This is a genomic window from Marinilabilia rubra (assembly GCF_003121985.1).
GTDB classification, from domain to species: domain Bacteria; phylum Bacteroidota; class Bacteroidia; order Bacteroidales; family Marinilabiliaceae; genus Marinilabilia; species Marinilabilia rubra.
On the sequence record NZ_QEWP01000002.1, the window covers coordinates 403,700 to 461,370 of the forward strand.

The following is a 57,671-nucleotide window of genomic DNA, read 5'->3' on the forward strand; positions in this document are numbered from 1 at the left end:
CTCATCGGAAAAAGTACAGTCTACAAAAGTCAATTCCACATCGACAGTACTAAAATAGGAATCTTTGTTGCCTCTTTCCCTCTGGCGGTTTTTCAGGTCAGTGAGATCTAAAATCCCTTCAATTTTCATTCCTTCAAGATTAACCGCCTGCCCCCGGTCGATCATGTTAATAATTTCTTCAGCATCTATGTTTTTCTCTGCCGAAAGATTCAACGAAAAAACAATTCCCAGAATAATTAAAAGTGTTTTCATGTCTACAATATTGAATTAAGTTTTAGTCTTATAAGTCGAGCATGCTGCCTGATGTATTCATATCTGCCACTGAAATGCATACACAAAAACATCACAAAGTCAGCATCTTAACAAACGCTTTATCATTTTCACATAAAAGTTTATTACTATTCTAATGACATGACGTCTACCCTCTGCCATTTGTTACATCCATCTGCCTGTTCTGTTTATTTTCCTGTTGCTTTTTGGGAATCATCAGCCTCTCCCATTACAGGTTAATATTGCCAAATATATGTTAAAACAGTCCGAATGATAGCGGATTATTAAGAAACAATTAGTTAATTCGCAATTAATAAATGAACATTCATTCATTTTAAAGACATGGCAAGAATTACAGACAAAAACAAAATTGAACGACTGAAACAATCAACCATGAAACTGGTTGTTGAAAATGGCTTCGGAGGAGCATCTGCAGCTCTGATATCAAAGGATGCAGGCGTGGCCGCAGGATATTTCTACATGCATTACAAAGGTAAATATGAAATGGTTAATGCCATCTTTCAGGAAGTGTATCAGGAATTCATCATCCTTTTTGAAGAACTGGAGCCGGACAATGCTCCGTTTATTGAAAGCATCGAGACCATCATTCACCGATTTGTAAAGCTGGCTAACACAGAACCCATCAAGGTTAAATTCCTGTATGTTCTTTCGAATGATTACAGCTTTGCCATCGACCCCATTATCAGGGAGAACAACTTTCAGGTTATAAAAAAGCTAAAAGAACGGGGGCAAAAATCCAACTGTCTCGATCCGCGAATCACCGAAGACGATCTTTACCTTATACTTTTCATCAACAGCCTTCAGTACATCAATCAGCGATTTAAAAAGAGTCATAATAAAGAAGTAATCATCTCAGAATTGGAAGAGAAGCATCTCTTTTACCTCATAACTAAGTTTTTAAAATAAAGTCTAATGAATTTAAAAAGTGTATTTCCCGGACTTTTTTTCTTGCTCCTTCTATTCCCATTGGAAGGGCACGCCCAGACACCTCATCTGCTGACATTTGAGGATGCTGTGCTAATGATGTCGGAATACAATCCAGCTTTGCAACGGCAACGGGAAGAAATAAAGCAAAGGGAATTTGAAATAAAATCACGTCGTGGTTTAAGGTATCCCAGAGTGGCATTAAATGCGCAGGCAGTATCCATGTCCGATCCGTTGCATCTTGATCTCACTCCCGTCAGAGATGCCATCACTCCACTATACAATACCCTTGGGAATTTTGGTGTTTTCAGCGGAGTGCCCAATCCTGACCCGGCAACGAACCAGCAGGTTCCTACTCTTCCTGATGCACAAAGTACGGCAGCGGTACGCCAACAACTTCTGGCAGCAGAGGAAGAGATAAAATCAGGCGAATGGGACAAAATGATACAGGAAAAGAATTTCGCCGTGGTGTCGGCCGGATTTGTGTGGCCAATTTATGCAGGTGGAAAAATAAATGGTGCCAACCATGCGGCCAATGTCAAACATGACATCAGCAAGGAAGAGTTAAGACACACCGAAGGAAAACTTCTGACGGAGCTGGTTTCAAGGTATTACGGACTGGTACTCGGTATGGAAGTAGTAAAACTTAAGAAACAAATGCTGGAGAGCCTTAATAATCATTACCACGATGCCGACCAACTTTTCCAAAACGGAATGATTGCCAAAGTGGAGCTTTTACATTCGAAAGTCGCGAAAAACGAAGCAGAACGGGAACTTAAGCAGGCAAAGCGGAACGTTGAAATTATCCGATCGGGGTTGGCTGCAACGCTGGCCTATGATTCACTTCAACAAGTTATGCCTATTAGCCAACTGTTCATCAACAAAAACATTGAAAATTTAGCCCACTGGATTGAGACTGCTAAAAGTTTTAATCCGCAATTAAAACAAATCGAAGACAAAAAAGAACTTGTTGAGATAAAGCACCGCATCGAGAAAAATGCATATCTGCCTTCTGTGGCAGCTATGGGAAATTACAACATTGTAGACAAAGATCTTTCGCCCTACACTCCTGATTGGCTGGTGGGTGTAGGACTGAAATGGACCCTTTTTGAAGGCATGACACGCAAAAACGACATACGCTCCAGTTCGGCCCTTCAACACCAGGTGAAATATGCCAAACAAAAAGCAGACGATGATCTTACAGCATATCTCACAAAACTTTTTCATGAACTCCGCATGCAGATGGAGCAGAAAACAGAATTGGAAACGACTTTGCAGCTGGCCCGGGAATACTGCTCAAGTACTGAAAAAGCTTTCAGCGAAGGGCTCGCTACGTCTTCATCGGTAGTTGAAGCACATACCAAAATACTACAGGTAAAAGCCAAACGGCTGAAAGTGTTGTACGACTATGATGTGGCCCTGTCTTTATTTTTCCAAACGACAGGTACTCCTGAGCAATTCCTTAATTACAGCAAGGGAGAAAACACGATTCTTGAGTCGCTGTAAAGCAAAAAAGAATACAAAGTCACAATGAATAACCAATTACAAAAAATAATAAAACTCAAAACGAATGAATAAAAAGACATTAAGCACCGCCATTGTTCTGGCAGCCATTGTTGCTTTTATCGTTTATACTTTCATTACCATACTGAAACCAGAACAAAAAATCCTTCAGGGTGAAATTGAAGCAAGGCAATTCAATATTGCTTCGAAGGTTCCCGGAAGAGTGAGCAACGTCGCCGTAAAAAGAGGCGAAAAAGTAAAAAAGGGTGATCTTATTTTTTCCATCAGCAGCCCCGAAATTGATGCAAAACTAGCAGAGGCTAATGCTGCAAGGCTGGCTGCCGGTGCTCAAAGCCGAAAAGCAAACAACGGAGCCCGACAGGAAGACATCGCTGCCGCTTACAGCGTTTATGTTAAAGCAGAAGCAGCGGCCAGGTTTGCTGAAAAAACCTTCGCACGGATCAGTAATTTATACGATGAAGGCGTTGTACCTGAACAACAACGCGATGAGGCAGAAACTAAAATGAAAGCAGCACGCGAAACATCCAAAGCGGCCAGGCTGGTATGGCAAAAAGCAGAAAAAGGGGCCAGAATAGAAGACAAAGAGGCGGCACGGGCACTGGTGAAGCGCGCCGACGCAGCCATAGATCAGGTACAGGCATATCTTGACGAGACTACTATTCACGCCATCTCGGATGGAGAAGTTTCCGGTGTGAATGTTGAAAAAGGCGAATTGGTTTCCACCGGATTTCCGGTTGTTACCCTGCTTAATCTAAATGACATTTGGGTAACCTTTTATATCAGAGAAGATTACCTAAATCATTTCAGCATGGGCACCACTTTTAATGCCACACTTCCGGCACTGGAAGGCACATTCAAATTCAAAGTCTCCTACATCAGTCCATCCGGCAGTTTTGCCCGCTGGGATGCAACAAAAACATCCGGAGATTTCGACTTAAAATCATTTGAAGTAGAAGCGCGACCTGTTTCAAAAATAGAAGGTTTAAGACCTGGCATGACTGCTGTTGTTAACCTTTCTGAAATGGAATAGAATGGAAGAACTGAAGAAACATGCGGTATTTAATGTCATCCGAAGAGAGACAGAACGGATAAAACAGAATCATGCATACCGGTTTCTGCTGTTTAGCGGACCTCTGATCGGAATTCTTTTACTCTACCTGATATTCAGGCAGGGAACAACACGGGATTTCCCCATAGCAGTGGTTGACGAAGATAATTCTGTGCTGTCGGTAAAAATAAGTAATGCGTTGGATGCTGCGTCAGACGTGGCTGTTTCATACAAGCCGGTGGATATTTTTCAGGCCCGTGAACTTCTTCAACAGGCAAAAGTTGATGCCATAATACTGCTTCCTGATGATCTGGAAAAATCGGTCTTTCAGGGCACAAAGGCTTCAGTTCCCGTTTACATCAACGGAACCAATGTGCTAAAAGCTGGTATTATCCAGCGCTCGGTTCTTACCACGTTGAAAACCATCTCAGGTGGCATTCAAATGAAGAAACTGATACTCTCGGGAAAAAATCAGCAGCAGGCCATGGCAAGAGTCATGCCTGTCAGACTTGACAAGCATGTGCTATTTAATCCATACTCCAATTACAATTATTTCCTTAATTCGGCCCTGCTGTATGTCATGCTGTATTTGTTTACATTTCTTGCGTCGATTTATACATTCGGGAATGAGCTAAAACGTGGTACCGGCCCCGGATTACTTGCAGCAGGAGACAACAGCGTACGACTTTCTGTTTTAGGGAAAATGCTTCCATACACGATTATATTCTGGGGATTTGCCATGTTCATCAATTTCCTGCTTTACGAGGTGGAAGGAATGCCTCTCAACGGCAGTTACACATTCATCTTTATTGGTCAATTTATAACGATACTAACCTACCAGCTGATGGGTATTATGCTGGTCGCTGCCACCAGTAATCTAAGACTATCACTTTCTCTGGGCGGGGCATATGTAATGATGGGTATCACCTTTTCCGGATTAACCTTTCCAACAGAAGGCATGCCTCTTTTGGCCCGCTATTTCACTGTATTGTTTCCATTTACATGGTGGGAGAAAATTATGATTTCACAATCGATGCGTGGAGCCCCTATCAGTGAGGCACTCCCTTATTTGTGCTATATCCTTCTTTTCATGGTGGTCTCTATAGCGTTTTTACCTCTGTATAAACGTTGTTTAAAAGAGGAAAAGTACTGGGGAAAAAAGTAAAAAATTAAACAATGCAAACGACAAAAGATAATATCAACAGTTTAGAATTAACAGCCCGCCATCTGCTACAAGAGCTAAAGTCTATTTTCTCGGACAGTGGGGCTTTGCTGATTCTCATCGGGGCCATGATCATCTATCCTGTCATCTATTCCATTGGTTATTCCAATGAAGTACTCACCGATTTGCCTGTGGGGGTGGTGGATCTTGACCAGAGCTCTCTGAGTCGAAAATACATATCGATGCTTGATGGAACAAGTGAGGTGGCTGTAACCATAGAACCTGCAAGTCTCAGTGAAGCAGAGCAACTTTTCATGGACAACAAAATTACCGGAGTAATTCTTATCCCCCAAAACTTTGAAAAGGATATACTAAAAGAACAACCAACGCATGTAGCGGTCTATGCGGATGGCAGTTATTTTCTGAAGTACAAAACACAATATACAGCTGCTTCCTATGTCAATGCTTATTTTTCAGGAGGCATTTCCATTAAACGGTATATGGCAGAAGGACAGTCATTCAGGCAGGCAGAAATCTCCAACAGCCCCATTGATGCACAAACACATATCCTTTATAATCCTTCCTCTTCCTATGGCAGTTTCATAATGCCGGGACTAATCATTCTTATCCTTCAGCAAACCTTGCTGATTGGAATTGGCATCATGGGCGGATCATTCTCCGAATCGAAAAATACCCCCTTTGTATTAACCCCGGACAAACAAAAAAGAGAGGTTTTGCCACTTATTTTTGGTAAAGCCGGAGCTTATCTTCTAATTTCTATGATGAATATTGGACTGGCAATCGTGCTGGTCCACCACTGGTTCAGCTTCCCTGACAAGGCTGAAATGACCGACGTACTATTATTACTTTTCCCTTTTCTGATCGCAGTGATATTCCTCGGGATCGGATTGTCAACCCTTTTCAAACACCGCGAGTCCTCCATCGTTTTCATGATGTTTCTGTCGCCCATCGCTTTGTTCGTTAGCGGAGTCTCCTGGCCGGTATCTGCCATGCCCCAATGGCTGGTGGAACTGTCAAAAATTTTTCCAGCCACCACAGCGATACCAGCCTACTTAAGATTAAGAATAATGGGAACAGGTTTATCAGGTATAAAAAGCGAAATATTGTTCCTTTATGCACAGGCGGCTCTGTATGGCGCACTTACCATTGTATATTTTTTCTTCAGAATCAGGAAAAGTGCTGCGGCACAATAATGAGCCAGGGAAGGAATGGGAGAATGAAAAAATGAGGGAATGAGGGAATGAGGGAGTGAGAGAATGAAGGAATGAGGGAATGAAGGAATTTAGGGAATGAGGGAATGAGAGAATGAGTGAATACCATCCATCCTTCCTGCCTTTCCATCCTTTCACCATCATACCTTTTTCTCCTTGCCCTCTGCTCTATGCTCCTTGCCGCATCATTCATCCCTGAGAGCCTCCACAGGGTTCCGGGTGGCTGCCCGCCAACTCTGCCAACTCACTGTAAGCAAGGCAATACCCAAAGACAAAAGGCCCGACAAAGCAAAGAGCCACCAACTAATTTCAACCTTGTAAGCAAAATTTTGAAGCCACCGGTCCATGGTATACCAGGCCACAGGCGTAGCTATTGTAAAAGCCAGAGCCACCCATTTCAGAAAATCTTTATTAAGCAAAGTCAGAATCTCCATTTCACTAGCTCCATTAACTTTGCGCACACCAATTTCTTTGGTTCGACGTTCCATTACAAAATAGGTCAATCCCAAAAGACCAAAGCAGGAAAGGAGAATAGAAATAAGCGTGGCATAAAGAAGTATTTTCTGAAACTGACGATCCTTTGCATACAATGCTTCCCACGACTGGTCCAGAAAATGATGTTCCATCGGAAAGTTTGGAGAAAGCTCCCGCCAGGTTGCTCCAACCTTATTGATGGTTTTTTGGAAATTGGCAAAATTACCGGCATTTATTTTAAGGTAAAGCACCTCATCACAATCTCCGGAACACATATAAATGGCCGACCGCACAGGAACATGCAAAGACTCAAAGTGGATATCCTCAGCCACTCCAATGATCCTTCCTTCACCAGGATCAGAAGTGATCATACGGGCATCCCCGATATTTTGAAGGTTATACTGTTGTTTAACCGTCTCATTCAAAACAAGGTCCCACTTCTCTTTGGAGTGTTCATTAAATCCTTTCCCTTCCGTGAGCTCTATTCCAAAGAAATCGAAAAAATTGGGCGTCACAGCTAATTTTGAAAATGAGATATCGTATTTCTCCCCTTTATTTATGAACTCCCGTCCCCAGTTTTGATCATTGTGGACAAGTACATTTTCCGAGAAGGTAAAATCAATAATTTCAGGAATATTGTTGAGCTCATTTTTCAGGGCCTCAATATTCTCACGGACATCATCATTAATATTGAAATAGACTATATTGTCTTTTGCAAATCCTGCATCTTGCTCCTGCATATAACTGTTTTGCCGGTTAATCAACAAAATGGCTGCTATCAAGGCTATAGATACCGAGAATTGGAATACCAATAATCCATTTCTAAAAAGATTGCTCTTCTTGCCGGAGACCTGTTTTTTCAACAATAAAGTGGGCGACTTCTTACTAAAAATATATCCGGGAATAACACCTGTTAATATCAACATAACGACCAGCATTCCCAAGGGTAAAACTACATATTCAGGCTCGAGCATATTCCTCACGGTAAAACCTGAGTTGGTAAGATGATTAATCCAATCGAGAGATGCGATTACCAAAACAACAGATACTGCTATGGAAATGACTAAAAGCAGTCCCGATTCAATGGTCACCTGCTGAATTATCCGTCTTCGACTGCTCCCCATTGTCTTAAAAATACCGACATTCTTATACCTCTTCTCTCTCTGGGCTGTCACCATATTTATGTAATTGATGCAAGCCAGTAACAGAATCAGGACTCCTGTTATCCCGATTATTGAAAGGGTTAGTGGATCCCCATGCTTCAACATAGTCAATTCAGGCAAATGAAAATAAACCCGATTAAAAGGAAACAAACTAAAACTGATCTCCTTTTTAAAGTCATCAGGTACTTTATCTAAAGAAATATTTTCAAGTTTATTACTCACATACCTGACAGAGGCATTGTTGTTAATACGGACAAACCCTTTGTAATTCTGAGTTCCCCAATGTTGCATATTGTCGACATACCAATCAATTTTATAGTTTGTCTGGAATGATAAAACTACATCAAAGTCCCAGGAAGAATTCTGAGGAAAATCCTCAATTACGGCACCCACTTCAACCTCTTCATTTTGCAGATAAGTAGCATTATAGGTTACAGTTTTCCCTACCGGATTTTCATCGCCAAATATCCTTTGCGATAACGAACGGGTGAGAACCACTTTATTGGTGGAGTTTATCGCCTTCCCGGGATCGCCCCATACGGGCTCAAACTGAAAGACCCTGAAGAAACAGGAATCGGCTGTGAGCATTTTATTCACCTTAAAACTTTGATTGTCTCTTTCCAAAAAGATCTGAGGGGACCAATCCACCGTGCAATAAGTTACCTTATCCACTTCAGGAATCTCATCCTTAACAAGATTCACCATATTCTGGGACAGATAGGTGCTGTTATTATTGGTTAGGCAATAAACATCCTCCACTTGAGGGATAAACTGGTCGGTGCTCTGCTCTTTCATGACAAATATAAAAATGAGCAAACTTACCGTCACCCCTACAGTGAGACCGGTTAGATTAAGGATACTGACTGTCTTGTTTTTCAGCAAACTCCTGAATGCCAGCTTTGCATTTTTGATAATCATCTTTTCGGTTTATTGTAGAAATAATTTGTATTTACCTGGTGAAAGCGAGGAACTAATGAGGGATTGAGAGAATGGATGAATGAATGAGGAATACCTTTCTACCCTTCTATCATTCACCCTCCCCTCTGCTCACTCATCCCGCAATACCTCTGCCGGGTTTCTGGTAGCCGCCTTCCAGCTTTGCCAACTCACGGCCAAAAGAGCCATAACCAGAGCCAAAATCCCGGACAAGGCAAAAATCCACCAATTCAAGGTTGTGCGATAAGCAAAATTTTCAAGCCACCTGTTTACAGCCAGCCATCCCAGAGGAGCAGCAATCACAAAAGCTATTAATACCCACTTCAAAAAATCCCTGTTCAACATGGTCATTACTTCAGTGATTGTAGCCCCGTTTACTTTTCGAACACCTATCTCTTTGGTTTTGTAAAGACTGATAAATATTGAAAGCCCCACAATCCCCAAAATGGAGACAATAATGGACAAAAAGCTAAAGGCAATGATGAATCCGGCCTGACGGCTTTCGTTGCGATATAATGCTTCCATGTGTTCATCCAGAAAGAAATATCTGAAGGGTAGTTCGGGGCTCAACTCCCGGTAAACCGTTCTTACATCTGAAAGAGCCTCTTTAACATTGGTCGCGGAAAATTTCACACTCACATTTCCAAAATAACGTGGATTTTCGTTGTACCAAAAAACAAACGGTTCCACATTTTCCCTTAATGATACATAATTGAAGTCCTTTAGAATTCCCACCAATACCCCATTATTCACTTCTGTGCCTAAGTTCCAGCCATACTTTTGGGCTGCAGCTTCATTGCAGATAATATTGTTCAGATCTCCTTCGCCCTCTCTGAAAAATCTTCCCTCTTTCAACTGAAAATCCATCATTGGGATATAGGATTCATCAACTGCCCAGTACCAAACCTGGCAGCGCTGGCCATCCACAACGAAGGAATTCATCTCCTTGGCATAACCGGGAACAGCCCTTGAAAAAGCTACTTCTTTGATGTTAGGGGATTCCAGTAAGCGTTCTTCAAAATGGTTGTATTTATCGCGCAGATCCTGATTCATGCGTACCACCAACGTATTGTCTTTATTGTATCCCAGGTAACTGCCTTCCATGAATTTCACCTGTTTGATAACCCCTGCCGAGGCTATAATCAGTGCAATGGTAGCGGCGAACTGAGTGACTGTCAGGACGGCTCTTAAAGTTCCTTTTTGTCGGCCATTGAACCTCTTCAGGGAAATGATGGGCTTATGAGTGGTTATTTGCCAGGACTGATAAGCACCGGCTGCAACAGCAAACAAAACAATAGACAAGCCAAGTGCCCCAAAAAGCCAGAAATCCTCAAAAAAAGGTAAGCTAAAGCCCAGCAAAGTTGGGGAGAATTCATGGATCAGATAAAAAGCAAGCAGTGTGGCCAAGAGGAAGGAAGTTCCAAATATTATCAAGCTTTCCAATATAATGTTTTTGCTGACATTAAAACGACTTCCTCCAAGAATCCTGAATATACTTACACTTTTTATACGCTGAGGAATTGAAGCCGTAGAAAGGTTAATGTAGTTAATGAGTGCCACAATAACAATTAATATTCCCACCAGAAAAAGGGCATCCACAAATGTTTTATTGTTAGAAGAGAAAAGGGGTGTCTCAGCTACTCCCGTCGTAAAATGCAGTTCGCCCAAAGGCCGTAGCACCAATTGCACAGATTCTCCCTCATTCAAAAACTTGTTATATTTCTCAATACTTGCCGATTGTTGATTAATCTTATGCTGCAAACCCTCTGCATCGGTACCCGGTTTTACACGGATAAACGTGGGATAATTAACAATACTCCAGGTTTGTGCCCGCTGAATATGGTGACTACTTTCACGCAATCTTAAAATTATTGAAGCCTGAACAACCGAGTTCTGAGGCAGATCTTCATAAACACCGGTAACAGTAAAATACTCATCTCCATGCTTTAACTGCTTACCTGTTACATTGGTTTCACCCCAGGCTTTTTGGGCAAAACTCTGAGAAATGATACCAGTTCCCGGCTGAGACAAGGCATCTGGTCCTTCTCCCTCTAAAAAATTGAATGTAAAAATGTCTGATAAATTTTCATCACCATAGGCGTAAACCTCAAGTCCATCGGCCTTCCCTCTCTCTGTCTCCCATTGAAAGAAACCTTCTTCCCAGCTTCCCCATGGCATATAAATGGTTGAGGTCTCAATTTCCGGAAATTCATTGGTTATGGTTTCTCCCGTGGGCCCCATCAGATATACCGAGGTCTTATCCTGCCGTGGCTGTTTTACCTCCACCCTGTAAATATCCGAAAAGTGCTCATTGTAAGTATCGTATTGGTACTCGTGCCAGACATACAGCATAATGAGTATAAAAGCCGTGAAAGCACTCACCAACCCTGTTAAATTCAGAATGGTCGTAAGCTTCGATTTTTTCAGGTTGATAAAAACCAGTTTTAGTTGGGTGTTCATTTATTAGAATATTTGATGTTTAGATTTTAGAGTTTAGATTCATTCTTAACCATGCTCTCTGACAATTAGAGAATGAGGGAATGAATGAGGGAATGAATGAATGAGGGAATACCATTTCACCATTCAACCTTCCAACCCTTTCTCCTCACTCATCCCGCAATGCCTCTACCGGATTCCGGGTTGCCGCTCTCCAGCTGTTCCAGCTTACTGTGACAACCGCTATGGTAAATACGATAAGCCCGGTGATGGCAAAAATCCACCAACTCACGCTTGTGTGATAGGCAAAATTTTTCAGCCATGCACTCATACCCCACAACGCAAATGGAACGGCCAGAACAAACGAAACAGCCACCCACTTCAGTAATCCCTTATTCAGCAAAAAAACTACCTGGGAAACAAGGGCACCATTCACTTTCCGGATACCTATCTCTTTGGTGCGGCGCCTAACCGTGTAACTTGAATACGCGAATAATCCGGTTACGGCAATCAGCACGGTGATGATGGCAAACCAACCTGTTACTGTTAGCAATCGCTCCTCAGAAGCATACTGCTCTTTTAACTGATCATCCAGAAAAACAGGCTCAAAAGCCGGTCCCGGATAGATGCCTGAGAAGGTCTCTTCAATACCGCTCATTACTTCCAAACCTCTCCCTGCTTCATATTTCACCAATAAGAACCGATTGTAGTGTTCCTGCGGATTTTGCACAAAAAAGGCAAAGTTGCCTATTCCTGAATAGAGCGAATTATAATGAAAATCCTCAACAACCCCGCTCACGAAAAAGTCTATCTTCTCAGGCGAATCATTACCCGATTCCGGGAAATTGCCTGCAACAATGTCTTCGTGAGAATAAGATTTGAGAAGCGCCTTATAAAACGATTCATTAATAAAAATGGAAAAGTCCTGGTTGTCTTTAAAAACCTCTTTCACCTCAATATCCAATGTTTGGATGGCGTCAGGATCCACCATTGCAAATTTGAAGGGGTAGCTTTGATTCCCCAGTTCGAGGTTCAGATCCTGGAGACGAAAACCCGGGTAATGCTGAGCAGTTGCAGCACTCGTAATCCCCGGAAGCTTCAGGATCTCTTCTTTCAGCACATTGATTTTTTCATTTCGGGGGCCCGAAACCCTCACAACCGCAATATTCTCAGGATTGAAGCCAAGGTCTTTGTTCTGAATAAAATTGATTTGCTTGTTCAGCAACAACCCAAAAGCAATTAAACCTGCCACTATGGTAAACTGAAACAACAAAAGAGGGACAGAGCTTTTCATTCCCACAGCGGAAAGTGGCTTTACCTTTTTAAATACATTTCGTAAATCACTCAATCCGGCTACCAGTACAACCAATGAAGATAAAGCCAGCAAAAGTACCCAAAAACCTGCATCTCCAAAGTTGATCGACCAGCCTACAAAAAGGTTGTTAATTATATCGGGCGATAAACGGATAAATATAATGGCCAGAATGGCTCCAATAAGCACCAGTATGGTTACCCGCCACAGGTGATATAAACATATCCGGAAACGTGAGCTGCCCAGAATCTGCATAATGCGCGATTGTTTCTGATTGGTTTCCCTAATAGTCACATCCATCACCAGAAAATTGAACAATGCGGTAAGAAACAAAAGAACACCCACTATCAACAAAATATTCAGGTGCGATTGCCGAACTGCAGGAGAAATATCCCGGATAAGTCCCGGAGTAAAGTGAACTTCGCTCAGCGGTTGCAACCTGGACTCAAAAGCTTCCATCGGCGGTCCGTGAGCATCCCCAATCAAAGGTTTCAGTAAAGAGTTGAGTTTACTGGTAAGGACAACCTTATCCGCATTATCATAAAGTTTAAGATAAACGTAAGCACCATACACCTTCATGTGATCTATATGATTCAGCGTTTGCTCGTAATGCCCGTATTTCGAAAAAACGAGGTCGTACCGCAAATGAGAATTGTCCTGATCCTCGCTGATGACTCCTACCACCCGGCAACTTCTGTTCTGATTCTGATCCTGCGCATTGTATTGCACTTCTACCATTTGGCCCACCGGATCTTCGTCACCAAACAAATTTCTTGCTGCCCCTTCGCTTAATAATACCGTATTTGGCTCATCTAAAGCAGAAACATTCCCGGATTTCAGATGAATACCAAAGAACTTAATGAAACGACTATCCGCGTAAACAGGGTCTTTGATTCTAACCTTTTGATCACCACTCAGCAGGTCAAACTGCTCATCGTTTTTATAGAAAGTACTATACGACTCAATTTCTGGCTGGTCTTGCAGTGCTTGATCATAGGCTGAAAAAGTAGAAGCCCAGTAAGTTCCTTTGTCAATTCTGGTGTTAATACGGTAAACCCTGCCGTAACCATCCACCTGCTTATCGTATGAATGGTGATACCCCACAAACGAAATAATCACCAGGGCCACAGCCATAGCCACCGTCAAACCCACAAGGTTGACCGTTACAAAGAACTTGTCTTTCAGCAAGTGGCGAATGGCTAATTTTAAGTTTATCATTGGCGTTTGTTTAAGTAATGAGGGAATGAGGGATTGAGAGAATGAGGGAATGAATGAGGGGATGAATGAATGGTGACCCGCTCTGCTCTATGCCCCATGCTCTCTGCTAATGAGAGAATGAAAGATTGAGGGAATGATAGAATACCATTTCACCTTTCTACCATTCCACCCACCCTCAACTGATGAGCTGGCGAACTGGTGTGCTGATGAGCAAACTCTCTCCATGCTCCTTGCCCCAATCTCCTACTCATACCTCAGCGCTTCTACCGGGTTTCTGGTAGCGGCACGCCAGCTTTGTACAATAACAGTAAATACAGCCAGCGAAATAATAAGCAAACCAGCTACTACGAAAACTCCGATTCCCATATCAATACGGTAGGCAAAACCCTGTAGCCACTCATTCATAAGGTACCACGAAACAGGAATGGCAATGGTGAAACCGACCAATCCGGTAATCAAAAACGGTTTTATGAGCCTGTTTACGATGCTGGGAACAGGTTCTCCCATGCATTTGCGGACACCAATTTCCTTGGTTTTCTGCTCCGCCATAAACATGATTACGCCCAGTAGTCCCAGAACCAGGACTATAATTGAAAACCCTGAAAATATCCAGACAAGAGTGCGAAGATTTCTTTCAGAAGCCAGCAGCGACGCCATTTTTTCATCGAAGAAACCGTAAGTCATAGGTATATCAGGTTCTAATTTCTGTCCAATCGTTTTTATCTGGTTTAGTGTTGAACTGATATTATCGATATTCAGCTTGATGGCCATAAAATTGTTGGTCCACTGGCCACCAATGGGACTAATCACCATGGGCTGTACTTCCTTAGCCAGCGAATTGAAATGGATATCCCCAATGACACCCTGAATTCTGTAGGTCGAGCCAAAAGCCTCAAGGGTTTTTCCTTCAAAACTGTCCCACCCAATGATTCGGGCAAATGCCTCGTTGATTACGATCCCTTCCTGATCAGAATCCTGAAAATAGGCTCCCTCTACCATCTTGGCCTCTAGGGTTGACGGCATATCTTCATCTGCATACCAGAGTGTAACCAGTGGCTTAAAATCAGGATCTTTCCCTTGCCAACTCCAAGCTTCACTATTATTACCTATCGAAAAAGGCAAGTAGGACAACACTGTGGAAGATTCGACATTAGAAATGCGGTTGACTTCTTCTTTAAAAACATTATGGTTCTCCTTGAGCTTGCCATCCAGATAAACATACATTACCTGGTCTTTTTCAAAGCCAAGGTCCATTTTCTGCAAATAGGTAGTTTGGCGTGATATGATCATGGTTGAGCTTAACAGCATAAGAGACACCAGGAAGATGACCGCCACCAAAGCATTGCGAAAAACACCTTTGCTCTTCACCGATTTGAAACTTGACCTCAGCGTCCGAACCGGTGAAAAAGAGGTGAGATAAAAAGCCGGATAACTACCTGCCAGAAAAACAGTAACCAAATAAATCATTGTCATTGCCAAAAGAGGTTTCCACGAAAAGATAGCCAGTGGGTTGATTTGCTTTTCAATGGAGACATTAAAAAGAGGCAGTGCCGCCAAAGCCACCAAAATAGCAACCATAAATGCGACCAGGCAAATGATGGCAATATCGGAATAAATTAAACGAACAAGGCTCTCCCGTGTAGCGCCAAGGGTTTTTCTCAGGCCGGTTTCTTTAATTTGCTTTACCGACCGGGCTGTATTGAGGTTGATGAAGTTTAGGGTAGCAGCAAGTAACACCATAAGTCCTATCAGGGCAAAGATTCGCACATTGCGGATGTGCCCCTTTTCATACAGATAACCGTTTTTAAATTTATAGGCTCTTAAATAATTGGTCGATTCGGGCATTTCCTGCTGAATGCGATTGGTCACTGAAGAAGCGATTTTGTCGAAATTTTCCGGTTTGTTGAGCAATCCGTAAGTCATGAAGCTGTTGTTGTACCAGGTCGTCAGGTAATCCTCCCGGTTAAACATGGCAGATACATGATTGACAGGAACCAACGCATCAAATTTAACAGAGGAGTTTTGAGGAATGTCTTCAATGACCCCAACCACTCTCATATTATACTCTTTATTAAACTTCACCATTTTCCCGATGGGATCTTCATTCCCAAAGTATTTTTGGGCTGTGGTCTGTGTCAATACAACTTTATTTTTTACGCCTTCCTCACCCCGGCTACCCTTGATAAAAGGAAACGAAAAGATGTCAAACAAAGAATAGTCGGCAAAAGCGACGCCTTCCAGGTATTTTTTATCCTTATATTGAACAAGGTAATCAACATAAGGGGGTCTGTAGCGACTGGTAGTTTCAATTTCGGGGTATTCATCCCTGATTGCCGGACCTACTGCCGGGGGACATCCATCGAAAGTCACCTCTTTCTGACCGCCTTCGAGATAAGCATGCACCACAAAGATGCGATCGATCTTTTCATGGAAACGGTCATGGCTTACCTCATCCACAGTCCAGAAAAAGATAAACATCACACAAATCAATCCCACAATCAGTCCCGAAATCCCCAGGAGAGATGCTGTTTTGTTCTTTTTTAATCGTCTGAATGTTAATAGTATTTTTTTCATCGTTGATCTGTTTTATAGCTGATGAGTTGGTGAACTGGTGAGCTGATGAGCAATATTGAGTCTTAAAGCTCCATGCCCCTGCTAATTAATGAGGGAATGAATGAATGATAGAATGAGGGAATACAATTCCTCTGTCTTTAGCTGATGAGCTGGTGATCTGGTGAGTTGATGAGCAATTGCTCTCCGTGCTCTTTGCCCTGTGCTCTTTGCCCCATGCCCTCTGCCCTAAAGTATCATCTCACCCAATTCCTTTTTCACCTCTTCGGTGATAATCTGACCGTCGAAGAGATTCACCACCCGGTGAGCAAACTCCGAATCGTGAAGCGAGTGCGTCACCATTACGATGGTAGTCCCTTCCCGATTAAGCTCAGTAAGGAGGTTCATCACTTCCAGACCGTTTTTGGAGTCCAGGTTACCGGTAGGCTCATCGGCCAGTATCAGCTTGGGATTGGCTACTACAGCGCGTGCTATGGCCACCCGTTGTTGCTGTCCACCCGATAATTGTTGTGGAAAGTGCTTTTTCCGATGTCCGATTTTCATTCGCTCAAGCACCTCTTCCACACGCTCTTTTCGCTCTTTGGCACTATATTTCAAATAGATGAGTGGCAACTCCACATTTTCAAACACATTGAGTTCGTCAATCAGATTAAAACTCTGAAACACGAAGCCAATATTACCTTTGCGAAGGGAGGTTCGCTGCCGCTCTTTTAGGTGGCCCACTTCCTGTCCGTCAAAGAAATATTGACCTCCGGTAGGGTTATCGAGCAACCCGATGATGTTCAACAACGTGGATTTTCCACATCCAGACGGGCCCATAATGGCCAGAAATTCGCCTTCCTGCACGTGCAGGTTGACCTGATCCAATGCACTGGTTTCAATCTCTTCAGTGCGGAATACTTTTGTGAGGTTTGTTGTTTTTAGCATAAGATGCCCCCTTTAATTCCCCCTAAGGGGGAAGATTAAAATTAGTTGTCTATATTTTTTGATTTATAAAAATACTCATTTCTTTTTCTCCTCCCCTTGGGGGAGGTCGGGTAGGGCCCCTACCGCAGCTCCAACCTCTCATTCTCCCCAAACATCTCATAGCCGGATGTAATGACCTGCTCGCCGGGCTCAAGGCCTTCGATCACTTCATAATAGCGGGGATTTTGTTTGCCAATTTTGATGTTGCGGCGCACGGCTTCGGTGCCCGATTCGTTGAGCACATATACCCACTGACCACCGGTGCTTTGGAAGAAACCGCCACGTGGCACCAAAATGGCATTGGTTGGTTGACCAAGCTGCAACTTGAGATGGTAAGTTTGTCCGGTTCTGATTTTCTCCGGCTTTTGGCCATCAAACACCATATCTATCTCAAACTGGCCGTCGCGAACCTCGGGGTAAACTTTCTTTACATGAAGTTTGTACTCACTGCCGTTACGGTCAAAACTACAGGGCAACTCCCGGCGTATGCGATCGATGTAATGCTCGTCAACTCTGGCCTCCACTTTATAATCCGATAAAACGTGTATCATACCTATTCTCTGTCCCTGAGCAATGGATTGCCCGATCTCGGCATCCAGCATTCCCAGCTGACCATCCACAGGAGCTTTTACTTCCAAATGATCCAGACGCTCACGCACCAGACCCAGCATCTGACGCATCTTCTTAAGGTCTTCGTCAAGCGTTTTCATATTGGTAAGCAACATCAGCGAATCATTCTTCGACTTCAGCTGGTTGATCTTCAACAAACTCTTCTCATAATCAAAGTCCTCCTTATCCTGAAGGTATTCCTCCCGTGGAATCAGTTTTTCTTCATAAAGCGCCTTGGACTGCTCGTAATTCCGTTTTTTTCGCTGAAGACGATATTTATTGTCAAGCAGGTTACGGCGCGACTGAATCATCTCTGCTTCAAAGCTGATACGGGTGTTTCTGAGGTAGTTTTCCTTTTCAGCCAGTGCAGCCTCACTGTTAAGGATGGTCTGATAAAGCTGTCGGTTCTCAAGTTTAAGAATCACATCCCCCTCTTTCACCATCGTACCCTCTTCAATAATTTTCTCATCAACCCGTCCGCCCTCAATGGCATCGAGGTAAATGGTGGAAATAGGCTCCACTTGTCCTATTATGGTAATGTAATCATTGAACTGTCCCTGTTCAACGGTGTTGATGGTCAGTTTTTCTCTGTCTACCCGCATCACCGAACTATGATCGGCCCATATCACCTGGTAAATCAGGAATAAAAAGACCAGTCCTCCCAAAACCATATAGACATGTTTCTTCTTTATTCCCTTTTTCTTTTCTATGACTTTGTCCATTGACATATTTGTGTAGATTTAAGATTCTTAGATTTAAGATCGCTAGATCGTTTTCTATTCTCAAAGGTTCTTTAATATTATCACCCAGCTATGGTTTCACACTTTTGTGATGACCAATTACTTCTTTATATTTTGTGATCCGAGGCTTATGATCAGCAATCCGGGCTTTATGATCAACCATTACCCCTTTATGACCAGCAATCCGATGCTTATGATTGACAATCCGACCTTTATGCATGCCTGTCCGACCTTTATGCACGGATCACAGACCTTTATGCAAAGGTTACAGATGCTTATGCACGGGTCACAGACGCTTATGGACGGGTGTAAGGGCTTTATGCACGGGTCACAGATGCTTATGCGAAAGCTCAATGAGTGAATGAAGGAATTAATGAATGAGTGAATGCCTATCACCATCCCACCTTCACACCATTCCACCCTCTCACCTTTTCACCTTTCCACCTTTTCACCTTTCCACCATCTTTAGCTGGCGAGCTGATGAACTGACGAGCAACATTCAACCCTATGCTCCATGCCCTATGCCCCATGCTAATGAGTGAATGAAGGAATCACCATTCCACCCTCCCACCATTCCTCTTTTCTCCATGCCCCATGCACATCCACAACCATACCAAAACCACCAAAAACCTAAGCAACAAACACTTAACCCACCCACCCCACCCCCCTGTGTAAAAAAATCACACGTTCACCTGTAAAAATTTTTAACACATGATTGCAATCCACAGGGCAAGCCCCTACATTTGAAATAAAAAATGGCCAAAGGGAGCATCCTCATAGTTGACGACAACAAAAGTGTATTGACAGCGCTGGACATGCTGTTGTCCAACGAATTTGAAAAGATTGACTGTTTGTCCAATCCCAATGTAATACCATCAAAGCTTGACAAAGAGGCGTACGACCTTGTACTGCTGGATATGAACTTCAAGTCAGGTGTTAATTCCGGAAACGAGGGAATTTACTGGTTGAATCAGATAAAAGAGAAGCGACCTGACACTTCGGTTGTAATGATTACCGCTTATGGCGATGTGGAATTGGCCGTCAATGCACTAAAAACAGGGGCTACAGATTTTGTCTTAAAGCCCTGGGACAACACAAAACTTCTGGCAACCGTTCGCTCCGCCATTCAGCTTAGCCAGTCGAAAGGCGAGGTTAGTTCGCTCAAACAAAAAGAGAAAGATCTCAAAAGCAGTCTCAACAGCAATCAGAAATATATCATCGGGTCATCCCCGCAGTTGATGGAAGTGCTGAACCTTGTCCGAAAAGTGGCCAAAACAGATACCAATGTATTGATAACCGGCGAAAACGGTACCGGAAAGGAGTTGATCGCGCAGGAGATTCACCGGCTTTCTCAACGCCATCAGGAGATGCTGGTGGGTGTAGATATGGGAGCCATCAGCGAAACGCTTTTTGAGAGTGAACTCTTTGGTCATGTAAAAGGTGCCTTTACAGATGCACGCATAGATCGCGCAGGGAAGTTTGAAGTGGCCAACCGGGGAACCCTCTTTTTGGATGAGATTGGGAACCTCCCTTTTCACCTCCAGTCCAAATTGCTGGCGGCTCTTCAAAACCGGGAAATCACCAGGGTTGGTTCCAATCAGTCCGTTCCGGTTGACATACGACTGATTTGTGCCACCAATCGTGATTTGCCAAAACTGGTGGAGGACGGTTTGTTCCGCGAAGATCTTCTTTACCGCATTAATACTATCCATATAGAAGTGCCTCCTCTCCGGGATAGAGGTGAAGACATATTGGTACTGGCGGATTTCTTCCTGAAGAAATACGGCGCCAAATATGAAAAGGCACACTTAAAAATTAATGGTCAGGCACAAGACAAATTAATGAGATACAACTGGCCCGGAAATATCCGCGAATTGGAGCATGCCATCGAAAAAGCGGTTATCCTGAGTAACAACCAGGTGCTTAAAGCCGACGATTTTTTCCTGAAACCGGTGACCGGATCTAAATCAACGCCCAATACACTCAATCTGGAGGAAATGGAGAAACAACTTATCCGCACAGCCCTGGAAAAACACCCTGGCAATATTTCAGCAGCAGCCGAGCAGCTGGGCATAACCCGGCAAACACTTTACAACAAAATAAAAAAACTTAATATGTAATGGTGCTATGAGGTCATCTGTTCCATCATATTTCATTGTGCTTCTCCTGTTCATCACCGGGGTCGCCTTTTCCGCGGGGTGGGCGATGGCCCATTACAACACATGGCTGCCCGTCTTGCCCGGAAGTCTGGTTATTCTTCTCCTGATCTTTTCTTTTTTCCGCGCCCACCAAAAAATCCTGCATCGCATCCATTACTTTTTTGAAGCAGTAAAGAATGAAGATTCAGCGCTTTCTTTTTCAAAATCAACAGGCGATCCAATTCTCACTCAACTGACACAACATCTGGAGAAGACCAACCAATACATTCAGCGCATTAAAATAGAAAGTCGCCAGAGCGAACAGTTTTTCAGCGCCTTACTCGAACACATTGATACGGGTATTCTGTCTTTCGACGAAAAAGGTTTTGTACACAATGCCAATACTCCGCTTAAACGCCTGCTGGGCCTCGAACAATTCACTCATCTTCGTCAACTGGAGAAAGTAGACACACGACTGGCCAATGTTTTAAAAACCCTCAGGCCCAATGATCAAAAGATGGTGACCATTGAGCAACCTAAATCAAAACGGCTCAACCTGCTTATAAAATCCACCCCCTTTGTTGTAGAGAATAAAAGTCTGATGCTGATATCCATTCAGGATATCAACGATCCCCTAAGCGAAAAAGAGCTGGATGCCTGGATGAAACTGATACGCGTACTTACACACGAAATCATGAATGCCATTGCTCCGGTGACTTCCCTTTCCGAAAACCTAAAAAAATATTACACCCAAAACGGTGAAATCATTCGACCTGAACAAGTGGACGAAAAGATTATCCGCAATACTGTCAGGGGACTGGATGTAATTGAAGAACAGGGAAAGGGGTTGATCAGCTTTGTAAAAACCTACCGCCGATTGACCCGTTTGCCCAAGCCTGAATTGTCACCCGTCGCGGTAAAAGACCTCATTGAAAAGGCGGTGGTCCTGAATAAATCATACCGGCCCGATATTGAAATATCGGTTCATCTCCCCCATGAGGATATCACTCTGAGTGCCGATGAAAAGATGGTCAACCAGGTATTGGTCAACCTGTTAAAAAATGCCTCCGAAGCTCTTGAAGAGAGAGATGACGGAAAGATTAGCGTCTCAGCTCTCACCGATGATAAACAAAGGGTAATAATTGAGATTAAGGACAATGGGCCTGGAATTCCTCCCGAGCTGTTGGACGAAATTTTTGTACCCTTTTTCACCACCCGCGACAATGGCAGCGGTATTGGACTTAGCCTTTCACGACAAATTATGCGCCTCCATAAAGGAAAGCTCAATGTGAGGTCGGCAGTGGGAAAAGAGACCGTTTTTTCTATGGAATTTCCGGGGAGGTAAATTTCTAAACTCAATAGCGCAAAGTGGTTTTTAGTTCCGGAGGGATGAAATAGAGATTAGTGGATAGTTATAGTTTATAGTAAAATAGTGAGTCAATTTGTGGCTAACAGGCCTTTTTTCTTCTTCAGTCTTAAACACCAACATAGGGATAAAATCAAGAAATTTGGATTATCAGGAACCACCCCTTAAATCTAACTGATGGCCAAGTTTCTTTTTAAATCGATCTACGGAATTTTCTGAGCATTTGTGTCTGATATAATAAATTATTTCTTCCAGATTTCTAACTGATTCTTCAGACCACAAAAGTTTATAATCCATATCGCTTACTAATTTCCTCATGAGAAAATGTGCGACCATCCTGAATATCCTTCAGTCCACGATTAATTCCTTCTTGTTCTTCTCCACTTAAATCATCCCACCAAACCTTATTTTCTGAACGAGAATCCTTAACCACTTTAAGATATTCTATTGTTTCATCATCTTCGAGTTTGGTAAGCCATTCTATCAACTCCAGTTTAATAGCATTGTGTCCCATAGAAAAAAATTTAACAGTCATTCTTTTTTCAAAATTACGATTTTTTCATCCGTTTGTCAGACGATGAAACAAGAAAATAATATCCATTGACAATGAGGCAACCAGCTGCTTATCATATTTCGTTTCTAACGGTGTTAGCAGGAGCAATTAGAAAGAAAAATTTCATCCCATAGTCCCGGAGGGACAAAAGATCGGTAGAAAGAAAAATCCCTAAAGGAAAGATGAATGCCGTAGGTACGAAACAGAAATTAAATGCCTGATATGTTTCAAAAAACTTATGTTTCCTTATGTGGTTCAAAGATTAATTCTTGTACTTTTCAACCATCATCTTAATTTCAGGCACAATAAATGTATATTTGAATTAAACTCAACAAAATTTGATATGAGAAAAATATTTTTATTCATCGCACTTCTTGGGTTGGGCACTCTCCATGCACAGACAAGTAAAGAAGTCACCTCCGAAATTACCGATGTGACTGTTTACCTTAATGGGGCACAGATTACCAGGGAAGCTGAAGTTTCTATTCCTTCAGGAAGAACAGAACTTTTGTTTAAAGGCATTACATCTCGCCTGAATTCAGGTAGTTTACAGGTTGGTTCTGAAAAAGAGATCACCATTCTGTCGGTTAACCAGACATTCGATTATCTGGAGAAAGCCAAAGTGGACGAGAATATCGCTTCTTTACGCAAGAAACGGGATGATCTGCTTGAATCCATTGAGGATAAAAGATCTATGATCAGGGTCTATTCCAGTGAGAAAGAAATGCTCTTAAAGAATCAACAAATCGGTGGCAATGAAAATGGGGTCAATATTGATGAGTTGATGAAGGCTGCCTCTTTTTTCCGGTCACACCTGAAAGAGCTCGAATCGCTCACCAAAAACCTGGACCGGGAAATTAAAGATTTAAACCTGAAATTAAACGACATCAATCAGCAATTAAGGGAGCTGAATTCGCAGAAGCAACAGCCCACAAGCACTGTAAAAGTAGCCATTAAAACAGACAGAGCTGTTAACACCAAAATGTTTGTTAACTACACCATCCGCCAGGCCTCCTGGGAACCCATGTACGACATCAGAGTCAACTCAACCAAAGAGCCGCTAACCTTGGTTTACAGAGCTAAAGTTCGCCAAAGAAGTGAAGAAAAATGGGAGAATGTCAACCTCACACTCTCTACCGGTAATCCCTCTATCAGTAATTACAAACCTGAACTTCATAAGTGGTATGTTTATTCAAAGCCGCTACCGCCACCTCCTCCACCCAAAGTTTCTGGTGTCTTGCATATTGTTGAGGACGATGTGGAATTGACGGAAGAATTGGTTATTGAAGACACCGAGAGCGATTTCTCAAGGAAAGAAAAATCTCCCAGAAAAATGGCCACCAGTTCTCTTGGAAATGAAAACATAAGTATTCAGCAGCAACAAACCACTACATCTTTCAAAATTGATATTCCTTATTCCATCCCGTCAGACAATCAGGATTATGATGTTTCCATTGTTGATTATGAAGTTCCTGTAGATTATCAGTTTGCTGCGATTCCAAAGCTTTCGCCGCACGTGTATTTGATGGCATTGGCTACCAATTGGTACGATCTAAACTTACTGCCGGGAGGTGCCAATATTTATTATCAGCAAACTTATCAGGGCAAAACGTACCTTGATTCTAAAACTTCCTCCGATACACTGGCTCTTTCCATTGGTCGCGATCCGGGCATCATTGTGGAGCGTGAGATGCAAAAAGACCGCTCTGAGAAAAGCCTGTTTGGCAGCACACGCAAAGAAACCAAAGCATGGGTCATAACCGTTCGTAACACAAAAAACACTGAAGTATCAGTAGAAATTGAAGATCAATATCCCCTGTCCAGAAGCGGCGAGATAAAAGTGGAACTGGAAGAGGCCGGCAAAGCCGATGTTAACGAAACAGAAGGTAAACTAACCTGGAACCTGGATCTCAAGCCCGGTGAAGTAAAAGAACTTAAGTTTGTTTACAGCGTTCGCTACCCCAAAGATATGGATGTGATTGTGGAGTAAAAGGCCAGAGGGTGAAAGGGTAAAAAAGTTAAGAAGGTGGTTAGAAACAAAGTTTGTTTTTGACCACCTTTTGCTTTTTCCGCAGATTTCGAACCCTGTCAGGAATCAGACAGATGTTCCTTGATCATCTATCATCGTAGTAACAAGTATTCCAAGATCGAAAAGATCACTGAAAGAGAGATTCTTCACTCCGTTCTGAATGACAAGAGACTTGGAATTCCTGGCTTTACTATGAGGGACTGTTCGGAAAATCCAAGTTTAATGTCATTCTGAGCTTGCCGAAGAATCTTTTAGTTCAAGAATCGGATGTTTAAACTTCACTCAACATAACGCGCTTTAAGGGCATTGGAGAAAGCTCAGTCAAAACCAACAGACATGAAACATCCTTTTACCCCCCTCTTTCTTACAATACACTCTTTGCGTCCCTGCAACTTTGCGTTAAAAACACCGCCAAACACTTTAATTATTGAGATTTTGCCGCACATTTCGTAGCTTCGCTATCCGGAAATCAACGATAATACTAAAAAATGAAGAAATTATTGATCATTTTAGCCATTGCCATGCTCACGGCATGTGCCACCAAAGACATCAATGATGTTAAAGAAGGCATGTCTTCGAAAGAGGTTACAGAAATAGCAGGAGAACCCTCTGAGACAGTTTCCATGCCCCTCGATATTGAATGGTGGATTTATGAAGAAGAAGAGGTCTTGCTTATTTTTGAAAACGACACCGTTTCGAAGGTTACCTCTCAAAAGGAACTGGAAGAATCAATCAAAGGAGTGGAAAAAAGCATGAAAGACCTGGAAGGAGAAATCAACAAATTAACTGAATAAACTACTATGCAAGTATTAATAGTTGGAACAGGTGGTGTAGGCGGATACTTTGGAGGCCGCATGGCCAAAGCCGGACACGATGTAACCTTCATTGCCCGTGGAGACCACAAAAAGGCCATGGAAGAAAATGGGCTTGAGGTGAAAAGCATTAACGGGGATTTTTCCCTCAAAAAGGTAAAAGTTACTGATAGTATTGCTGATGCAGCCACTCCGGATTTGGTCATCATATCCGTAAAAGCCTGGCAGGTAAAAGACATTGCTGTTCAATTGAAAAAGGTGATTGACGGTCACACAATGGTATTGCCGCTTCAAAACGGAGTATTGGCCAGCGATGAGCTCAAAGAAGAACTCTCTGAGAAGAACGTTTTGGCAGGTCTTTGCCGCATCATCAGTAAAATAGATGGCCCCGGAAAAATACACCATATGGCCGTAGATCCCGTTATTGTATTTGGGGAATGTAACAACTCGAAAAGCGACCGGGTGCTGGAACTGGAAAAAACCTTTAATGATTCCGGGTTCAAAGGACAGGTTCCTAAAGACATTCAGGCAGCACTTTGGAAGAAATTTATCTCCATTTGTACAAGTGGATGGCTGGCAGTGACACGTGCTACACATGGCGAAGTACGTGAGCAAAAAGAGACACGCAGCATTCTTAAAGAAATTCTAAACGAAGGTACTTTGCTTGCCCGAAAAAAAGGAATCAACATTACGGAAGATTACCCGGACAAAATGATGGCTTTTATTGATACGTTTCCATATGATTCCACCACCTCTCTTACCAGGGACATTTGGGACGGAAAGCCTTCTGAGCTGGAATATCAGAATGGAACCATTGTTAAATTAGCCGATGAAATCGGATTAGATGTGCCGGTCAACCGGTTTATTTATTACTCTCTGATTTTGATGGAAAAACGCGCCCGAGGCAATAGTTAGTTGAAAAGTACATGCGTGGATGAGCCAATACAATTACTCCTTCACGCATTCTTCATCACACCCTGCTGAATTTCACCTCCTCAATAATCTCCAGCCTTTCCTCCTCTTCTAAATTAAGACCCGGGTCAAAACTTTTTTGTTTTCAATACTATGTTAATAATTTTGCTTTATTGATTGTCGGAAAATCAATAAATTGCACCCCCTAAAACCATACCTTCAAAAATCTATTCCTATGCAGAAAGAATTTTTCCCTAAAATTTTCCTTAGCCTTCTGTTTTTTTCAATTATCACCACCGGGGGGTATACCCAAAACGGTAAAATGAGTGACCACTGGGCAGCCTACCTCAATTATCAAAAGCACCAATCGGGAGAATTAAACGACAGCGCACTACATTTTCTGCACAAAGCTGAGAACCTGGCTTTTGATAAAGAAAGCTACAACCGATACCTGTGGTACATCAACGAAGAAGCCAGATACCTTTACATTAAATCGGAGCCTTATAGAGCTATTGATGTCATCAAAGAAGGCATGCAACGCCATAAAGCCCATGAAGATACATTAAACAGTTTTACCTATGCATACAGCAATGGGAGTATTGGATTTATTCTTTATTCAATGGGCAAAAATGAAGAAGCTCTGAAGTACTTTCTTCAAAAAGTAAGGCATGAAGAAATCATTATGGAGAAAAATCTTCCCTATTACCAAAAATATCCGGACAGATTTCATAATGAGCTATCTACCAGCTACGAAACACTTACTACGTGTTACCAAACCATTTATGAAAAAACACTGAGACCCGAGGCTTTTTTTCATGCTACAGAATATGCTGAAAAACTTTGGAAACATTGCATGAGCAAAAACCTGGAAAGTCAGTATGGTGATGCACTCTATACTTATGGTCGGCTAGCGAGTGTTCTCTTCCCAAATGAGGCACTGGATCTATTGGAGATCAGCAGTCAATATCTGGGAGATAGTCACCTTGAAGCCTATTACAGCAATCTAAGTGATTACTACCTCAAGAAAGGAAATCCGGATAAAGCAAAAGCTTTATTGAAAGAGGGACTTGAAATAATTTTCAAACCGCGGGAGATTACCTCAAGAGATAAGATATCCACCGGGGGAGAAAGTCCGGAATCTATCATCAACCAACTTGCCGGCATTTATCTGTACACCAATCAACCGGATAGTGCTATTAGACTGATTACCCCAAACCTCAAAAACACAGAAGATCCGGTTGATCTTTGCGAAACCTATGCTCTTTTAGCCAAAGCCCGGATGAATAAAGGAAACCTCGAAAAAGCCGACAGTCTTTACAAATTGTCCCGCTCCTACATTTCACACCTGGATGAAGGTGGAACCGAATTGGAATTGCTCAACGACATGGCACTGCTCATGCTCAAATGGAACAAAACTGATACCGCCCGCCATTACACCAGTTTGGCGGACAGCATCGCCCGCTCTTACGAGAAAGACTTCTTTAAAAGTCCCCATGCCAACAATATTCAGTTTGTATTGAATCACATTTTCAAATCGGCTCGTATCTTTAGCGATCTATACCTGAGAGAACATAAAATTGAGGATTACCAGCAGGCTCAAAAACTGTTCCTGGAGGGACTGAAGCTAACCAACAGATTAAATTTCAACCTTATAGACAAGTCATCCCTGGCTTATCTATCCAACAACATCAAGACATACCTGCCCTGGTATTTTGATATTAATTACGCAAGGTATAAAAACACAGGAGATGAAAAATATGCAACCCTTATTGGTGATGCTCTTGCAAACAACAAAGCAAGAACATTAACCACCCTCATTCGCAGGGAAGAGAACCAGAAACTGACAATATTTGATGGCGAGACACAAAAAGTGGATTCCCTGGAGTTTCTAATAAATGATCTGGAATCAGCCATACTAAGTACAAATGACACGGCGGTAATTGACAGTTTAAAAATCAAACGAATTGAAACAGCAATAGATTTACTTGGCTATAAATTCAGGGAAGAACGAAAAAAAACAGCTCATTATCCGGATTATGCCGAGAACACATTAAAAAATATACAGAAAAAACTGGATGCCAATTCCATTTTTGTGGATTATTATCTTTCCGACTCGGTCATGTACACTACCTATGTTACCAGTAAAGATATTGATGTAAAACGGCAAATCTTCCCTGACGGATTCCCTAAAGCTGTAAGAGACAAGCAAAGAAGTCTGAAAACAGGAAACGGAAAATCGAACTACGATAACATGTTATGGTCTACCCTTTTAACCCCTTTAAACTCCGAGCTGAAGAACAAAAAACACATCATCATTGTGCCCGACTCATATCTATATAAAATCCCGTTTGAAACACTTTTCAAAAACGATCAATTTCTGATTGAATCGCATACAATCAATTACAACTACTCTGCTCTTGCCTATCTTTTAACTGGTAAGGACGCGCGCCCTGAAAACCTGAGCAGCCTGATCCTGGCACCCGATTTTTCAAACGGTAATGCTGCTCCTAATCTGGCATTTCGGGGTATCGAAAATGATTCAACCCTTTTCCGCAACGGAAAGCTGGTCTCGCTGCCTTTTGCCCAAAGCGAGGCAAAGGAAATATTTGAAAAGTTCCGAAAAAAAGACGTTGCCTCCAATCTGCTCACAGGCCCTTTGGCCACCAAAGAGAACTTCATAAAATATGCCGAAAACAGTCATATCCTTCATATGGCCACTCACGGCTATAGCTCAAGGGAAAATCCCTTCCGTTCCTGTATTTTCTTCTCGGACCGACAAAATCATGAAGCGGATTACATGATGATGAATGAACTGTATAATCTTTCACTCGATGCAGATCTTGCTGTTCTCTCTGCATGTCAGACAGGAAACGGACAAATAATAGAAGGCGAAGGAATGCTGGCTTTACCCGGAGGGTTCATCTTTTCAGGCGTTCCCAATGTGATTGCTTCTCTCTGGAAAGTTCATGACCAAAAAACAAGGTTTCTAATGGAAGCATTTTACAGCTATCTTCTTGAAGAAGACAAAAGCTACAAAGAAGCCCTTCGGTTGGCAAAACTGAACTGTATCAAAGAGGGTTATCTTCCCCTTGACTGGGCCGGATTTGTATTAATTGGAGAATGAAACAAAAATGAAATTATAGACCCAAGTTCAATGCACTTACAGGGTTCGGGCCCTTTCACCCCGATTTCTTTTTGATCTTGACACATAAAATCCTGCCTTCCGGGTAGACCTGTCTCAAATATGGAAAAAAACAGATACTCATCTGATAAGGAAATGGCCGGATATTTTAAGCTTCCGGCCATTTCCTTATCATCTAATGTCCTAATGGAAATTCCATCTGTCCTCCGGTTTTAATGTATTTTTCCCTTTCAAACCCCATAAGTCCCTGCTCGTCTGCATCAAGTTTCAAATTATTATATCTGCGGGACTCTTTAATCATTTTTGACTTCTGCTTTTTTGACATCCACTCAATATCCAATCCCGGAGGAAATGAATCTCTTTTTATAACAAGCGATTTTTTATTCCCAGCTTCAAGTTTCTCTTTTTGCCGTTTATAATACGCTGAAAGCTTTTCGATATTCCCGGCATAGCTTTCAAAATCCTCTATCGAAATATCATATTTTTCGATATCAGTATCATGCCATACAGCTAATTGATAATTTTCCCCATCTTTTCTCAGCACCCCCTGATCAAACAACGAGTCAGGCACTTGTGTAAACAAAAGGTAATCCAGTTTTTCAATCAAATCAATGGTATCGCCTACTTCCGGATGCAATACAACTGGTTTTTGAGAAATGGCTGGCGAAACGAAAAAGAAGACCAACAACATGGCAGATATGATTCTGACCTCAAAAAAAAATTTGGGAAATGAAGTATTAAGTTGTCTCATAATTTAATTGGGTTATTTGATTATACAAAAAATCAGCTCCCCCAATGTATACTTCAAAAAATTGGGAAAGAGCTATTTTTATTTCAAAAAAAATCTCTAACATTAAGACTTTGCGTGATTGCACTTTCTGCGTTCAGCCCTGTCTAAAAAGGAAGAAAATTAGAAATAAAGATCCCTTTCTCCTTGCTTAACTCTTTCAAGACGATCAATCAGTTTCTCTTTAAACTGCTCGTCCTTATACTCTTTCAAATTTTCTTCTATTAACTTATAGCCTTTTTCACGAGTTTCCTTAGGGGCATAATCTTCCAGATACTCAGCCATGGTTAGCATGGCATTGGGCTGACAGAACCGCTTGATAAACCCTGGTACCGAGAATTCCATGAAGTGCTCACCGGTGCGCTTGAGCCGGTAACAGGCAGTGCAGAAAGAAGGCAGATAGGCATGTCCCAACAATTCATCCATCACTTCATTCAAAGTGCGGTTATCTCCAATTGAGAACTGTTCCTGATCCAGATCCTGTTCTTTTTTATGGGCAGAGTATCCTTTCATTTCAATATTGGTTCCGCCATCAATTTGTGAAACACCAAATTCCAGGACCTCATCCCTAATATGAGCCGGTTCGCGAGCAGTAAGAATCAATCCTGTATATGGTACAGCCAATCTCAAAATAGCCACTAACCGGGTAAATTCCTCATCACTTACATCAAACTCAGGTTTCACATTAAAACCTGATGCCGGCTTAATCCTTGGAAATGAAATGGTGTGCGGTCCCACATTGTAAACCGCTTCAAAGTGATTTACATGACGAAGCAATCCCATTACTTCAAAACGCCAGTCGTAAAGCCCCAGCAAAGCCCCAATCCCCACATCGTCAATTCCCGCTTCCTGAGCCCGGTCAAGAGCAGTAATGCGCCAGTGGTAATCGCGCTTTTTACCTCCTAAATGGACTTTCAGGTAAGCGTCCCTGTTATAGGTCTCCTGAAAAACCTGGTAGGTGCCAATTCCGGCATCCTTAACCACTCGAAAGCCCTCTACATCCAATGGTGCAGCATTAATATTGACCCGCCGTATTTCACCATTGCCGTGTTTAACTTTATACACATTGCGAACGGTACCGGCGATAAACTGAGGATTATATTTGGGATGTTCACCAAAAACCAGGATCAGACGTTTATGGCCGGCATCTTCCAGCATCTTCACCTCTTCTTCTACCTCAGCAGGAAGAAGAGTCGTTCTCTTTTGGTTTTTATTATCGGTGCGAAAGCCACAATAAGCACAGTTATTGACACACAAATTGCCAATATACAATGGCGCAAAAAGGACAATCCGTTTTCCGTAAACCCGCTCTTTCAACTCACGGGCCCCATCCTTAATTTCCTGAATCATTTCGGGACTGTTGGCATTAATCAAAACAGCGGTCTCTTCCATTGTCAACCTGTTTTTATCCAACGATTTTGCAATCACTTCACGAACCCGCTCAAGAGATGGATTTTCATTTTGCTTTAATATGTCCCAAATCTCATTGGAGTCAATGAAATTTTCCAAAGGACGGTCTTCAAGTTTATATTTCTGAGGATGATAGATAACTGGCATAAGCGTGAACTTTAATCTGATAAAGTTACAACGATTGGCGGGTTTACGGAAAGAATTCAAGGAATATTTCTCTGCAGAAACATTTGGATTCCCAGACAGGTCCATGAACATACTTAAAAATATGACAACACCTCCATCCATAAAGCAGAGGCTCATCAGGTACGGCGGATTATATACGTAATTGTTGAAGCATCATCACCCAGTACATTTGGGGGCACCTAATTTAACCAATCCAGATGGTAAACGTGACATTTTCAAGGGCAAAAACAGCAACATCTTGGCTTTTTTTGAAATAAAAAAAACGGCGGATTCAATCCGCCGTTCCTAAACCACCTCTTCAAAAGTGGCAGATTCATTTATTATCACCTTAGCAATAAATATTCCAGTGTCAAGTCAAGCATAGTCTGACGGCCCAAGCCTTGCTCTTTCTACCTTGTGCTTCTCAAAAAAAAGACTCACGTAGCTACGGCTATGCTTACTTTTTTGTTGATTTGCACAAGGTGAAAAATAGCGGTGGCTTACCCGACATTCTACACTTGACTTGACACTAGTACTCTTCAAGAATGCCTCGTACATCTTCCGGAGAAACCCGCCCGTACACGCGCTCTCCAATGGTGACCACAGGGGCCAGACCACAGGCTCCCACACAACGCAGACAACTCAATGAATACTTGCCATCGGGAGTGGTTTCACCCACTTTCACCTCCAGATGCCGTTTAAATTCGTCAAGAACTTTCTCCGCTCCCCGAACATAACAAGCAGTTCCCATGCAAATGGAAATAGGATGCTTTCCTTTGGGCAACATTGAAAAAAATGAATAAAAGGTCACCACTCCGTATACATGAGCCACCGATACATTCATTTCGTCGGCTACTATCTCCTGAACCTCAGCAGGAAGGTAACCAAACATCCCCTGAGCTCCATGCAATACATTAATCAATTCACCAGGTTCATTGTCAAAATTCTTACACAAGTCTCTCAACTCCTGGACTTTATTTTCGGGTATTTTTACTTTTGCCATAACTTATTCAGTTATCAATTATCAATGAACAATTGTAGGTTCGTTGAACCTTAACCTATTTTACTTCCGCTTTCTTCTTGCGATCAAAATAGTGGGTATGCAATAACTCGTGAGACAAATCACTGAGAGGTTTGCCCAAAAATTCAGCATATAGTTCCTGAATAAAAGGGTTCTCATGTGACTTACGGATCGGTTTGCCGGCATCCTCCTCATAAATGGCCCGCTGACGTTTTTTAAGGATATCAACATCACCATGATGGTATGGCTGACCGCCTCCACCAATACAACCTCCGGGGCAAGCCATAATCTCAATGGCATGAAACTCCGACTTTCCGGATTTCACATCTTCCAACAGCTTTCTTGCATTTCCAAGTCCATGGGCAATACCAATGTTAAGCTTAAGACCATCGAAATCCACAGTAGCTTTGCGGGAACCTTCCATTCCACGAAGCTCTTCGAAGTCTACTTTTTCAAGCGTCTTACCCGTATGAACTTCATATGCTGTTCGTACAGCAGCCTCTATAACACCACCAGTAGTACCAAAGATCACACTGGCACCGGTTGATTCACCAAGTGGATTATCAAAATTCTCGTCGGTAAGAGAAGTGAAATCAATATTGGCATTTCTAATAAGTTGCGCCAGCTCACGGGTAGAGATAGATACATTCACATCAGCATCTCCGTTCACTGAAAACTCCTCCCGGGTACACTCATATTTTTTGGCCAGACAAGGCATCACTGATACCACAACCAAATCCTCACGTTTCTTATCCAGCTTCTTAGCAAAATAAGACTTGGCAATGGATCCAAACATCTGTTGGGGTGATTTAGCCGTTGAGGGCACATCTTTCATTTCGGGGAAATGATGCTCAAAAAACTTCACCCACCCCGGACAACAGCTTGTCAAAATAGGCAACTTCACATCCTGATCACCATTCAGATGGCGATTTAAACGATCCAGCAATTCGGTTCCTTCCTCCATAATGGTAAGGTCGGCAGCAAAATCGGTGTCAAATACATAGTCAAACCCAAGTTTACGCAATGCAGCCACCATTTTTCCGGTAACCAAATTCCCGGCTTCCATGCCAAAAGCTTCGCCCAAGGCAGCACGAACGGCAGGGGCAGTTTGAACAACCACTGTTTTGGCGGGATCAACAAGAGCTTCAATCACTTTCCAGGTGTAATCACGCTCGGTAAGAGCACCCGTAGGACAAACAGCCACACACTGTCCGCAATAAGTACAGACTGAGTGATCCAAATCCATTTCGAAAGCTGGTGCTACCACTGATTCGAAACCACGGTTTACAGCAGATAAAACACCGACGGTCTGAACTTCATTACAAGCTGTTTCGCAACGGCGGCACATGATACATTTGTCCATCTCGCGAATAATGGCAGGTGACTGATCCCCCTTGTAAGTAGATTGCTCACCGGTATAATGAATTTCCCGAATTCCAAGATTCTGAGCAAGATCCTGAAGTTCACACTCTCCGGATTTAGCGCAGGTAAGACACTCCGGCGGGTGATCCGAAAGAATCAATTCAACAACTGTACGTCGGGCATTGATAACTCTTACAGAGTGTGTATGCACCTCCATGCCTTCCATACACTCTGTTTTACAGGCAGGAGCCAGATTGCGACGGCCTTCAACCTCCACCACACAAACACGGCAACCACCAGGCTTATTCTCAAAGTTCATATCATCCATCTTCATATAGCACAAAGACGGAATATTGACCCCGATAGATTTAGCAGCCTCCAGCAGGGTGGTACCTTTTTCCACCACAACCGGTTTATTATCTATAGTTAGTTTTACTAAGTTCATACAAAATCCTTTTTCAATATTATCAGATAAGGTTACTGAATGCTGATGGCGCCAAATTTACATTTCTCGATACAGGCACCGCATTTAATACACACACTGCTGTCTATGACATGAGGCAGTTTCTTCTCTCCCGAAATGGCATCAACCGGGCAAACTCTGGAACAGAGCGTACAGCCCACACACAATTTGGAGTTGATAACATACTGCATCAGTGCACGACATTGTCCGGCAGGGCATTTACTCTCCTTCACGTGAGACTGATACTCCTCGGGGAAATTGTCCATTGTAGACAGAACGGGGTTGGGAGAAGTTTGTCCCAACCCACACAGGGCGGTATCCTTTATGACATTTGCCAGATTGCGCAGGCGAGTCAGGTCTCCCTCTTCTCCCTGTCCCAGTGTGATTTTGTCCAGCATTTCATGAAGTCGCTTATTTCCAACCCGGCATGGGGTACATTTTCCGCAGCTTTCCTCAACAGTAAAATCGAGATAGAATTTAGCAACAGAAACCATACAGTCGTCTTCATCCATTACAATCATACCACCTGATCCCATCATGGAACCACTTGCCAGAAGTCCGTCATAATCGATGGCCAGATCAAGGTGGTCCTCTGTCAGACAACCTCCGGAAGGACCTCCTGTCTGAACTGCTTTAAATTTCTTTCCGCCCTTGATGCCACCTCCAATATCGAAAATAACTTCACGGAGGGTGGTTCCCATGGGGACTTCAATAAGTCCTACGTTATTAACCTTTCCGGCCAGAGCAAAAACTTTAGTTCCTGGACTTTTTTCTGTTCCAATCTTTTTAAACCAGTCAGCCCCTTTCAGGAAAATAGCCGGAATGTTAGCGAACGTTTCAACGTTGTTAACATTGGTTGGCTTCTCTTTGTATCCACTTTGTGCAGGAAAAGGAGGCTTCACGGTAGGTTCGCCACGCAACCCTTCCATTGAGTGAATGAGGGCAGTCTCCTCTCCACAAACAAAGGCACCGGCTCCATAGCGAATCTCAACATCAAAATTGAAACCAGTTCCAAAAATATCGTTGCCTAACAAGCCATAATCCCGTGCTTGCTCAATAGCTATCTTCAAACGTTTAATGGCAAGAGGATATTCAGCCCGGATATAAATCAGCCCCCTGTCGGCCCCAATGCAGTAACCGCAAATGGCCATAGCCTCCAGCACTGAATGGGGATCCCCTTCAAGAATCGAGCGATCCATAAATGCACCGGGATCCCCTTCATCGGCATTACAAACCACATATTTCTGGTCAGCTTCCGACTTACGGGTCAATTCCCATTTTAATCCTGAAGGGAAACCTCCTCCTCCGCGGCCACGAAGACCAGAATCTTTGACCACGTTAATGGCTGCTTCAGGAGTCATTTCCTCCATTATGGTTCCAAGTGCACTGTAACCGTCACGGGCAATGTACTCATCAATGTTTTCGGGATTAATAAAACCACAGTTTCGCAAAGCAATTCTCAACTGTTTTTTATAGAAGTCCATATGTCGTGAGTCGCTTACATGCTCCTTTGTTTCGGGATCAACATATAACAAACGCTCTACTTTACGCCCTTTAATGACATGCTCAAGAACTATGTCTTCAGCATCATCAGGCGCTACGTGCACATAGAAGGTATTATCAGGCACCATTTTAACAACAGGACCTTTTTCGCAGAAACCAAAACACCCGGTACGAACAACCTGAACATCATCCTGAAGATTGTTCTCGCTCAAAGAGGCGTTTAAATTTGAGGCAATGGCTTCGCTTTCCGAGGCGCGGCATCCCGTACCTCCACAAACAAGAATATGGTTTTTGTATTTGGCCATAGCTTTATTTTGATTCAGAGTTTAGATTTACTTTTTATCAATCGTTTCATAACTGTCGGGGATAATTCCATCCACCAACTCCCCATTTTTGATGTATTTTTCAATAATCTCAGAGGCCTTTTTTGTGTCAACTTGCCCAAATACAACTGGTTTTTCGCCGGGCAGTGTCACTTCAATAGTAGGCTCTGCATAGCAATAGCCCATGCAGCCGGTTTGAGTCACCACTGCATCAACAGCCTGACTTTCCAGTTCATCAACCATATAATTCATGGTATCTCTTGCACCGGAAGCAATGCCACAGGTCGCCATCGAAACCTTAATTTGTACAAGGCTGTCAGGGTGATCACTTTTCTCTCTCAGGGTGATTTTCCCTTTGAGATCGTCTCTCATTTTCTTGAGGTCCTGAAGATTCTTTACTTTACTCATAGCTGATCAGATTAAAATAACTTACAGTTCTTCCTTCAACATATTTTTTACAAAAACCCCAACTTTGGGGTGTGATATCGGAATTCCATCCAGTATATCATTGATTTCACGGGATGAAATTTCATATACTTCTTCATCTTTTTGGATTCTCACTTTAACATTGATAGCAGGATTACCTGTTATCAAAAGGGACAAAGTGGATGCAACCTCACCCAAAGGGATGCAGTCAATATTGCTGGTAAAAAACACGGCTTTTACGGTTGTTCCTTCACCGGGGGCCGAAACCACTTCTACTTTCCCACCGGTCTGCTCGGCATTCATTTTCAAAAACGGCAGACCCAGTCCTACCTTTCTGGTAGTTCGGGATGTTGTGTATGGGTCAGTTATTTTCTGAACCATCTCTGCATCCATTCCGCAACCGTTGTCGCGAATGGTCATTTCAAGAGTTTCTCCCAAAAACACCAGACTCACGTCTACCTCATCCGCTCCCGCTTTGATGGAGTTTTCGGCTATGTCCATGATGTGCATCGAAAGATCCTTCATTACGTTTTATTTCTTTTATTCTGAAAATTTGATCATTACCGGGTCATTTCAATAATTCTATCCTCCTTTGTTCTTCAGCAACTCAGGCATCACACTTCTTCCACTTTCACCATTAAGGGCCCGCTTAAATTCTTCCAGTTTTGTATCTTTTATTGTTAACAGAGTCAAATGACTACCCAATTTCTCAGGCCAATGAGCATCTGAACCGGCCACCAGAGGTTTAATCTTGCCCCATCCCATTTTGTCAACCAACGCTGGTTCCGCTTTAGGACTTATCTCCAAAGCATCGGCCTGTATATCGGGAGGTACAAAACCTAACTGGCTACTAAGGCTGTTGGACTTACGATCAATATGAGCCGGAATAAATAAACCACCTAACGATTTTACCAACTGATATGATTCATCAAGGTTCCGGTCCAAAGCAGCGATCAATAGCCTTTCCTCTTCTCCAAGGATGTTATCCTCTGCATCCACCCAGACCTGATCACCAAAATAATCAGGATTATTAGGCACCTTTATCAACCACTTATCCAGCCATTTTTGAAATTCATCAATGGCATTCATCTCATCAAAAAGTGCCAGGCAATGCACTTCCTCCCGTGTATTGATTTCAGCTCCGCCCCAAACAGTAATGCCTTTTTGCCGGCCAAGTTCCATAACCACTCTGCACTGCCTGGTTGAGTTATGATCGGTAACAGCCAATATGTCAATGTTCTTTTTTAGTGCTTCATTAATAATCCTGCCCGGGCTCATATCCAGATTTCCACAAGGAGATAATACCGTGTGAACATGCAAATCTGCCCGAAAGGTCTTTAACATCATCCTCCATTTTGGTTTTGGATCAATTCGTAGAGTTTCCCGGTCAGTTCGAAAGTTTCCATTTCAGTTCCAAGCAACGGAATCTCTTCTTCAATACCCTGAGCCAATGTATCCTCATCAGGCTTGTGTCCCTTCACCAATATCACAGCAGCGACTTCTTTAAGCGAAGCAACAGCCATCACATTTTTGTGTGTTTGCAAAGTCACCCATACATCACCTTCTGATGCATTGCCCATCACGTCGCTCAATAAGTCAGAAACATATCCTCCGGTTACTTCCCGGTCAAGGCTCTCATCTCCACAAAACACACTTAAACCTAATTCCTTAACTATATTTTTTACTTTCATAATTGCAATACTCCGTTAAACTTTTACAATATATTTGTAATCAATTGATTACAAGAATATCCTTTTTCATATTAATGTGAAGAATTTCAGCATGACACGAATGATCTTACATCTAATATCTATAAATCTAACGATCTATTGTTATTGTATTTGCTAAAAAAAAATCACTTAAGTTATAGGCCGAATGCCTGCCTGTTGACAGACATTGAGATTGTTCCGGTTAATAGGAACTCGTTTCATTTGAAACTCACCCCCCCGCCTCATCTTCAGCCCCTTTTTTATTACAATTTTTGTCCAATCTGTTTTTGCCCCATACCTTTTCAATGATTTTAAGGGCATGCTCTCCACTCAACTTGCTATGCTTTTCCATCATCCGTTGAATAAAAACACAAGCTGAAAGCTGAGATTCACGTCTTACAATATCTTCTGCAAGACTCTGGCAGTTTGGAGCACCGCAAGCACCACAATCAATCCCCGGCAGGAAACACATTAAATGGCGAACCTGCTGCATCTTTCGCATAGCTTCTCCCATATCTTCATCCAAAGCCATCATAGATCGTGGCTCCAGTATGCCAATGTCCATATTATGATTCATAAAGTGAGTATAAGCTTTTATGTCTCCGGGAATATCAGCAACTCCTTCAAAACGCTTAGCTCTTTTATTCAGTCTTTCGGTGGTTAAAAAACGGTTACCGCCAACCAACACCCCTCCGGCACAACTCTGATCACAAGCCCTTAATTCCAGAAAATCGACATTCCCCAGTTCATCATTTTCAAGCTTTTCAAGAAATTCGATAACATTATGAATGCCATCAATGGCCAGGCAACGTCCTTCCATCCTGCTGGCCTCCCCCTCAGTCAGGCTGTATTTAATAGATCCGGGACTCAAAAGAGGCAACATTTCACCGGGGGAAACACTGCTGCTATTGTGTCTGGATTTAATCAGCCGGTATATTTTATTATAGATAAATCTCATATCAATGACGCCATCGAGAGGAGATTGCTCTTCACCCACAGGGCTTTTTACAGCGGCAATCTTGGCGGCACATGGAGTGACATAAAAGATTCCAATATCCTCAGATGGGATGCCTTCATCCTCCAGGCGTTTTCTGAAATAAACAGCAGATGCATCAATAGGAGGTTTGATATTTAGTACCTGATCAAGAAGTGATGGAAATTTAATTTGCACTAAACGAACAATGGCCGGACAAAATGAAGATATTGATGGTTTTTCTTCAGCTTCCCGGGCTGTTTCAACCATTGCCTTCCTTATGATTCCGGCAGTGTGTTCCGTCTGAAAAACATGGGTAAAGCCCAGCTCCCGCATTACTGAAAAAATTTCTGCCTCTGTTACTTTAGCGGGAAACTGTCCAATCAAAACAGCAGGAACCAAAGCAACGCGACATTTGTAATTGAAGATCCGGTCAAAATCGTCATGTTCAACAAAAATGGCATCAACCGGACATGCCCGCATACACTCACCGCAATCCACACACCAATCCGGACGAATAGATGCGATACCGTTACGAATACGTATTGCGCCTGTCGGGCATACATTCATACAATGTGTACAACCGTAACAAGTCTTTTCATCAACTTTAAGTGCATGATAAAAACTGTCCTCTGCCATTTATTACTACTCGTTTAACAAAGTGGTTATTTCTACTTTAGTGCCCTTGCCAACTTCACTGGTAATATTCAATTCATCGGCATTTTTTTTCATATTTGGCAATCCCATTCCGGCACCGAATCCCATCTCCCGGACAGCCTGTGAAGCAGTGGAATACCCCTCCTGCATTGCCTGATCAATATCCGGGATCCCCGGTCCTTCATCTTCAATAATGACAAAGATCCTGTGTGGCTCTATATCAACCTGAATACAACCATTCCAGGCATGTGCCACAACATTTACTTCGCCCTCGTAGAGGGCAACAACCAATCTTTTTATTATGGGTGGAGGTACATTCAACTGTTTAAGCATCTTCTTTACAGCACTGCTGGCATTGCCTGCCTTTGAAAAGTTTCCTCCCTCTATTTCGTATTTAAATTTCATTAATTCGATTTAGTAAACAGGTTTTAATCCTGCATCATGCAACCGGGCAATGGCGCCAAACATGGAGAACCGGCATTCTATTAAAACCATTTCATGTTCTGATGCAATTTCAAGCATTGGTGGCAAAACCCGTTTATTCCTGACAAATACGATACACTCAATATCTGCCATTTCAGCCGTTCTGATGGTTTGCAAATTGTTGAGCCCGGTAACCAGAACAAGCTTATCGGTATCAAGTGTTAAAACATCACTCATTAAATCACTTGCGAAACCAAAAAGAACTTCTTTCTGGAGAAATTCCTCTCCCATGACCACATTCCCATCTAAAACATCCACTAAGTTTTCAATTTTCATGGTCAATCAGCTTTCGGGTTCAACATTATCAAAAAGCTACAAAACAAACACTTAACCCCAATAATGAGATTAAAGATTTTTTTCACTAATAAAAATACGAAACTACAATTTTTAACGATTACTTAAAACAAAAAACCGCCTTCAAACTAATAAATATCTAATCTAAATTACTGCAGAAATGACAAATGAAAGCAATAAAAACCTTAATCACCGAGAAACCATTGATGACACTTTTTAACTTTTGAATAAAAAAGTCATTGATGCGAATTACATAAATTCAACATCCACTTCTTTAAGAAATTTTTCCTCAAGAAGATTAACAATCCGTTTTATCACCGAACGCCTAATCTCAAGTTCCACGGGAAGGTTAGGATCCTGATGAGCCACATTTATGCGGGTACCATTCAAGACATGGATTTTATCACTTTCAAGCAGCATACGAATCATTAGATCTGCCGGGCCATTACCAAGCTTGGTATCACGGTGGAAATTTTCAAGTATCCTGGCTACCTTGCCTAGTGTCAAAATGCCTTCAGTAACCAGATTAATTCCTTCAACATAAGAAGCTGGGGGTAATTCCGGATCGGTAGATTGCATTCCGGCATCAAATTTCAGCGCCAGTTCACGAGCCACCAACTCAGCAGTCGTCCCTCCTGCTATAATCTTTTTACCATGAAAACGCTGTACCTTTAATGCAAAGTCAAGATCATGCTTTTCTTCGAAGGGCGGCCCCGAAACCAATAAAAGTTTTCGGGGCTCACGAAAATATATAACTCCACACGAAGTATCATCCTTAGGGCTTTCCCCATCATGCAAAGCAGCCATATTAACAACTTTACGGGACAATTTTGCAGCGGAAATATATTGCTCATTACGCAATGTTTTTTTCACATATTCCACAGCCCCGTCTCGCCCCCACCCAAAGGGAAAAGAGCGAGTCCCCATTCCGGACTGAATGATCCCGTCTGTCCAGAATACGACACGATCTTCTTTCTGTGCCCGAAAACTACAAGTCTTTATTATTTTTCCTTTATGCCTGTCCGACTCCAGTTCAAGATTTTCCCACCCGGGATCAAATTCCTGATTATTTCTCAGCAGAAGGCAAGAGGGATTATCGTATTCAACAATAGTCGTTTGCCCGTTATCCTCCATATCCACAATGGTGAATGTGGAATAACTAATCTTTCGTACTGAGCACACAGGCAATGTATTCATAATAATCTCGGCTGTTTTTCTAACCTCGCGGTGTTCGATGGTAAAATTCACCGCCATGGAGGAGGTCAGTGACGCCAAAACATTGGCCTTTACTCCTGAGCCCATGCCATCTGACAAAACCACAATGGTACGCCCCTCTTCACGAATGCGCCGGGATAGAAAGACATCTCCGCAAATGGCCTCCCCTTCATGATCTTTCTGCTCACAAAAAATATCCAGAAATATATTTTGGTCTGGTAAATGCATAGTTATCTGATTAAAAGGCCATATTACTTACTGCCAATTCCTTCATCATCTCTTGTTCCCAATTTTTGTGCTTCAATAATAGAAGTAAGGATTTTTTCAGTCTTGGAAGCGCTTTCTCCCAAAAGGAAAGCAATCTGCTGGACAGTCTCAAGGTTTTCACGGATAACCTCTCTGGCCCTTGTCACCACTTCTTCCCGCCTAACTTCAGGAGCTGTCAAATCTCTGATAATACCTCCTACTATTTTGTTTTTTTCTATGGTAAACACAGACACATTCAAAACCGAATCACCGATAGAGGTATCTCTTGTAAGTACATCCTGTCCCGAATTTAGAACTGTTGCAAAAAGTTTGGGGAAAGGGAGAAGGGAAGACAATTCGGCACCTTTTAGTCCGGGAATCATTTCATTAATATGTTGCGCATCTTCACCAAGCATATTCACAAAGCTGTTATTCGATTCAATAATTTTCAAGTCTTCATCAACAATAACAACGCCTGCACGGATTTTATTCAACATAGCCGTGGTGGTCTCTGCAGCCTGACGAGCCAGCTTTTCTTCTTCTCTGGCTTTTTCTTCACTTTGCTTTAATGCTTCTTTTGTTTTTTTGAGCTTTTCATTCGTAGCATTCAACTTGCCAATAAATGTATGCAACTGATGAATTGTGTATGTATAACACATCTCATAATTGGTAAGACCCTGGCAATATGCGACTGCGAACTCACGACAGGAAGGATAACCACAAGCACCGCACCCTAACTGGTCCTCCACCTTTGCTTTGCCCATTTCATGAAGGACTCGCTGAATTTCACTTTCGGCAGGATAAGGCAACCTTTGATCCTGCTCTTTAAAAGACTGGCTCAGATCAAGATCTCCAAAAGATTCTATTTGCTGTTGCCATTTTTCATAATCGAAATCTTTAAGCCGTTTTTTGACATATTTGATAACTTGAGACCGCCTGTAAAATTTTTTCCCCCTTGGTGAATTGCCGGGGCCCATAAGGCAACCTTCACAGTAAAAAAGATCAAGATGTTGTTGCAGGCCAATTTCTGTTTTAAACTCCTTAAGAGACTGTAAAAAATTACTTCTTCCGGCAGTGACAATAATACTGGCACTCAACAGATCCTGATTAATATCTACAGACTGAAGCATTCCTCTGTTTATAGGAAAAAGTCCTCCTTTTCTTCCAATAGGCGGATCAAAATCGCTGAATTCCACTGAATTTTCGGTAATATGCTTTTCGGCAAACATCTCGCGTAATTCACCAAACGTTAAAACGCCATCCGTTTTTCCGTCCCCTTTAAACTTCCTTGCATCATCTTTAGCTGCTACACAGGCAGTCAAATAGACCACCTTGGTATCTGCTCCGTACAGACGACGGGTAACCTTAGACATGGCCACATAAGGAGGAACAATTGGTGCCAGGTTGTCAACCAGTTCGGGATGATTCTTCTCCACATAAGCAGCCACTGGCGGACATTTGGTGGTGATGTAATATTTCCCCTGAAAGTTATAGAGTAATTCGCGGTATTTAAAGGAAACCAAATCGACCCCAAACGCTCCTTCCATTACATAATTAAACCCAAGAGCGCGAATCATGCCTACAAATTTCCTGTAATCTGTAATGTCAACAAATTCTGATGAGATAGCCGGGTCGCAGACTGCTGCAACCGGGATATCTGCTTCCAGTAAATTTTTTACACGAACTTTTTCATCCCTCACCTCTATCGCATCCTGGGCACACATAGTTACACAATTACCACAACCAATACATCTTGAAGGTATTATCTCTGCATGTTTTTCTACGATGCGAATTGCTTTGGCAGGACATACCCGGATACAGGTAAGACTGAGGTTACATTTGTCTGGATCTACATGAATCAATTGAGCCATAATTTTATCTTAAAACCGGATCTGATCAGTCTGAGAGGAACAACCTCAGACCCATTCCATTACTTTAATTAAAAAACGGGAAAAATCATTCCTCAGCACCTTCGTCTGAAAAATATTCATTCAAAATCTCAAAAACATTGTCAGATGTAACGTCTCGTATAACTTCTCCATTAATCTTCAAAATGGGCCCATGTTCACAAAGTCCGTCACACAAGTCTCCTCTGAAAAAAACCTGTTCCTCCAGATTGTGCTCTTTGAGATAGTTTTTTATTAGTTCCAGAGTATAACGGTTTCCTCTGGAAAAGCAAGAACTCCCAAGACATATGGTAATATCAGTTTCGTTACTCATAATCTTTTATTTTCGGATAAAAACACCTGACCACTTAAAATATTGAATTATCAGCATTAAATGGTAAACTCATTAAAATTACATATTTTTAACTCACCAAATGATGATGAACTTCAATTTTAAACCATTAAAAATTATTTGAAATTTCTCAAATCAAAGCTCATGCTTAAGCATCATTTCATTATTCCATCAAAACAAGTTCTATTTAGCCCTGTCTATAAATTAAGCAAACAGTGTCAAAAGTCATGTGCGTATTCAGAAAGCTTCATTTACAAGGCTTGCGAAGCCCGAAAATAGGCAGTCCCGATCCTTCGGGATGAGTTATTTTCGGGCAAGCGTAACACAGCAAGTGGTACTTTCTGACCAGACTCTATTTAGTCAATAACCTGAACATCTAAACATGTCAAACATCTTCCTCCCCATATCGTCAAAAGAAGATTATAATGTTTTAGTGCCATTTTGCGAAAGACTGGCAAGAAGACTCGACTTCTCCCTGACCATTTCAACCTGTGAAGATCATGGCTTACAACTAAAAAATCAACTCAGGCCGCACGATGAGAGAGTAGTAGGTTCTGAAAAGAATTTTTACAAGGTGATTGAAAGTAATGTCAACAATGCTGAGGCGGATATCTCAATGGTTTGCATCTACCCAGGCACTATTAGGTTAGATGCAAACCACAATTGTCTGAGATTTTTCTCAAGGTTAAGAACTCTCACTGTTCCATATTTTTTACTTCCCGATCTTATCCAAAAAAATTGGATGCCTGAAAATGTCTTTTTCCCGATATGCGCAAGAGACGGGGAAAAAGAAGCTTCGGCATGGGCCGGTTTTTGGACACGTCATACAGGCGGACAACTCCATCTTGTTCACCCCAAAATTAAATACCACGACAAACATAAGGCGGTATTCGCCAACCTGAACTTTATCAAAAGGTTACTGGAGAAGTCGGGGATTGCTTATAAAACCCTGAGTTATGGCTTTAATAAAAAAGAGACTGTGAGTTACTCCCTGGAAATGGCAAAAAGGAGTAATTCGGGATTGCTTATTCTGTCTGCAAATCGCCTAAATTCTCCTGAATACATTTTCACAGGGCCACCCGAAAAGAAGATATTAAAAAACCGGAGCAATACCCCGGTTCTTTTCGTCAATCCACGACACGACTTATATTTGCCATGTGGATAGGTTAATATCGTTGACGGGCAACATAATTTGTATGTAACAATTCATGCGACTTATGTCCCAAAGGCTCATGCAGGAATTCCTCATAAATCTGTACAATTTCAGGATTCTCATGCGATTTTCGAATTTTCTTTCCGGAGTCTTCTCTGTAAATAGCTTCAGATCTTTTCTTCCTTATTTCGGGAGAAGTGGGCAGAGGCTGACCACCGCCACCTAAGCAGCCTCCGGGACATGCCATTATCTCAATAAAATGGTAGTCGGCTTTTCCGCTTTTCACAGCTTCCATTACCTTTTTGGCATTCGACAATCCGTGTGCAACACAGGTTTTAACCTCTACTCCATCCAAAAAATCCCATTCAGGCACCGGATCTTCAATCTTTATAGAAGCTTCACGGACATTCTCCATACCTCTGACCGGTGTAATATTTAATCCGTCGAAAGGAACTTCTCTTCCGGTTACTACTTCATAAACCGTACGCAAGGCAGCTTCCATTACGCCTCCTGTAGCGCCAAAAATAACAGCCGCACCGGAACTTTCACCCATAATACTGTCATAATCATCATCGGGTAATGAACCAAAATCGATACCTGCCTGCTTCACCATCAAAGCAAGCTCACGGGTAGTTACCACATAATCCACATCCTGATATCCACTTGCACGCATTTCGGGACGGTTGGCTTCAAACTTCTTAGCAGTACATGGCATTACGGAAACGCTTACCATATTCGCAGGATCTACCCCCATCTTTTGGGCATAAAATGTTTTGGCCAGGGCTCCAAACATTTGTTGAGGAGATTTGGCAGTAGAAAGATTCTCCAGCATATCAGGGAAGGTATGCTCAATGAACTTAATCCAACCGGGCGAACAGGAAGTAGTCATAGGAATCTTAACATCCGGATCTTTGTCTTTTAAGGCCCTTTTCAACCGATGAAGTAGTTCATTTCCTTCCTCTATAATGGTAAGGTCGGCAGAAAAATCGGTATCCAAAACAGCATTAAACCCAATTCGGCGAAGAGCCGCTACCATTTTGCCGGTAACAATCTCTCCCGGTTTCATATCCAGGGCCTCTCCTAAAGCAATTCTCACTGCCGGAGCTGTCTGAACCACAACAAACTTTTCGGGATTGTATAGGGCATCCCAAACCTCATTGATATAAACCTTTTCAGTTAAAGCTCCCGTTGGACAACGATTAACACACTGACCGCAATTGGTGCAAACTACTTCATAAATCGGTTTCTCAAAAAAGGTGGACACTTTCATTTCACCCCCCTTATGTGCTACGGTAAGAGCACTAATGCTTTGAATTTGATCGCAGGTTCTGACACACCGTTGACACCGAATGCACTTAGAGTCATCTTTTATGATGGAAGGGGAAAACTCATCCACAGTATATCCCTTCAATGGTACCAATGGAATAAAACCATTCTCCCCTACAATATATTCATTGGTTAAAGACTGAAGTTCGCACTTGCCATTCTTGTAACAAGTGGTACATTCTGCGCGATGTTCAGCAATCAAAAGTTCAATTATTTGCTTGCGTGAATTTCGAACTTTCAAACTATTGGTAAAAATCTCCATCCCCTCACTAACCGGGTTTGCACAAGCTGGCTGAAGGCGGTCAAGCCCCGCCTGTTCCACAACACAAACACGGCAGTTTCCGGCAACGCACAGATCCTCATGATGACACAATGTAGGAATGCGAATATTTATCTTTTTAGCAGCCTCAAGAATCGTAGTTCCTTCATCAACCGAGACGCTAAGATTATCTATTTTTAAGTTTACTTGTTCCTTCATAGCAAAACAGGATTTGGCATTAATAAATCATTTCTTCGCGGAAATTTTCCACGATTGAGCTGAACGAGTTGGCCACTGATTGTCCCAGTCCACATTTGGCAGTAATCCTCATTGTTTCGGCCAGGGAAAGCAACTGTTCAAGATACAGGGACGACTTATCTCCACGCTTTACGGCTTCTATGCCCAAAAGCAACTGTTGGGTTCCAACACGACAAGGTGTACATTGGCCACAGCTCTCTTCTACAAAAAAGTCAAGATAATTGTGAAGGACATTGTACATAGATCTTGAAGAATTGAAAATCATCATTGATCCTCCGGTGGGCAAAGAAACACCGGTAAGTTTACCTTTATAGCCGATTACTGTTTTGTCAAACTTTTTCCTGGGAACACAAAAACCTGCAGCTCCTCCAACCTGCACAGCTTTGGCATCGCCATCTCCAAAATCATCCACAAACTTTTGAAGAGTCATCCCAAATTCCAGCTCATAAATTCCAGGGGTGGGCGTATCCCCACTAACAGAAAACACCTTACTCCCCCTACTGTCTTTCACACCAAGGTCTTTAAACTTTTCAGGCCCATATTTAAATATGGAGTATGTATGCGCCAGCGTTTCAACATTATTAATAACTGTTGGACCACCTTTGTAACCTGCATCTGTTGGAAAAGGAGGTTTATTTCGAGGCTCTCCCCGATGACCTTCCATGCTTTCAAAAAGAGAAGTTTCTTCTCCGCAAATGTAAGCTCCGCATCCAAGGAATATTTCGATTCGAAAATCAAGATTCAACTTGTCCAGTAATTCATGAAATTCATCAATGGTTTTATTTAGTTGTGGAACCAGAAATTTATACTCACCCCGTAGATAAATATATCCCTTTTGAGAACCAATAATTCTGGCACAAATGGCCATTCCTGCCATCACTTTGTGAGGTACACTGGATAATATTTCCCGATCCTTAAATGTTCCCGGTTCCCCCTCATCAGCATTGCAAATAACATATTTTTCTTTCCCCGTTGCCTCCGCAGATAGTTTCCACTTGAGGCCGGTGGGAAATCCGGCTCCTCCCCGCCCTTTAAGTCCGGAGCTGATCAAATCTTCAATCAATTCTTCGTTCGAGCGTTTTAGTGACTTCTCAAGAATAACATCGGCATCATGTTCATTCTTGAATATCAAATCGAGACGTTTGAGACTTTTATTCATAGTTTGGATTTTTCATTCGTGAAAAACAAAATTAACTAACTGGCAGAATGGAACTCACGTTGAATTCTGTTCATGCTCTTTTGAGAATTAAGCACTTCAAAAATCATGTTCGCTTCATTAATACAAAAAAAGGATCCGGCCAGGTATATTTAGGAAGCAACCTGTTTCTCTTCCTGCCTGTATTTATTAACGATATCTCTCACTTTTCCGGGAGTCAACTCGGTAAAAGGAGCATCATTAATTAGCATGGCAGGTCCCTTGTGACATTGTCCCAGGCAATTGGTTTCTTTAAGTGTAAACAGTCCGTCAGGAGTCGTTTCTCCCAAATTGACCTTCAGCAATTCTTCAAGCTCCTTAATAATTTGGTTTTTGCCATGCATCATGCAGGTAATGGTTTTGCATATGCGGATGACATATTTTCCACATTTTTTTGTTTCAAGAAATGAATAGAAAGTAGCCGTACCGTAAACTTTTGCTGCTGAAATATCCAACTCACGAGCAATATCAACCATATCATCCTCCGATATGATATGTTTTTGCTCATATACATTTTCAAGAATAGGCAGCAGACTCTCCTCCTTCCGCCCAAATTTGTCGGCAAGTTTTTTAATGGTTTCGTTGGTTTGAAGCATAGAGCTGATTTTTAGAAAAATAATAAATTGAAGAATTTTTTCTCTAATAAATTTCATGCTAATAAATTACATTTCATATGACTTTTGTCATCTTTTTAAACTTAAAACATAGTCGTAAACAATTTTTAATGATTCTAAGTTCATTGCAGGATTTAAGGATATTTGATTTTATTTTCATAGGTTTTTTGCCGAAATTTGCAATACAAAATCTGTAGAAGTGAATAGTTATTTGAAAAGACGGATTGCAGAAGGGGAACATCTTCAGCAGGATTTTAAATTTGCCATCAACGACAGCAAGAAAATAGCCAGGTCTCTGACTGCTTTTGCCAATACCGAAGGGGGCCGATTGCTCGTTGGCGTAAAAGATAACGGTCGTATTGCCGGTGTTTCCAGCGAAGAAGAGTTTTATATGGTTGAAGCAGCTGCAAACCGGTATTGCAAGCCGCCCATAGCCTTCGAACCTCACGAACACAAAATTGAAGGAAAAACGGTGGTCGAAATCATTGTACCCAAAAGTGACCAAAAACCTCATAAAGCCCCTACCCGAGACGGGAAATATAAGGTCTATGTCAGGGTAAAAGATCAAAACCTTCTTGCCAACAGAATCCTGCTTAAAGTCTGGATGCGCGAAAAGAAAAGCGCAGGCACTTTTTTCCAACTGCAAGAGCCCGAGCAAATACTGCTTACTTATTTAAATAAGAAAGATCAATACATCACTCATTCCAAATTCACCAGAATTGCAAGTATTTCCAGGAAAAAGGCAGAAAAAATACTGGTTAACCTGATTGTACTGGGAATCCTTGAAATCAAATTAACTGAAAATGGGGCTTTTTATTGCCTCAGGGAAGACCAGAAGGAGTTAGATGATTTGGATTCGAGACCATTGCCGGGTGAGATAAAGTCTATATAGGGAGAGGTTTCAAAAAACCATTATTCAATTACTGAATCTATTCATTATTAATATTTTAACCCTCAAACCCCAAATCTAAAGTTCTCTTTTATATTTATCCTGCCTCTATTCCGCATTCAGAAGGGCATACCGGGAACAGACTTCAAACTGACAATTAATTTCTTTTAAAAAAGTGCCTTTTTCACCAAACCAGAAACAAACAATTTCATAATAAGCACGTTGGGTCTAACAAAGAAAATTAATTTGAGAACCATAAAAATTGTTTTATTATGAATAATTCAAAAGCACTAATTACGGCATTTGCATTTTTCATCGGTTTAATGAATGTTCAGGGACAGGTTACTGTTGCTACTGATAAGAATTTAGAAGCAGCAGATTTTAATGAATACAAAACATTTACATTTGCAGACCATATTGAGGATGCTTCGGACAATTCGTTCTTTTGGGACAGTGAATTATTGAAAATTGTCGCGCGGGAGGAGATAAAAGACGAACTGGAAGCTCTCGGATACAATTACATAAACAGCCCCGAAGCTGACTTCTTGATCAATTTTAGATTTTTTGAAAAAGAAACGGAGTTTACAGGATGGACAGATAATTATGCAGATGAACACTACTGGGGTTCAATGGAGATGCGAAAGAAATCCATTGGGTTAACCCCCTCCCCCGAAGTAAGAGAGGCAGGTGATGCAGAAACCTACCACCTTGACAAAGGTAGTTTACTCATTCAATTTGCCGACCTTAAAAAAAACATAACGGTATGGCAGGGTTATTCATCAGGAATTATCGAAGATACCAGCATTCTTGATCCGGAAAAAGACAGGATTGATACAGCTGTTGAGATGATTTTTGATGAATACAATTTTTCTGCTTACGAGCATTAATAATTAATTAGCTGAAATAAAAAACGCCGGATGTAATTGACATCCGGCGTTTTTTATTTCTTTTTCAGGGATACAAAAGATATTTTTCCCTCAAAAGTCCATATTTTTTAAGGCTGGAATTCCAGGATTTTCTAATTTTTTCTTCACTCCACCCCTTTTCTATTTTCTTAATGAGCCTATCATTTCCACTTAAAAGATTAAACCACTCCCGCCGTGAAATAAAACCTGTCTTATCTGGTGAAAGCCGGTAGAAGTGCATTAAGGGCTCAAGGGAAAATTCCTGCTTCATTGGCTCCAACCCCCTGTAATCTCTTCCATAACAAACCTCTCCTTCATATTTAGGATGTTTTGCCATTCCATCAATGCTCCCGGGAGTGAAAGTAAAATCCCCATAAATTGAATCAGGAGCACCGACTACCTGAAAAGGAAACATAGTTCCCCGTCCTACACTCATCTTTGAAGCTTCAAAAAAGCACAAAGACGGATATAACCGGATGGAAAGCATATTGGGAAGATTCGGAGACGGTTTGACAGGCAATTCATAAAAGATGGAATGGGTATACCCATCCATACCAACTACGGTAAGATCGCAGGTAAGATTATTTTCCAACCATCCTTCCCCGTTAATCATCTTCGCCAATTCACCTACAGTAAGACCATGAACGACAGGAATGGGATGCATTCCCACAAAAGAACGAAATTCAGGTTCCAATACAGGCCCGTCGAAATAGTCTCCATTAGGATTGGGACGGTCCAGTACAATAAACTCCACACCATTCCTGGCACATGCCTCCATCATATAATGCATGGAAGAGATGTAGGTGTAAAACCTCACACCTACATCCTGAACATCAAAAACCACTACATCAAGATCTTTCAGATATTTGTCATTAGGCTTTCTGGACTCCCCGTACAAAGAAATCACAGGGATTTTGGTCGTTTCATCTATTCCATCTTTAACATGCTCTCCTGCATCAGCATTGCCCCTAAAACCGTGTTCCGGAGCAAAAATCCGCTTTACATCAATACCATGGGAGAGGATGGAATCAACCAAATGAACCCTTCCAATAAGGGACGTTTGATTGACCAGCAGTCCTACACTTTTACCGGAGAGTAACGAAAGCCATTTTTCAGTCCTCTCAGCGCCTGTTTTAAGTTGCGTCGGGGTTTGCCCAATACAACCAATGCAAGCGGTGAACAACTGAACAAAAATAAGAGTGGAAATAATCAGTTTCATACTTATGAGGATTTAAAGAAAACCCAAAAGGAATACGAAAAGCAAAAAAATCAAGCTTGTCCTGTAGGACCAAAATTCATTGGCGGAAAATTACTTCCATGATCATTGGGGCCTGCAATATTTTTGATTGGGCCATGTACCTCTTCAAAACGGTTAAGGTTATCTTTCAGAGCCTGAAGCAACCGTTTTGCATGCTCCGGGGTCAGCACAATGCGCGACTTAACCGAAGCTTTAGGAACGCCGGGCATCAATCGGGCAAAATCTATCACAAATTCTGAAGGCGAATGACTAATAATTGCGAGATTGGAATAAATTCCCTGTGCAATTTCAGGGCTCAACTCAATTTTAACTTGCCCTTTTTTGTTGTTTTGATCTTCCATTTTAATGCTTTTAATGTTGGCTAATAAAGATAATTGAAAACAGAGACAAATTAAGCCAAAATTCGCCTCTATAAAAATGATAACAAACTTTCTTTGCGGTAAAAAAGAATGGTTGGTGACTATAAACCCCCATCGGGGACTTTCACCACTTAGCGATTTACTATGCACGTAACATAAGAAACCCGCTTTTCATGCAAGAAAAGCGGGCCCAATGAAATTTTTCAAATTACTTATTTATTCCATTACTTTCAGTTTCACATTCCGGAACCAAACATCATCACCATGATCCTGAAGTCCGATGTATCCCATACGCTCTTCACCTCCGGCATTGATCATTTCAGTCCAGCCTTTAAACTTACTGTTTTCAATCATTTCTTCCCATTCCGGAGTCCAAAGATGATATTCAAGTACTACTTCACCATTTTGCTTGTGAATAACGGTGCCTTTGTAAACAATAATAGAACCACTGTTCCATTCCCCCCAACCCTTGCTGTTTTGTGGCTTGGCTGGAATCAGGTCATACAATGAAGCCGACTGGCGATTACCTTCCTTACCTAACTGAGCATCCAGATGATTCTCATTGTCAAGAATCTGGTATTCGGGAGCAGAGCGCCAGATAGGAAGATCCTCAATTTCACGGGCCAGGTAGAAAATACCACTGTTTCCGCCTTTCGAAACCTTCCAGTCAAATTTCAATTCAAAATTTTGAAATTTCTCATCGTAAATGATGTCACCACCATCATCGGCACCGGCTTCCCCCTGACCAGAGCCATTGATTTTAATGGCATTTTCCTCGATGCTCCATGCACCGGGAACGGATTCTTTTCCATAACCTCGCCAACCGTCAAAGTTTTCACCATTGAAAAGGAGTTTCCAACCTTCAGTTTTTTCTTGTTCACTCAGAGAGTTTAATGCAACTTCTTCTTGCACAGCAGCAGATTTTGTTTCTTCGGTTTTAGATTCATTTTCTGATTTTTTCTGACCTCCCATACCACAAGAGGTAATAAAAAAAGTTCCTGCAAACAAAGCTATTGCAATATTTCTTGCTTTCATATTTCTTATTTAAAGTTTTATTGATAATACACTGTTAAATTCTATTTCAGTAAAAGGTCTTTCGCTAAGGCATTGGAGGCAAACTCCAGCCATCACGATAAGTATGCTTAATCAGTTCATTTGCGAACGCTTTTGCACTCACCGGATCGGTCCATGTTTTGTTGAAGGTTGGGTGACCATCATGAATCTTAAACCCATCTTCGATAACTGTTCTGACGGTTTCATCATCATTAATATTGGTGAATTCCATGTTTTCGCCATCCCACTCAAGTTCTTTGTTAAGCCCTTGCAAACGCACGGCCAGAACTCCCATAACCACCATTTCATTAAATGGTCCCGCTTCATTGAATGGAGAATTGGTTGGCTGACGATTCTCAGCACTTTCTTTACATGCACGTACCCAATCCATTTCGTGACTGGTTTCTACCCGTCGCTCTGTTTTAGGCACTTCGGGTTTACGTCCTGATAACAACCATGGATCTTTACCATAGCAGCCTGTTATGAGCATATCTTTTGTACCATGGAACAATACACCTCCACCGGCATCGTTCATATCTTTTCCGGCAGGCCAACCATCAGGCTTCATTGGCTGCAGGCCTCCGTCGTACCAGTAAACCTCCACTTCAGGAAGTTTCATTTTACCCTTTTTCCCTCTTTCGGGGAAGGTCATCCTGACACTCTGGGCAGTAGGAGCAGATTCAGTCAACAGAAGGGTTGAGCTTCCCTGTGCTTTTGTTGGATACCCAAGATCAAGACCCTTAAAAGCAGGATGTAATACGTGACATGCCATATCCCCTAAAGCGCCTGTACCAAAATCCCACCATCCGCGGAAATTCCAGGGAGTATAAATTTCATTATAAGGACGCATTTCGGCTGGTCCTATAAATAAGTCCCAGTTAAGCGTATCGGGAACCCATTGTCCCTGATCAGGAACATTCAACCCCTGAGGCCATATAGGACGGTCGGTGAAAGCTTCAACTTTAGTCACCTCCCCTATTTCGTTATTTTTAAGCCATTCTGTAGCCAAAGCAACACCATCACCCGATGCTCCCTGGTTGCCCATTTGTGTGGCAACACCATGTTTTTCAGCAAGTTTAGTCAAAAGACGAGACTCGTAAACGGTATGCGTCAATGGCTTTTCAACGTAAACATGTTTGCCCATAGTGATGGCATGGGCAGCAATAATGGCATGGGTATGGTCGGCTGTTGCAACCACCACTGCATCGATGGAGTCACCCATTTCATCAAACATCTTGCGCCAGTCCCAATACTGCTTCGCCTTTGGAAAATGATCAAAAGCTTTTTGAGCATATTTCCAATCGACATCGCACAGGGCAACAATGTTTTCAGATTCCATGGCCTTAAGAACTCCAAAGCCACGACCTCCAATACCAACACCGGCAATATTTAACTTATCGCTGGGTGCTTTACGTCCCAATGACCCACCCATGGCAACATTAGGAATAACGGTCATCCCTGCTGCAATGGCTGCTGAATTACGTAAAAAACGGCGTCTGCTGAGACCGCCTGAATTGTTGCTGTTTTCCATGATTTATTTTATTAGTTGTGAGAAATTACATTTTTAAGTGAAGAATATATTAATCCTGATGATTGCATTTCTAAACGGGAAATTAAAAAAAATTAACGGAAAAACATAGAAGAAATGTGAATTTAGGGCCTGATATTCGAGAACAGATACAATTTGACACTAATTTGGCACAAAAAGACATCCCGCTAACTTCACAGATTGACTCAATTCACTTTTTTGTGTCGGGAATAGATAAACCTTGACAGGTAAACAACAGGGACCTGACAGGTACCTGGTTCGGTAACAGGCACCTGTTTAACTCCTCCAAAATGCGGCTAAAACCAAAACTACAATCGAACCCAACACGGAAAAAAGATAAGCCGTTATGTAAAACAATAGATCGTTAGATTATCAGATACCTGCTTTACGGCTATGGTCGTGAGGCAGAGGGAAAATTTAGATACCCCCTGGCAGATAAGCCAGGGGAGTAAATGTCAAAGCTGCAGGATCCCTGAGAGAGGGCAAACGATTCCGGATATTTTAATGAATTGTAGAATGTTGGCCTCTTTCAGAGACCAATTATATCCTTATTTTCACCCCCGGGCAGGTGTACCAGGGGTAATTTAAATTTGCCCCCTGCCTGCCGGCAGGCAGGCATTCGGGGACTTTGGAAAACTACTATTTTAAACTACAGCCAGGCTTAACGGACTATTGTTCTATAACAATAGATCGTTAGACTTTTAGATATAAGATTTAAGATAGATCATATAACACTGATAATCTATGCTTTAAGACGAAAAACTATTCATCCCCAAGAGCTTGAACTTTAGACTTGTATAAAAGTTTAACGGAGTATTGCTATAAAAGTATGTAACAAAAAAGGACTGCCCTCAAAACGGAGCAGTCCCATATTTGTTTAGAAAAACCCAAATCTGTTATTCTCTCAAATTTAAAGTCAGAGAAACCTCTTTGGAAATCTCATCACTAACATATACAACCTGAGGCGTAACACCTGTATCGTAGGTACTTCCCTCAACGGTAACTGTTGCGCCAATATAATAGTTACCACTTTCCAAATCAGAAAAAACAAACTTTCCATTGGAATCAGTAGTTGTGGTAGCTAGCAAGTCAGTATCCATATCGTAAAGCTTGACGGTAATACCTGAAACAATGTTTCCGTCATCGGCACTGGCATTTCCAACTATTCTTGCTTCATCTGCTTCGCAGGCAAATAAAGAGATTAGCAAAAATCCTAAAAAAAGTATCTTCTTCATAATAATATGCTTTATATGGTCAGTATTCTATTCTAAAACATTTTTCCATTTCGTACTACGATCTGATATCCATACAGGAATACCAGGATCATTGTGAGCACTGATAATGGCCCAGTTTTCAGGATCTGAAGCCTGAATACCACCAGGATATGTCATACGCTCTTTCCATTCAAAGACCTCATATGTATTGGCAGGATTATCTCCCAGATATTTGATTAAACGGCGCGCTGCAGTATAAGGTGTCTCAAAGTTGAGGAAGTTATAATGCAACTGAAGTTGATCATATATGGCTTGCACTTTCTCCTGAGCAGACAATGCATCAAACTCCTGAGCTTTGTTTTCAGCATAAGTACTTGCATCGTACTGAATACTAATTCTGTCACGCACAATTCTGGAATCATCCATATTGGATGGAAATGAAGGAGTGGACGACTTTGAGTAATTGTTGGAACTATTCAACTCATACCAGTATTGACATGAAAGCTCAATTGCACGTTTATAATGATCTCTGGCAGATCCATTCAAAGTCCCAAAACCTCTGACATCTGCTTCAGCCAAAGCCAGTTCTGTTTCAACAGCATGAATGGTAGGATACCTTAAGTTAAAATTGTACTGAGGAACGACATTATATTCGGAAATCAAATTATCATCAGTACCAATGGTCCAACCAATATCCTGATATTTTGATGCCCTTTCACGCATGGCAGCAAGCAGAAAAGGTTCGCGTGCCGACATGTCGTTAATAGCCTCATCATTAAGTTTAACTGTGTCCTCATTGTTTTGTC

Annotated in this window: 46 protein-coding genes (2 of these 46 running past the window's edge); 14 read left to right on the plus strand and 32 right to left on the minus strand. The window is 42.0% G+C overall.

All coding sequences use genetic code 11. The features are described from left to right. Nucleotides 1-252, minus strand: partial view of a pentapeptide repeat-containing protein gene (locus DDZ16_RS04435; RefSeq protein WP_109263218.1) — the beginning only. It extends 468 nt beyond the left edge of the window; the window shows 252 of its 720 coding nt (coding positions 1-252); it begins with the start codon at nt 250-252; its stop codon lies beyond the left edge, outside the window. A 360-nt stretch (nt 253-612) separates the two neighbouring features. On the opposite strand from DDZ16_RS04435, the gene DDZ16_RS04440 reads away from it, so the two are divergent. The 5 genes from DDZ16_RS04440 to DDZ16_RS04460 all read left to right on the plus strand — a co-directional run bounded on the left by DDZ16_RS04440 (nt 613) and on the right by DDZ16_RS04460 (nt 6,163). Further along, nucleotides 613-1,197, plus strand: a complete 585-nt coding sequence (locus DDZ16_RS04440; protein WP_109263219.1) for a TetR/AcrR family transcriptional regulator — start codon at nt 613-615, stop codon at nt 1,195-1,197. 6 nt (nt 1,198-1,203) lie between these two features. Continuing rightward, the gene (locus tag DDZ16_RS04445) at nt 1,204-2,721 is read left to right on the plus strand and encodes a TolC family protein (protein WP_109263220.1); all 1,518 of its coding nucleotides are present in this window, start codon (nt 1,204-1,206) and stop codon (nt 2,719-2,721) included. 64 nt (nt 2,722-2,785) lie between these two features. Beyond that, nucleotides 2,786-3,769, plus strand: a complete 984-nt coding sequence (locus tag DDZ16_RS04450; protein WP_109263221.1) for an HlyD family secretion protein — start codon at nt 2,786-2,788, stop codon at nt 3,767-3,769. 1 nt (nt 3,770) lies between these two features. Then, complete coding sequence (locus DDZ16_RS04455) at nt 3,771-4,952, plus strand: ABC transporter permease (RefSeq protein WP_109263222.1); 1,182 nt, start codon at nt 3,771-3,773, stop codon at nt 4,950-4,952. Between the two features lie 11 nt (nt 4,953-4,963). Next, nucleotides 4,964-6,163: an ABC transporter permease gene (locus DDZ16_RS04460; RefSeq protein WP_109263223.1), complete on the plus strand. Its 1,200-nt coding sequence runs from the start codon at nt 4,964-4,966 to the stop codon at nt 6,161-6,163. A gap of 203 nt (nt 6,164-6,366) precedes the next feature. Here DDZ16_RS04460 and DDZ16_RS04465 read toward each other — a convergent pair whose 3' ends face one another. From DDZ16_RS04465 to DDZ16_RS04490, 6 genes are all read right to left on the minus strand, one after another. Then, on the minus strand, nt 6,367-8,736 hold the full coding sequence (locus tag DDZ16_RS04465; RefSeq protein ID WP_109263224.1) for an ABC transporter permease: 2,370 nt from the start codon (nt 8,734-8,736) through the stop codon (nt 6,367-6,369). Between the two features lie 129 nt (nt 8,737-8,865). Further along, nucleotides 8,866-11,214: an ABC transporter permease gene (locus tag DDZ16_RS04470; protein WP_109263225.1), complete on the minus strand. Its 2,349-nt coding sequence runs from the start codon at nt 11,212-11,214 to the stop codon at nt 8,866-8,868. A gap of 145 nt (nt 11,215-11,359) precedes the next feature. Further along, nucleotides 11,360-13,720 carry an ABC transporter permease gene (locus DDZ16_RS04475; protein ID WP_109263226.1) on the minus strand — a complete coding sequence of 787 codons (2,361 nt, stop codon included), beginning with the start codon at nt 13,718-13,720 and terminating at the stop codon, nt 11,360-11,362. Nucleotides 13,721-13,963: 243 nt separating this feature from the next. Continuing rightward, on the minus strand, nt 13,964-16,294 hold the full coding sequence (locus DDZ16_RS04480; RefSeq protein ID WP_109263227.1) for an ABC transporter permease: 2,331 nt from the start codon (nt 16,292-16,294) through the stop codon (nt 13,964-13,966). Nucleotides 16,295-16,519: 225 nt separating this feature from the next. Continuing rightward, nucleotides 16,520-17,218, minus strand: coding sequence for an ABC transporter ATP-binding protein (locus tag DDZ16_RS04485; RefSeq protein ID WP_109263228.1), 699 nt, complete (start codon nt 17,216-17,218; stop codon nt 16,520-16,522). A gap of 119 nt (nt 17,219-17,337) precedes the next feature. Then, nucleotides 17,338-18,588: an efflux RND transporter periplasmic adaptor subunit gene (locus DDZ16_RS04490; RefSeq protein ID WP_109263276.1), complete on the minus strand. Its 1,251-nt coding sequence runs from the start codon at nt 18,586-18,588 to the stop codon at nt 17,338-17,340. A 773-nt stretch (nt 18,589-19,361) separates the two neighbouring features. Between DDZ16_RS04490 and DDZ16_RS04495 the strand changes: the two genes are divergently transcribed. Together DDZ16_RS04495 and DDZ16_RS04500 are read left to right on the plus strand one after the other, a co-directional pair. Beyond that, complete coding sequence (locus tag DDZ16_RS04495; protein ID WP_109263229.1) at nt 19,362-20,726, plus strand: sigma-54-dependent transcriptional regulator; 1,365 nt, start codon at nt 19,362-19,364, stop codon at nt 20,724-20,726. 7 nt (nt 20,727-20,733) lie between these two features. Then, on the plus strand, nt 20,734-22,089 hold the full coding sequence (locus tag DDZ16_RS04500) for a sensor histidine kinase (protein ID WP_232526550.1): 1,356 nt from the start codon (nt 20,734-20,736) through the stop codon (nt 22,087-22,089). A 307-nt stretch (nt 22,090-22,396) separates the two neighbouring features. Here the strand turns inward: DDZ16_RS04500 and DDZ16_RS04505 are convergent, their stop codons facing one another. Continuing rightward, nucleotides 22,397-22,624, minus strand: coding sequence for a hypothetical protein (locus DDZ16_RS04505; RefSeq protein ID WP_109263278.1), 228 nt, complete (start codon nt 22,622-22,624; stop codon nt 22,397-22,399). 382 nt (nt 22,625-23,006) lie between these two features. On the opposite strand from DDZ16_RS04505, the gene DDZ16_RS04510 reads away from it, so the two are divergent. From DDZ16_RS04510 to DDZ16_RS04525, 4 genes are all read left to right on the plus strand, one after another. Next, the gene (locus DDZ16_RS04510) at nt 23,007-24,653 is read left to right on the plus strand and encodes a DUF4139 domain-containing protein (protein WP_109263279.1); all 1,647 of its coding nucleotides are present in this window, start codon (nt 23,007-23,009) and stop codon (nt 24,651-24,653) included. A 527-nt stretch (nt 24,654-25,180) separates the two neighbouring features. Further along, on the plus strand, nt 25,181-25,486 hold the full coding sequence (locus DDZ16_RS04515; RefSeq protein WP_109263230.1) for a hypothetical protein: 306 nt from the start codon (nt 25,181-25,183) through the stop codon (nt 25,484-25,486). A gap of 6 nt (nt 25,487-25,492) precedes the next feature. Next, nucleotides 25,493-26,419 carry a ketopantoate reductase family protein gene (locus tag DDZ16_RS04520; protein WP_109263231.1) on the plus strand — a complete coding sequence of 309 codons (927 nt, stop codon included), beginning with the start codon at nt 25,493-25,495 and terminating at the stop codon, nt 26,417-26,419. 232 nt (nt 26,420-26,651) lie between these two features. Next, on the plus strand, nt 26,652-29,540 hold the full coding sequence (locus DDZ16_RS04525) for a CHAT domain-containing protein (RefSeq protein WP_109263232.1): 2,889 nt from the start codon (nt 26,652-26,654) through the stop codon (nt 29,538-29,540). Nucleotides 29,541-29,733: 193 nt separating this feature from the next. Here DDZ16_RS04525 and DDZ16_RS04530 read toward each other — a convergent pair whose 3' ends face one another. The 15 genes from DDZ16_RS04530 to DDZ16_RS04600 all read right to left on the minus strand — a co-directional run bounded on the left by DDZ16_RS04530 (nt 29,734) and on the right by DDZ16_RS04600 (nt 44,815). Next, nucleotides 29,734-30,309, minus strand: coding sequence for a hypothetical protein (locus DDZ16_RS04530; RefSeq protein ID WP_109263233.1), 576 nt, complete (start codon nt 30,307-30,309; stop codon nt 29,734-29,736). 159 nt (nt 30,310-30,468) lie between these two features. Further along, complete coding sequence (hydG, locus tag DDZ16_RS04535) at nt 30,469-31,902, minus strand: [FeFe] hydrogenase H-cluster radical SAM maturase HydG (RefSeq protein ID WP_109263280.1); 1,434 nt, start codon at nt 31,900-31,902, stop codon at nt 30,469-30,471. Nucleotides 31,903-32,449: 547 nt separating this feature from the next. Then, nucleotides 32,450-32,923, minus strand: coding sequence for an NADH-quinone oxidoreductase subunit NuoE family protein (locus DDZ16_RS04540; protein ID WP_109263234.1), 474 nt, complete (start codon nt 32,921-32,923; stop codon nt 32,450-32,452). Nucleotides 32,924-32,978: 55 nt separating this feature from the next. Next, entirely contained in the window at nt 32,979-34,748 is a 1,770-nt protein-coding gene (locus tag DDZ16_RS04545) for an NADH-dependent [FeFe] hydrogenase, group A6 (RefSeq protein ID WP_109263235.1), read from the minus strand. Between the two features lie 32 nt (nt 34,749-34,780). Continuing rightward, a complete protein-coding gene (locus tag DDZ16_RS04550) occupies nt 34,781-36,574 on the minus strand; it encodes an NADH-ubiquinone oxidoreductase-F iron-sulfur binding region domain-containing protein (protein ID WP_109263236.1) in 1,794 nt (597 codons plus the stop codon). A gap of 27 nt (nt 36,575-36,601) precedes the next feature. Then, nucleotides 36,602-37,000, minus strand: a complete 399-nt coding sequence (locus tag DDZ16_RS04555; protein WP_109263237.1) for a (2Fe-2S) ferredoxin domain-containing protein — start codon at nt 36,998-37,000, stop codon at nt 36,602-36,604. Between the two features lie 21 nt (nt 37,001-37,021). Next, nucleotides 37,022-37,543, minus strand: coding sequence for an ATP-binding protein (locus DDZ16_RS04560; protein ID WP_232526551.1), 522 nt, complete (start codon nt 37,541-37,543; stop codon nt 37,022-37,024). Nucleotides 37,544-37,600: 57 nt separating this feature from the next. After that, a complete protein-coding gene (locus DDZ16_RS04565) occupies nt 37,601-38,365 on the minus strand; it encodes a PHP domain-containing protein (protein WP_232526552.1) in 765 nt (254 codons plus the stop codon). Next, nucleotides 38,362-38,709, minus strand: a complete 348-nt coding sequence (locus DDZ16_RS04570) for a DRTGG domain-containing protein (protein ID WP_109263239.1) — start codon at nt 38,707-38,709, stop codon at nt 38,362-38,364. The genes DDZ16_RS04565 and DDZ16_RS04570 overlap by 4 nt, the downstream gene beginning before the upstream one ends. 247 nt (nt 38,710-38,956) lie before the next feature. Beyond that, nucleotides 38,957-40,339: a [Fe-Fe] hydrogenase large subunit C-terminal domain-containing protein gene (locus DDZ16_RS04575; protein ID WP_109263240.1), complete on the minus strand. Its 1,383-nt coding sequence runs from the start codon at nt 40,337-40,339 to the stop codon at nt 38,957-38,959. A 6-nt stretch (nt 40,340-40,345) separates the two neighbouring features. After that, the gene (locus tag DDZ16_RS04580) at nt 40,346-40,762 is read right to left on the minus strand and encodes an ATP-binding protein (RefSeq protein ID WP_109263241.1); all 417 of its coding nucleotides are present in this window, start codon (nt 40,760-40,762) and stop codon (nt 40,346-40,348) included. 9 nt (nt 40,763-40,771) lie between these two features. After that, a complete protein-coding gene (locus DDZ16_RS04585; protein ID WP_109263242.1) occupies nt 40,772-41,116 on the minus strand; it encodes a hypothetical protein in 345 nt (114 codons plus the stop codon). Between the two features lie 267 nt (nt 41,117-41,383). Continuing rightward, nucleotides 41,384-42,577, minus strand: a complete 1,194-nt coding sequence (locus tag DDZ16_RS04590) for a SpoIIE family protein phosphatase (RefSeq protein ID WP_109263243.1) — start codon at nt 42,575-42,577, stop codon at nt 41,384-41,386. A gap of 23 nt (nt 42,578-42,600) precedes the next feature. Beyond that, on the minus strand, nt 42,601-44,466 hold the full coding sequence (locus DDZ16_RS04595; RefSeq protein WP_109263244.1) for a [Fe-Fe] hydrogenase large subunit C-terminal domain-containing protein: 1,866 nt from the start codon (nt 44,464-44,466) through the stop codon (nt 42,601-42,603). Between the two features lie 85 nt (nt 44,467-44,551). Continuing rightward, a complete protein-coding gene (locus DDZ16_RS04600) occupies nt 44,552-44,815 on the minus strand; it encodes a (2Fe-2S) ferredoxin domain-containing protein (RefSeq protein ID WP_109263245.1) in 264 nt (87 codons plus the stop codon). 400 nt (nt 44,816-45,215) lie between these two features. Here DDZ16_RS04600 and DDZ16_RS04605 point away from each other — a divergent pair, with 400 nt between their 5' ends. Further along, a complete protein-coding gene (locus tag DDZ16_RS04605) occupies nt 45,216-45,998 on the plus strand; it encodes a hypothetical protein (RefSeq protein ID WP_109263246.1) in 783 nt (260 codons plus the stop codon). A gap of 1 nt (nt 45,999) precedes the next feature. On the opposite strand, the gene DDZ16_RS04610 is transcribed toward DDZ16_RS04605, so the two are convergent. From DDZ16_RS04610 to DDZ16_RS04620, 3 genes are all read right to left on the minus strand, one after another. Next, nucleotides 46,000-47,790, minus strand: a complete 1,791-nt coding sequence (locus tag DDZ16_RS04610) for an NADH-dependent [FeFe] hydrogenase, group A6 (RefSeq protein ID WP_109263247.1) — start codon at nt 47,788-47,790, stop codon at nt 46,000-46,002. Nucleotides 47,791-47,809: 19 nt separating this feature from the next. After that, entirely contained in the window at nt 47,810-48,988 is a 1,179-nt protein-coding gene (locus DDZ16_RS04615; protein ID WP_109263248.1) for an NADH-ubiquinone oxidoreductase-F iron-sulfur binding region domain-containing protein, read from the minus strand. Nucleotides 48,989-49,137: 149 nt separating this feature from the next. Next, nucleotides 49,138-49,620 carry an NADH-quinone oxidoreductase subunit NuoE family protein gene (locus DDZ16_RS04620; RefSeq protein WP_109263282.1) on the minus strand — a complete coding sequence of 161 codons (483 nt, stop codon included), beginning with the start codon at nt 49,618-49,620 and terminating at the stop codon, nt 49,138-49,140. A gap of 217 nt (nt 49,621-49,837) precedes the next feature. Here DDZ16_RS04620 and DDZ16_RS04625 point away from each other — a divergent pair, with 217 nt between their 5' ends. Further along, nucleotides 49,838-50,530 (plus strand): AlbA family DNA-binding domain-containing protein, encoded by a 693-nt coding sequence (locus DDZ16_RS04625; protein WP_109263249.1) that lies wholly within the window; start codon nt 49,838-49,840, stop codon nt 50,528-50,530. Nucleotides 50,531-50,799: 269 nt separating this feature from the next. Further along, nucleotides 50,800-51,414: a DUF4136 domain-containing protein gene (locus tag DDZ16_RS04630; RefSeq protein ID WP_109263250.1), complete on the plus strand. Its 615-nt coding sequence runs from the start codon at nt 50,800-50,802 to the stop codon at nt 51,412-51,414. Nucleotides 51,415-51,478: 64 nt separating this feature from the next. Here the strand turns inward: DDZ16_RS04630 and DDZ16_RS04635 are convergent, their stop codons facing one another. The 6 genes from DDZ16_RS04635 to DDZ16_RS04660 form a co-directional block, all read right to left on the minus strand. Beyond that, complete coding sequence (locus DDZ16_RS04635) at nt 51,479-52,651, minus strand: exo-beta-N-acetylmuramidase NamZ family protein (protein ID WP_109263251.1); 1,173 nt, start codon at nt 52,649-52,651, stop codon at nt 51,479-51,481. A gap of 50 nt (nt 52,652-52,701) precedes the next feature. Next, nucleotides 52,702-53,031 carry a DUF3467 domain-containing protein gene (locus DDZ16_RS04640; protein ID WP_109263252.1) on the minus strand — a complete coding sequence of 110 codons (330 nt, stop codon included), beginning with the start codon at nt 53,029-53,031 and terminating at the stop codon, nt 52,702-52,704. 234 nt (nt 53,032-53,265) lie between these two features. Then, nucleotides 53,266-54,084, minus strand: coding sequence for a 3-keto-disaccharide hydrolase (locus tag DDZ16_RS04645; protein WP_109263253.1), 819 nt, complete (start codon nt 54,082-54,084; stop codon nt 53,266-53,268). Nucleotides 54,085-54,148: 64 nt separating this feature from the next. Beyond that, complete coding sequence (locus tag DDZ16_RS04650) at nt 54,149-55,633, minus strand: Gfo/Idh/MocA family protein (protein WP_109263254.1); 1,485 nt, start codon at nt 55,631-55,633, stop codon at nt 54,149-54,151. Nucleotides 55,634-56,547: 914 nt separating this feature from the next. Next, nucleotides 56,548-56,886 (minus strand): SdrD B-like domain-containing protein, encoded by a 339-nt coding sequence (locus DDZ16_RS04655; RefSeq protein WP_109263255.1) that lies wholly within the window; start codon nt 56,884-56,886, stop codon nt 56,548-56,550. Nucleotides 56,887-56,913: 27 nt separating this feature from the next. Continuing rightward, a protein-coding gene (locus tag DDZ16_RS04660) for a SusD/RagB family nutrient-binding outer membrane lipoprotein (RefSeq protein WP_109263256.1) crosses the window boundary here: on the minus strand, nt 56,914-57,671 show its 3' portion. It continues 1,237 nt past the right edge of the window; 758 of the gene's 1,995 nt are visible here — the last part of the coding sequence; the start codon falls outside the window, past its right edge — the gene reads right to left on this strand; its stop codon occupies nt 56,914-56,916.

Coding starts and splice junctions, on each gene's coding strand:
- DDZ16_RS04460 (WP_109263223.1), top strand. CDS start 4,964: ATGCAAACGACAAAAGATAATATCAACAGTTTAGAATTAACAGCCCGC.
- DDZ16_RS04520 (WP_109263231.1), top strand. CDS start 25,493: ATGCAAGTATTAATAGTTGGAACAGGTGGTGTAGGCGGATACTTTGGA.
- DDZ16_RS04440 (WP_109263219.1), top strand. CDS start 613: ATGGCAAGAATTACAGACAAAAACAAAATTGAACGACTGAAACAATCA.
- hydG (WP_109263280.1), bottom strand. CDS start 31,902: ATGCCAGTTATCTATCATCCTCAGAAATATAAACTTGAAGACCGTCCT.
- DDZ16_RS04650 (WP_109263254.1), bottom strand. CDS start 55,633: ATGGAAAACAGCAACAATTCAGGCGGTCTCAGCAGACGCCGTTTTTTA.
- DDZ16_RS04490 (WP_109263276.1), bottom strand. CDS start 18,588: ATGGACAAAGTCATAGAAAAGAAAAAGGGAATAAAGAAGAAACATGTC.
- DDZ16_RS04495 (WP_109263229.1), top strand. CDS start 19,362: ATGGCCAAAGGGAGCATCCTCATAGTTGACGACAACAAAAGTGTATTG.
- DDZ16_RS04465 (WP_109263224.1), bottom strand. CDS start 8,736: ATGATTATCAAAAATGCAAAGCTGGCATTCAGGAGTTTGCTGAAAAAC.
- DDZ16_RS04550 (WP_109263236.1), bottom strand. CDS start 36,574: ATGGCCAAATACAAAAACCATATTCTTGTTTGTGGAGGTACGGGATGC.
- DDZ16_RS04545 (WP_109263235.1), bottom strand. CDS start 34,748: ATGAACTTAGTAAAACTAACTATAGATAATAAACCGGTTGTGGTGGAA.
- DDZ16_RS04565 (WP_232526552.1), bottom strand. CDS start 38,365: ATGATGTTAAAGACCTTTCGGGCAGATTTGCATGTTCACACGGTATTA.
- DDZ16_RS04480 (WP_109263227.1), bottom strand. CDS start 16,294: ATGAAAAAAATACTATTAACATTCAGACGATTAAAAAAGAACAAAACA.
- DDZ16_RS04580 (WP_109263241.1), bottom strand. CDS start 40,762: ATGAAATTTAAATACGAAATAGAGGGAGGAAACTTTTCAAAGGCAGGC.
- DDZ16_RS04500 (WP_232526550.1), top strand. CDS start 20,734: ATGAGGTCATCTGTTCCATCATATTTCATTGTGCTTCTCCTGTTCATC.
- DDZ16_RS04560 (WP_232526551.1), bottom strand. CDS start 37,543: ATGAAGGATCTTTCGATGCACATCATGGACATAGCCGAAAACTCCATC.
- DDZ16_RS04475 (WP_109263226.1), bottom strand. CDS start 13,720: ATGATAAACTTAAAATTAGCCATTCGCCACTTGCTGAAAGACAAGTTC.
- DDZ16_RS04555 (WP_109263237.1), bottom strand. CDS start 37,000: ATGAGTAAAGTAAAGAATCTTCAGGACCTCAAGAAAATGAGAGACGAT.
- DDZ16_RS04570 (WP_109263239.1), bottom strand. CDS start 38,709: ATGAAAGTAAAAAATATAGTTAAGGAATTAGGTTTAAGTGTGTTTTGT.
- DDZ16_RS04610 (WP_109263247.1), bottom strand. CDS start 47,790: ATGAAGGAACAAGTAAACTTAAAAATAGATAATCTTAGCGTCTCGGTT.
- DDZ16_RS04655 (WP_109263255.1), bottom strand. CDS start 56,886: ATGAAGAAGATACTTTTTTTAGGATTTTTGCTAATCTCTTTATTTGCC.
- DDZ16_RS04450 (WP_109263221.1), top strand. CDS start 2,786: ATGAATAAAAAGACATTAAGCACCGCCATTGTTCTGGCAGCCATTGTT.
- DDZ16_RS04600 (WP_109263245.1), bottom strand. CDS start 44,815: ATGAGTAACGAAACTGATATTACCATATGTCTTGGGAGTTCTTGCTTT.
- DDZ16_RS04540 (WP_109263234.1), bottom strand. CDS start 32,923: ATGGCAAAAGTAAAAATACCCGAAAATAAAGTCCAGGAGTTGAGAGAC.
- DDZ16_RS04590 (WP_109263243.1), bottom strand. CDS start 42,577: ATGCATTTACCAGACCAAAATATATTTCTGGATATTTTTTGTGAGCAG.
- DDZ16_RS04630 (WP_109263250.1), top strand. CDS start 50,800: ATGAATAATTCAAAAGCACTAATTACGGCATTTGCATTTTTCATCGGT.
- DDZ16_RS04455 (WP_109263222.1), top strand. CDS start 3,771: ATGGAAGAACTGAAGAAACATGCGGTATTTAATGTCATCCGAAGAGAG.
- DDZ16_RS04635 (WP_109263251.1), bottom strand. CDS start 52,651: ATGAAACTGATTATTTCCACTCTTATTTTTGTTCAGTTGTTCACCGCT.
- DDZ16_RS04515 (WP_109263230.1), top strand. CDS start 25,181: ATGAAGAAATTATTGATCATTTTAGCCATTGCCATGCTCACGGCATGT.
- DDZ16_RS04470 (WP_109263225.1), bottom strand. CDS start 11,214: ATGAACACCCAACTAAAACTGGTTTTTATCAACCTGAAAAAATCGAAG.
- DDZ16_RS04585 (WP_109263242.1), bottom strand. CDS start 41,116: ATGAAAATTGAAAACTTAGTGGATGTTTTAGATGGGAATGTGGTCATG.
- DDZ16_RS04615 (WP_109263248.1), bottom strand. CDS start 48,988: ATGAATAAAAGTCTCAAACGTCTCGATTTGATATTCAAGAATGAACAT.
- DDZ16_RS04510 (WP_109263279.1), top strand. CDS start 23,007: ATGAGAAAAATATTTTTATTCATCGCACTTCTTGGGTTGGGCACTCTC.
- DDZ16_RS04530 (WP_109263233.1), bottom strand. CDS start 30,309: ATGAGACAACTTAATACTTCATTTCCCAAATTTTTTTTTGAGGTCAGA.
- DDZ16_RS04605 (WP_109263246.1), top strand. CDS start 45,216: ATGTCAAACATCTTCCTCCCCATATCGTCAAAAGAAGATTATAATGTT.
- DDZ16_RS04645 (WP_109263253.1), bottom strand. CDS start 54,084: ATGAAAGCAAGAAATATTGCAATAGCTTTGTTTGCAGGAACTTTTTTT.
- DDZ16_RS04485 (WP_109263228.1), bottom strand. CDS start 17,218: ATGCTAAAAACAACAAACCTCACAAAAGTATTCCGCACTGAAGAGATT.
- DDZ16_RS04595 (WP_109263244.1), bottom strand. CDS start 44,466: ATGGCTCAATTGATTCATGTAGATCCAGACAAATGTAACCTCAGTCTT.
- DDZ16_RS04525 (WP_109263232.1), top strand. CDS start 26,652: ATGCAGAAAGAATTTTTCCCTAAAATTTTCCTTAGCCTTCTGTTTTTT.
- DDZ16_RS04445 (WP_109263220.1), top strand. CDS start 1,204: ATGAATTTAAAAAGTGTATTTCCCGGACTTTTTTTCTTGCTCCTTCTA.
- DDZ16_RS04620 (WP_109263282.1), bottom strand. CDS start 49,620: ATGCTTCAAACCAACGAAACCATTAAAAAACTTGCCGACAAATTTGGG.
- DDZ16_RS04575 (WP_109263240.1), bottom strand. CDS start 40,339: ATGGCAGAGGACAGTTTTTATCATGCACTTAAAGTTGATGAAAAGACT.
- DDZ16_RS04640 (WP_109263252.1), bottom strand. CDS start 53,031: ATGGAAGATCAAAACAACAAAAAAGGGCAAGTTAAAATTGAGTTGAGC.
- DDZ16_RS04505 (WP_109263278.1), bottom strand. CDS start 22,624: ATGGGACACAATGCTATTAAACTGGAGTTGATAGAATGGCTTACCAAA.